This is a genomic window from Planococcus salinus, from assembly GCF_003719725.1.
GTDB lineage: Bacteria > Bacillota > Bacilli > Bacillales_A > Planococcaceae > Planococcus > Planococcus salinus.
Genome location: NZ_RIAX01000003.1, coordinates 1 through 57,671 on the forward strand (window position 1 = coordinate 1; position 57,671 = coordinate 57,671).

Below are 57,671 nucleotides of genomic sequence, written 5' to 3' on the forward strand. Positions count from 1 at the left end.
TTCAGCTTCTCCCGCAAGAATTGCTGCAAGTGCTGCTTCAAGAGCTTGTAAATCAGCTAGTTCCATTTCAAGGGTAACTAACACCGTGTCGTCCACTAGTTCTTGCTGAGCATCTGTCAAAGCATCATACGCATCACGTGCCGCTTCAATTTCTGCTGCATCAGCCAAAGTTACAGTACCTGCTTCTGGAAGTTCTGCAATAAGTGTTGCTATAGCTTCTACAGTTTCAGTTAAGACCGCTGTCTCAACTGCATCAATAGTAGCAAAGTCACCCTCAATTGCTAGGATAGCTTCTGCTACATCTAGCTGCTCTCCAGCCGGTAGTGCATCGTATTCTGGAATCTCCAATGCTTCTAATGCTGCATCAACTTCTACAATCTCATCTGCATTATTTACATTAGCAAGCAAAGTTACATATGATGAAGTTTGTTCTTCAATTGCTTCGATAACTTCAGCGAGGGTAGAGAATCCACCTTCAGGAGTTGCATCAATTACTAGTTCAGCAACTTCAGTACGCTGATCTCCTGTCAAGTTTTGATATGTTGTAACGTCGTTATCTATAGCTACTTGAAGCAATACAGAAGAATCTTCAGCGTTTACAGCTACTAATTGATTTACTTCCGTTACGAAACTTTGGATTTCTTGTACTGTAGCAAATTCAAAGTCTTCATCAGCTTCAAGTAACAATTCGTATTGTGCATAGTATGCACCAGTGTTCTCAGAATTTTCACCAGTCAAGTTCAATGCTTCAGCAGCTAAAGCAGTAAAGAAATCGGAAGCTTCTTCCCCTTCATCTGCATCTGCTACAGCTGTATTCACTGCTTCGATGAAAGTAAGGTTTACTTCATTAATAAGTTCCTGAATTTCTGTTACTGATGAAAATACGAAATCTTCATCCGATTCCAAAATATTTTCCAAAGCAGTTTGATAAGCTGTTAAAGCATCAGATGTAGTAATGACACCTTCAAGCCCAAGGTCTGTATTAGTCAATGCAGTTTGCAATCCTGCGAATTCATCTGCTTGAACTGCTGTATTTACAGCTACTAGTTCTTCTAAAGCATCTAACTCTTCAGTAAAGCCAGAAACTACTTCAGCTTCGACTCCTACCTCAAGAAGTGCTGCGATGATTGCACGAGCATCTCCAAGATTTTCAACTGTTGGTACAGCAACTGTTTCAGCTACTGCTGCAGTTACTTCCTCAAGATTGACAGCTTCAACAACCTCTTGAACTTCAGCTATTGTAGAAGGGTTTGCAGATTGGATTGCCAAGAAATACTCAAATGGGAATTCCACTCCGCCTACAGTTCCTTCAATTACATTTTCAATGTTAATTGCTTCAAAAGCATCTAACAAATCATCTTGACCAGTTGCTGCATTTACATCTGTCACAAGACCTTCAAGTGCATCAGCATTTACAGCTAGAACAAACTCAGCAACTTCTTGTGCTGAAGTAAACTCGAAATCTTCATCTTCTTCAACTAGCTCCAAGTATGCTGCTAGGTAAGCATTAGCGTTTCCTGAGATAACTTCGTCAGCATCTAAACCAAATGCGATTCTGTTATCAGTTAATGCAGCCAAGAATTCTGCTGCAGTCAATGCAGTTTCATCCTCAGAAACATCAGCATCATTTAAAGCTTCTAGAGCGTTTTCTACTTCTTCAACATTCGCACGGTCGATAGCTGCTTGAATCAATTCGACTGTATTAGTGAAGCTCTCACCGATTTCTGTCTGATAGAAAGAAACAAACTCAGGGTTTACGTTTTGCAGGTTCAAGACAGGAGCTTGAAGCTCATCAAGAGTTACAGTTCCAGTGTTAATTGCAGTAATTGCCGCTTGAAGTGCTGTTGCAGTGTAGTTAATTGGGAATTCACCAAGATCTGTTTCCCAGAAATCTACATTGATTGTTCCTTGTTCACCCGCAAGGTCAGCGTGAGAGAACGTGTAAACAGTACCTGCTGCGTTTGAAGATACTTCAAAGTCAAGAGCTTCAGATTCTTCATCATCGCCTGAACCTGTAACAAGCGTTACGTCGAAGTCGTCAGCAACCAAGCCTTTGATAGCTGTATTAAGTGTAATTTGGAAAGAAGAAGTTGAAACGTCTGTTACATTAGCAACTGCTACTACTAAATCAGCGTACTCATCTTCAGCATCGTCAAGAACAGTGATTGTTCCGATTTCTGCATCTGCATCAAGTGCGTATACTGCGTCAGCTGCTTCGCGAGCTGCGTCAAGTGCATCGATTGACTCCAAAGTGATGTCTTCTGGAAGGTCAGCGATTGCTGCTAGAGCTGCTTCAAGAGCTGCTTCAAAGTTTGTTTCATATTGCAATGCTGCTAGAGCTTCTTCCAACTCAACAAATGCATCCAATCCTTCGATTTCTGCTTCTTCGTTAAGGTCTAGAGCGATGTCAACAAGTTCGCGTACATTCGCGATTGCTTCTGCATCTTCAAGCGTAAGATCTTCCAATGCTGGAAGTTCAGCGATGAAGTTTTCAGCCACTTCTTCAGCGTATGCTACTTCATCGAAATCTACTGTTACTGTGTATTCATTACCGTCGAATTCGAATGTTACTTCGTTTTCGCCGTCTACAAGATCTTCGTCAAGTTCGATTGTGAATGTTTCACCGTTAGTGAAAGTTACAACCACTGTGTCAGCGTCTGCGTATTCAACTGATTGAATTCCGAATACATCTTCTTCGTTAACAACCACAGTAAAAACTAGATCTTCAGAAACATTTCCTGCTGCGTCAGTTGCAGAGAAAGTGATTGTGTAAGTTCCAGGAACTTCTGTGTCGATTTCATCTACTTCTTCTCCAGCTCCGTTTTCGATAACTGAATCAACTGTAAGATTTTCGTCTACATTGTCTTCAGCAACGATTACAGGGAATACGAAGTCAGAACCAAAAGCAACTTCAATTGTTTTGTCGCCATCGTAAGACAATTTAGGTGCCTCTGTATCTTCCTCAGCTAGACGATAAAGGAAGCGAGCGAAGTCACCGCGTTTGATGTTCTGGTAAGTACCGAACTGAGTAGCGCTGATTCCGTCAGTCACTTCGTTTTCAACCAATGCAGCAACTGCATCGTCGTAACGAGTTCCGATTACGTCAGTGAAAGGAATGTCTGCTGTTTCAGCAGTCAACTCATAAGCTCTTGAAAGCATAAGTGCTGCTTCACCGCGAGTGATCGGGCTGTGGAAATCGAATTCAGTAGCTGATTTACCGTTTACCACGCCAGCTGCTTTCAACGAGTTAACCGCTAATTGGCCACGTTCCGGAACATCTGAGAATCCAGAAACCGGTGCGTCTTCGTTCATCAGACCAGCCGCTTGAGCGATCATGACCGCTGCGTCACCACGTTTGATTTGTGCGTTAACACCAAACTGAGTGTCAGAGAAACCTTTTGCGATGTTGTTACTTACAACGTACTCAACTGCTGTTTCATATTGAGATGCAACGTCCGTGAATGCCGCTGTTGATACTTCGTCAGCTAATGCCGATGGAGCGACTGCAGATGCTACGAGTGTAGCTGTTGCTGCCGTAGCAACAAATTTTTTGTAAGACTTTGGTTGATAAGCCATTAGTGTAATTCCTCCCTGTTTTGGTGTAGATTTGAAGAGTTGTAGAGTCGAGACCCTTTTAATTTAATTATACTGGTAAAACCTTTTCTTTCCTCAATATTCCAATTTTTTATGAGATAAGCCTATAAGATGTATGTAGAAATATTGAGTACTCGGAATCAGTCGACCCGTTAATTAAACTCTATCTTAGTTTATCAAAGAATATCCAGAATTCAACTAAAAAACAGCAAATATGTCCAAAAAATTACACTAATTTGCAAAAATAATCCATTCGTATGACAGTATAATAATTTATCTGAATTTTCTACTTTTATGTAGGCTAATATTATCACAAATATTACAAGATTATTTTATCGAATTTTCATTAATTACCATTATGTCATTTCGTATGACATGCTACAACAAGAAATAATTTCCATATACATCTATCTTGTTTTTCCTTTTTCAGGGAATAGTTATGCAAAGAAGTGAAAGCTGCATCTCCGCTTCTGCAAGTTTGCATTTCCGGCAAAAGATTGCTCATCATACGAGGTATTTTGCTTTATAATAGGAGAGTATATATTTTAGGAGGGCATCATGTTCACGAAACTGAAAAAATTAAATCCCTGGCTGTGGGTTCCACTGGCCATCGGATTGATCATCCGTTTAGCTGTCTTGTTTTTTTATGGTCCCGGCCTGTCGCTGAACAGCGATGATTATTTCTATATCGACAGCGCCAAACATTTGTTGGCGGAAGGCGAACTGGTTTACGTCAATCATGAAGAGCCGACCGTTCACATTATGCCCGGCTTGCCGATGCTTGTGGCCGCTGTCTTTTTCATCTTCGGTACCGGCACGTTTGGTCTTGCTGCCGCGAAAGTTGTTATGATCCTAATCGGCTGTCTGAGCATTGCCGGCATCTACAAAATCGGCGAACGCCTTTTCAGCCCGGTTGCCGGCTCGATTGCGGCATTGATCACCGCTTTGTACTTGCCGATGGTCGTGACCGACAACCTGATCGCGACTGAATCACCGACGACCGCCGCGTTCATCTTTTTCGTTTACTTCTCAATGCGGCTCGCCGATACGCATTCCATGAAGGATTTCTTCTGGGTCATCGGCCTGTATCTGTTCATGCTTTACTTCCGTCCGACGGTGGCACTGTTCCCATTCTTCCTGCTCATTTACCTGATGCTCAAAAAGTATTCATTCAAACTGGGCTTGAAGCAGTTCGGCATCGCGGTGATTCTGCTGCTTGTCGTCATGGGGCCCTGGTGGTTCCGCAACTACGTGGCGTATGACGCGTTCATTCCGCTGTCAGGCGGCGCCGGCAATCCAACACTTCTTGGCACTTACCAGGGGCACGGCTATAAATACGGGCCGCCGATGGCTGAAGTCGTGCTGTCTATTGAAGAAGAATATCCGGATTCCACACGTTACGAGCAAAACCAGTACCAGATGGAAGTGGCGAAAGAGCGCATCCAGACGATGTGGGAGCACAATCCCGACTGGTTTATCCAAACCTATACGACATCGAAACTGCGGATTCAGTGGGAAGATCCGTTCTATTGGATTGAAGTGTTTGGTGTCAGCATCGAGGAAATGAAAATCATTTTCCGTGTGCTGTTCTGGACATCGCTCGTATCGTTTCTGCTGGTGTTCGCTTTCAACAAAGGGACGCGGCGTGAATTTTTCTTCATCAGTTTGTTCATTCTGTATTTCACGGTGATGAACAACCTGTATCTCGCCTATCCGCGCTACAACCAGCCGCTCCTGCCGTTCCTGTTCCTGGGAACCGGCGGCTTTGTGCACATGATTGTCAGACCGTGGTGGACGCGCCGCACGCGACAGCGTTATAAAGAGTCACCGGCTTCCGGCGAATAGAAAGTAGATAAAAAAACGCCCCAGTGGCAGTTCACATTTTTTATGTGACTGTTGCTGGGGTGTTTTTTTGCGTTATAAATTGATCTTTTAATTGAAAGTCACTTTCTTATCCGCTTGGCGCTTTGGGGATGCTTCCCGCGATAAGCCAGTCACGCTGTGCGTGCCAGTCTTATCGCTTCAGCTACCCCGTGAACGCGCCTTCGCTAGGGATAATTCTTTGCAAGTGGGAGGTTACTGTAAGTTACTCTTCAGCAGCAATTCAAGAATTCGTACCACATGGTGTTTTAAATATCGTTGCGCCCTTTAATTTGAGGAGCAATCGAGTCGGTCACTAAGGATGTGTAACTATACCGATATGGCGGTATACTAGCAGTAAAGATGACCGATTGAAAGGTGATGGCAACATGACCAGAAAAAAAGAAAAGCAAGAGTCTATTCGGCAAAGAATGGAACTGCTGCGAAGCTTTGAGAAAGTACGTCACGATTTCCAAATGGGAACGCAAGTCGGATTAACTCAACTGGGGTGTTCAGCAACTTGGCGTGAAAAACTCAAACAAGCGGGAGTTCTCGAAGTGTTGGATCGAAATGATACGGCCGGTGTTCTCATCGAACCAGAAGTCTTTCAAGCCATTCTGGATTATTTGGACTTGATGGATGAAGAACTGGAAGAAGCGCAAATTGATGCTCTGGTTAAGCACCGCAAAGACGCGCGTGATTTTGCTTCCGGAAAAGAGCTGGCAAAAGGAGCTGTCCTTAAATTTAGAGAGAAAAACGAGCATCACCGGAGATTTCTAGATGGTGACCAGTGATAAAGTGCGAACTTTATTGTGTTCCTTCTTTCAAAAAGTATTACCAGCGCCGGCGCGTCTACGTGGTAGCCGAAGCTATGAGACTGGCGGCACCATCGCCTGGCTCATGGCGAGAGGCATCCACAAAGCGTCCGAAGCGGCTTATCTCCTCCTCTTTCATGTCAGAGCTTTTATAAACTTTGATTCTTCGGAATTACTCTTCTTTTTGTGCAATATCGACCTTCGCCCACATACAAAAAAACAATCCGCATCAGCTGTCTGATGCGGATTGTGTGTTGTTTATGGGTATCAGGTTCTCCTTCACTGTCAGCATCGCCAAAATCGCTGCCAGGTAAATGGATACGGCCGGTGCTGTCAATACGTGACCTGCTGTGTAGGCAATGCCGACACCCAACAGGAACGCGACACCGTAGAGAATATAGAAATACGTAAAATGCGTTTTCAGGTTGCGGACGAAGTGGATCAAGTACTTGCCGGCAAACCACACAAACGGCAGCATCAAATACAGGAAACCGATCCAGCCGAATGAGTAGAACCAGTCATGGAAATCCATTTCGATCATCGTCGGTGCTTTGCCCGGCTGCGGTTCTTCGTAATTCCCCGCAAAGCCCATGCCGAACAACTGCTGCACTAGAGGCGAGCTGTTGAAATCGTCCTGCATGTGTTCCGCGTACACTTCACGTGAGCTAAACACCAGGTTCTGCATCTGCTCGTTGGTGATGCCCGTCGGTTCTTCCACGTATCCTTCTTCGCCTTCCTGCGGCACTTCGTCTCCCGGACGTTCTGCCGGTTCTCCGAAATTGATGCCCAGGTTTTCAATATGCGCGAACATATTGCCGAATACCGGCGTAAACGGTGTGACGATAATCAGCAAGGCCGTCAGCGTAAACGACACCAGCAGATTGGCGCGCACGGTCGGTGTGCGTTTTTTCATCATCAGCATGATCAGGCTGCCGATAAATACGGACAGCAGGACGATCAGGATACCGCCGTAGCCCACTTTGGTTCCGAGCGCCAGCATGCCGATCGACAGCAGCAAAAACGGAATCCATGCCCACGGCTTTTTCCATGAGTCGGTCTTTTCCACCCCGTACAGAGCCATGATCGGCAGGATGATTGCCATAATGGCGCCGATTTCATTGCCTGCATAGAACCAGCCGGTAAAGCCGGTTTTATTGTAGGAGTAGTTGGAGAGACTGGTGCCCGTGAGTTGCGCGATGATGAAGATGATCCCGATCACCATACCCGAAATCCAGAAATACTTGGTCGTTTTGGTGGAAATGTCGAAATTGCGTGCTTTCAACTCTTTATACACCACCATCAAGCCCAATAAGACGATATGAAAATAAATGACCTTATTGAAAAACTTCAATTCCTGGAAAAGATAATACGGATCTTTCACTTGGTAGTTGATGACGATATTTATGCCAATCAATACGGCCAGGCCGATTAAATAGACAGTGAAAATACGGCTGATTTTGCTTTTCCTTGCCACCCACAACAAAAACGCCAGCAGCGCCAGCATATAAGCCGCACGGATCAGCACGCCGACGGTCAGGTTCGTATCGACCAAAAAGATGGAAGCCGTCGTCAATATATCAATGATGGGCTGCAACATTAAAAATGCCACCAGCAGCAGTAGAATTTTTTTATAATTCATAGTTGAAAATCCTCTTTCATTTTGTTAACCGAAGTTCATGAAAAATCGATGACAGCTTCGATTGAATCTTTTTTTGGTCGTATTGTTGCGCGGTTTGATAAGCGGCTTGTCCCACTTGTTGTTTCTGCTGATCCGACAGCGCCGTGTACTCGGCCATTCCACGGGCCAAATCTTCGGGGTTGCCGGGTTCTGTCAACCAGCCATTTTCGTTTTCTTCCACGTAATCGAGAATCCCGCCGATGCGGCTGGCCAGGATCGGCGTTCCGCAAGCCATCGCTTCAAGACCCACCAAACCGAGGCTCTCGCCTTTTCGGGTGGTCGGGAAGATGAACAACTCAACCAGGTTATAGATGGCGGCCAGGTCTTTGTGTTTCATGAGCGGAAAATGGATGACGGAATCATCCAGGCCGAGCTGTGACTTCATCGCAAAAAATGCGTCATCGTCTTTGCCCGACCCCACCATGATCAGCCGTGTCCGGTCTTTTTCCTCGGGATGGGCTGCTAAAAAAAGTGCAAACGCCTGTAATAAATGGTCCCATCCTTTGCCGACGTCCATCCGGCCGACATAGCCGAAATAACGGTAGGCCGGGTCTAGCTGGTAATGCTTCATGTACTGCGGATTTTGTTCTCTATTCGGGTAAAATACTTCTGAATTGACTCCTCCCGAAGGAAAAATGCGGATGGGTGTTGCCGCCTGGTATTTTTCCTGGACGAGCCGTTCGTAATAATGTGAAGGTGTAATGATCAATGTGGATTTTTTCAGCAGCCGTTTAACGTAGGGCTGGAATTTTTCCTGCGAAGCCACTTCCGGAACGACGTCACTGCCATGGACATTGGTGACGATGCGGACCGAAGGCTTGAGTTTTTTCAGCAGCAGCAGCGGAAATGCATTATGTGCCGCGTAATGGACATAAATGGCATCGTGCTTGCCGGACAGGCCTTTGCGGACAATATTGGCATAATGCCCAGCATAGCCCAGCGCTTTTTTCAGCTTGCCGGTCTTTTTCCTGAGCACCGCCTTGTCCACGGTGAATCCTTCGTCTTTCAAAATGGCTTCCGTGTTCTGGACAAAAACGCCGTAGCTTGGAAATGCCTGAGAAGGATACATATTCGATACGAGCAGAATGTTCAACTATATCCTTCCTTTCCCCTGATCAACTGTATTGTTCGAGCTTTTTCTTCATGAATTTGATCAAATCGTCGTGAAGATCCGGACGCTGCAACGCGAATTCCAGCGTCGTTTCCACAAAGCCGAGCTTTTCCCCGACATCGTAGCGGTCACCATTGAATTCATAACCGTAAACATTCTGGACGGCATTCAATTGTTCGATGGCATCCGTCAGCTGAATTTCGCCGCCCGCTCCGATTTTCATCTGATCGAGAAAACCAAAGATTTCCGGGTTGAAAATATAGCGGCCGATGATCGCCAAATTGGACGGTGCTGTGCCGGCTCTCGGCTTCTCGACGAATCTGTTGGCTTTGTATAATTTTCCGTTCTGTTCCGACGGATCGATGATGCCGTACCGGTACGTTTCCGCTTCCGGCACTTCCATGACACCGATGATCGATGACTGCGTGGCTTCGTATTGTTCCATCAATTGCTTGAGGCCCGGCTTTTCGGATTGGATGATGTCATCCCCGAGCAGCACGGCAAACGGTTCGTCGCCGATGAATTTGCGCGCAGTCCATACCGCGTGACCAAGGCCGAGCGGTGATTTTTGACGGATGTAATGAATATCCACCTTGCTCGGCAGCTGTACCGCGTTCAGCAATTCGAATTTCTCGGATTCCAGCAGGCGGGATTCCAGCAGATGTGCCGAGTCGAAGTGATCTTCGATTGCCCGTTTGTCTTTGCCGGTGACGATGATGATGTCTTCGATGCCGGATTCGACCGCTTCTTCGACGATGTACTGAATCGTCGGCTTGTCGACGATCGGCAGCATCTCCTTCGGCATCGCTTTGGTGGCCGGCAAGAAACGTGTCCCAAGCCCCGCTGCCGGGATGATCGCTTTTCTCACTTTTTTCATCAGTACCGCCTCCTGTGTCAGTTGCATTTACAGTAAAATATTTCTCTTCCAAACAAGAAATCGCTCCAGGCGGACGCTTTCCGCGGGCACGGCTTCAGCCTCCTCGTCGCTGCGCTCCTGCGGGGTCTTCAGCTCATGTCGCTCCCGCAGGAGTCGCCGCCTTTCGCTCTTTCTTTTGGTATCAATTGGAAATTCACAAGTGGGAATTTAGTAGAAGTAAACGAAAGAGCAGACCTCTTTCTCACTACTTTTATAAAAGATATGGAGCAAAACAGCGGAGACTCCAGCGGGATAGCGAAGTGCCGAAATCCACTCGGGCGCCCAGCCCGAGTTAGTTCGGCGCAAGCCCGCAGGAAAGCGGAGCTGTTTTGCGGAATATCTACTTTTTAGTTCTTCGAATCTCCGAGTACGTAGACATCAAAGCCTGCTTGCTCCCACTTGGCGCGGTCGATGCTGTTTTTGGCATCGATGACGATTTTATTGGCCAGGTTGGTCAAGGTCGTTGGATCGATTTCTTTGAACGCCTTGTGCTCGGTCAGGATGACGAGCGCCGAGGCTTCGTTTGTGGCCTGCTCGAAGTTTTGCGTCTGTTCCGGCAGGTTGTTTTCTTTGATATGCGGATCGTACGCTGTGATGTTCATGTTGCGCACGCGGAACTGGTTGACGACTTCGACGGACGGGCTTTCGCGCATGTCGTCGATGTTGCCTTTGAATGCCAGGCCGAGTACAGCGATTTTCGGTTCTTTGATGCCTTTGGCAGCGAGGATGTCCGCTGTCAATTGGGCTGTATAGGATGGCATGCCGTCGTTTGTGCGGCGTGCCAGATGAATCATTTTTGCTTTCTCCGGGTCGAGTTCGACGAGGAACCAGGGATCGACTGCGATGCAGTGGCCGCCGACGCCCGGTCCCGGCGTGTGAATGTTGACGCGCGGGTGATAGTTGGCCAGTTTGATGGCTTCCCAGATGTTGACACCGATGTTCTGTGCAATCATCGCCAGTTCGTTGGCGAACGCGATGTTGACGTCGCGGTATGTATTTTCCATCACTTTGACGAGCTCTGCAGTTGTGGCATCGGTTTCGTGCATGGTGCCTTCGACGAAGGATTGGTACAGTTCGGTTGTCATGCGGGAAGATTCTTCGTTGATGCCGCCGATGATACGGTCGTTCGACACCAGCTCACGGAATACTTTGCCGGGAATGACGCGTTCCGGTGAGTGGGACACGAATAATTCCGTACCGATTTCAAGGCCGGATTTAACGAGTTCCGGAATCATGACGTTTTCCACCGTTTTCGGCGGAACGGTCGATTCCAGAATGACCAGGTTGCCTTTTTTCAAATACGGCACGACGTTGGCTGTTGCCTGGCGCACATACTCGAGTTCCGCGGTTTTGTCTTCTTTGATCGGTGACGGCACAGCGATGATGAAGACGTCCGCTTCCACCGGTTCCGTATCCGCCGTCAACGATCCGGCATCCACTGCCAGCTGAAGCCGCTCTTCCAAACCGTGTTCTTCAATGTGCAATTCTTTGTTGCGAATCATTTTGACCGCTTTTTCATTGATATCGACACCGTGTACTTTGTGTCCGTGGTTGGCAAACATGACGGCTGTCGGCAAGCCGATATAGCCGAGGCCGACAACACAGATGGATTTCTTCATTTTAGACTTATCTCCTTTAGCGTGATCGCATTACTTTCATCAAAAAGATCGGCAAGTTCAATTGCCGCTTGAAACGGGATGGGCTGGACAACAGACGGTACAGCCATTCGATGCCATATTTGCGGAACAGTTCCGGCGCACGTTTGACGGTGCCGGAGAATACATCAAAACTGCCGCCCACTCCCTGGAATACAAGGACGTTCGGCAGCTTGGACATGTTCCGTTGAATCCACAGTTCCTGTTTCGGACTGCCGAGTGCCACAAAAATGATTCGCGCACCGCTGTCACGGATTTTCCGGACGAGTGCGTCTTCGTCTTTGTGATAGCCGTTCGTATAGCCGGCAATCGGGATGGCGGGATGCGTCGCGCGGATATTGGAAATCGCTTTGGTGACGACTTCTTCCTTGGCACCGTAGAAATAAACCGGATGGCCCTGTTCTTCCGCAAATTTCAGCAGGTTCGCCATCATATCGACACCGGTGACGCGTGAATTGATGTTGCCGCCTTTCAGACGGGCCGCCAGCAGAATGCCGATGCCGTCTGCAATTTGGTAAGTGGACGAGTTGATCAGCTTTTTGACTTGTTCGTCACGCTGAGCCGCCATCACTTTTTCAGGATTGACCGCAATGATCGTCGACTGTCTGCCGTGCGCCATGCGTCCCTCTAAATCTTCTATTATACCTTCATATGACAGGGGTGAAACATGGACCCCCAAATATTTTTCTTTCATGTTATAAACCCTCGATTCACTGGCTTTCAATTTTAATAGTATAGCAGATTTTTTATGGAGTTGCACAGCTCGATTGACAAGTGATAGAATTTAGCAAGGACAAGGCTTTGACGCCTTAGTTTGAGGAGGAAAAAGAGTGAAAATTGTACTATCCGGCTTCTATGGATTGGGCAACACGGGTGACGAAGCCATCCTGAAAGCCATTGTTGATAATTTGCGTGCGGAATTGAACAATCCCGACCTCACCGTCTTTTCGCTTTCACCGGAACAGACGGCGAAAGAATACAATGTCAAATCGATCTACCGCGCCTGGCGCCGTGAAAATAAAGAAAAAGTCAAAGCATTGCGCAGCGCTGACCTGCTGATTTCCGGAGGCGGCGGTTTGCTGCAGGATACATATCCGACGAAATTCCTGTTTGGTCCGTTGCCTTATTACTTGCTGATCGTGCTGCTGGCGAAACTGTGCGGAACAAAAGTCATGTTCTTTTCACAGGGAATCGGCCCGGTCACATCCAAATGGGGCAAGTTCCTGATGAAAGTGCTCGCCAATCGAGCTGATTTTATCACAGTGCGTGACCAGTATTCAAAAGATTACTTACAGAAATTAGGCGTTACACGGCCGGAGTCGGTCGTTACGGCCGACATCGTCTTCGCGTTCAAAGCGGACGAAGAAGACCGTGCCTATAACTCGCTGCCGCTGACCGGTGATGAAAAGATCGTCGCCGTCACGGTGCGTCCGTGGTTCGACAATCCTGACTATATCGAAAAAACCGCACGCCTGCTCGATGACTTGATCGAACAGCGCGGCGTGACGCCGGTGTTTGTGCCGATGGAAGGCAAATACGACGTGCCCGCTTCACAGGATGTCATGTCGAAAATGAAGCATGCGGACAAAACGCATCTGCTCGGTTCGGACTTCACGCCGAATGAATTTTTGAATTTCATTCGCCATGCGGAGTTGACCGTCGGGCTGCGCCTGCATGCGCTGATTTTCTCGGCATTGTCGAATGTCCCCCACCTCGGGTTCAGCTACGACAAAAAAGTCGAAAGCTTCCTGAAACGCTCCGGCATGTGGGAGTACTCGTTCCGCCTCGGCGAAATCGATGAAACCCGCCTGCTAGAAAATGCGTTATATCTATTGGACAACAAACAACAGGCACAAGCCATCATCGAGCCGAACGTCGCGAAACTGCACGCAGAGGCGATGCGGAATATTGAGTTGCTGGAAGAGAAGTTTGTGAAACGGTAAAGTTGAATTAAATATCTTTGCGTATCGATATTCCGCAAAACAGCTGCGCTTTCGGGCCCACAGGATGTGGGTCATGGAGCTGGCGCGACAGGACGTCGCGTTGCCAGCTGCCGCGGGCTTGCGCCGAACTAACTCGTGCTGTCGCCCGAGTGGATTTCGGCACTTCGCTATCCCGCTGGAGTCTCCGCTGTTTTGCTCCACATCTTTAAATGAGCTAGACGTTTCTTACAAAGTTTGGTGAAAATCTGAAGTTCTATGTAATAGCTAGTGCTTTCATTTGTAAGCATCGATGTGAAACCAAAAGAAAAAGCGTAAGGCGGCGACTCCAGCCGGAGCAGTGACGGAGCAAAGCGACGGAGCGACGCGAGCTGAAGACCCCGCAGGAAGCGAGTTGGGCAAAAGCAATTTGCCCAACTCGTTTGCGACGAAGCTAGCGCAGCGATGCAGGAGCACCGTTCTTTTCAGTGACGAGGAGGCTGAAGCCGTGCCCGCGGAAAGCGTCCGCCTGAAGCGATTTCTTCAATAGATAAGGAAGGAACTGAATGATGAAAATTTTATTGGCTACGACTTATGATTATCCGCATTTGGGCGGCTTGTCGACGCATATGACGACGCTGAAGACGGGTCTTGAAAAACTGGGGCACACGGTCGAGACGTTGTCATTTACTGATGTCGCTAAATGGCGTCGTGACTGGATTGCGCGTGCTCCGTCGTTTTTATTGAACAAAGCCTCTTTGGGTGCCGGTTATGTCTGGACGTTGAACCGCCGCCAGGGATTTTTGGAAGATATGCTGAAAGATGAGAAGTACCAGTCGTTCGACCTCGTCAACGGACAGGATGTTTTTGCGACGCGCGCTTCGATCAATGTCGGCTTGCCGACGGTTACGACGACGCACGGTTATTTGACGTACGAAGGCATTTCGAAAGGATCTGTCGGCGAAGACAGCAAACACAAACAAAGATTGCTGGACGTCGAGTTCAGCATGTACAAGAAAACGCGTGCCGTCATCACGGTGGATACGCGCATCAAAGAATACATCAAGCGTGAAACAGGCGTCGAAGCGACGATGATCAAAAACTTCATCAACGTCGAAGACTTTAAGCCGGAAGTGGAGCGCCGCGCGGAATTCCGCGACAAATACAAGTTCTCGCAGGATGAATTGATTTTCTTCATTCCCCGCAGGTTGACGAAGAAAAACGGTGTGATTTATCCGATTTTGTCGTTTCCTCCTGTGCTGGAGAAATACCCGAATGCCCGGTTGGTGTTCGCGGGTACCGGTGAAATGATGGATACGATGAAAGCGAAAGCGAAAGAATTGGGCATCGCGGATCGTGTGACGATGCTCGGCGCTGTTGATCACAAAGACATGATTCAATATTACGCGCTGAGTGATGTGGCGCTCGTCCCTTCCATTTACTCGTCGGGTGTCGAAGAAGCGACGTCGATTTCCGCGCTGGAAGCGATGGGCTCGGGTATTCCGTTGATTGCCTGCGCTGTTGGCGGCCTGAAGGAAATCGTCGATCATGAAAAAGACGGCTTGCTCGTCGAAGAACAGAATGTCGAAGATTTGACGAATGCGATGATCCACTTGCTGGATGAACCGGAATTCGGCCAAAGACTGGCAAAGGCCGCCCGCGAGAAAATCGTCGCGGAGTACTCGCATTTTGCGGCAGCCGAGAAATACGAAGCCATTTACAAACAAGCATTGAAAAAATGAGTTTCGGGCGAGAGGAGACCGTTCCTTTCGCCTATTTGAATTGTGTGCGTGCCAGGCACCCGGAAAGAAGGGAAATTGATGTCGAGTCTTAAAAAAGCGGCGATCTGGACGACAGGGCTTGCGCTGCTGTTGAAATTGTCCGGCTTTCTGCGCGAATCGATCGTGGCGAGGGAGTTCGGAGCGTCTGATGCGACAGATGGCTACTTTCTGGCGTTTTCGTTCATCACGCTGGTCGTGGCGATGATTGCGACCGGATTCAATAATGTTTTCCTGCCGATGTATATTAAACGAAGGCAGGACGGTACAGGCGCAACCGAAAATAACGCCAATGCCTTGCTGAACTGGACGATGATCATTTTCATCGGCGTGTCGGTCGCCGGCTGGTTTTCCGCCGAATGGCTCGTGCCGTTCGTTTACCGCAGCATGACGCCTGGAGCGGAAGCCATAGCGGTGGAAATGACTGAAGTGTTTTTCATCTTTATGGTGTTCATCGCGCTCGCCGGCCTGCTGGAATCGTATTTACAGTCACGCCGTATTTTCGTTCCGACATTGGTGTCGAAACTGCTGGCTACCTTGATGGCCGCTGTTTTCGCCCTGCTGTTCAGTGATGTATGGGGCATCTATTCCGTTGCGTATGGCTTTGTGTTCGGAACCATCGTCGGTGCGGCCATCCAGGTGTTTTACTTGATCAAATCGGATTATTCGTGGAAGCCGACACTGCAGATGGAATCGGATTTCCGCAAAGCGTTTTTGGTTTTGATCGTCCCTTCCCTGCTGAATTCTGTGGTGGGGCAAGTGAATTTATTCGTCAATAAAGCCTTTGCTTCCGGTACGGGATTTGAAGGCGCGGTCACGTATTTGAACTACTCGCAGCTGATCGTCAGTATCCCGAACGCCATTTATGCGGCGACGTTGGCGGCCATCATCTTCACATTGATGAGCGAACAGACGAATGATTTCGCGAAGTTCAAAGATACGGTGTTCCGTGGCATGGAGATTTCGTTTGTGACGCTCGTGCCGATTGCGGTCGGCTTGCTCGTCGTCGGTGACGCGGCTATTGCGTTCATCTATGAGCGCGGGGCGTTTACGGAAGCTGACACGGCCAACACACACATTGCATTATTGTTTTACTTGCCGATCATCATTTTCCAGGGCATGCAACTGATTTTGTCGAAGTCGATGTACGCACGCGGCAAAACGGCCGTCGTGTTCAAGATTTCGGTGACGACGATTCTGGTCAACCTGGTGTTGAACTGGCTGCTCGTCGACCGTTTCGGCTACGTCGCCTTGGCGTTCGCCGCGTCGGTCGTGTCGATTTACTATTTCACGATTTCGATGATCGTCGTCTACAGTGACCTGGGCATGGATCAATTCAAGCGCTTCGCGTCGATGGCCATTCGCGTCATCCTGCCGGCTGCCGTCATGGGGCTGGTCGTGGCGCTCGCAAAAATTGGTTTGGGTGCGAATGAATGGTATTCACTTGTGCAGCTGGCTGTGCTCGTGCCAATCGGTGTCTTTGTTTATGCGGTGATGCTGCGCTTTGTGCATCCGGAAGGTTTCAAGCGTTTCCTCGGATTGTTGAAGCGCGGGAAGAAATGATTTGTTGCTGAAGAAAGCCAGCCGCTTTTGCGGTTGGCTTTTTTGTATGTCTGCTTGCTGTATTTGCGCTCGACGTCGGAACTCGCGTGTGATTCGTCGGAACTCAACGGCGATCGGTCGGAACTCGCTTGTGATTCGTCGGAACTCAACGGCGATCGGTCGGAACTCAACACGGATTCGTCGGAATTCACCCTTCCCCCGTAAACCTGAAGAGGCCAGCCATTCGCCAAGGCGAATGGCGACAAAAGACGAAGATCAAGTACATCAAAGCGGCTGCGTCGGAATTCGTGTATGATTCGTCGGAACTCAACGGCGATCGGTCGGAACTCAACACGGATTCGTCGGAATTTATGCGCCACTGGTCGGAATTCACTTCCCCTGTCCAAACCACATCTTCCACGAAAAAAGCGTTCCGCCACGGCGGAACGCTTCTTCTATTCTCTTAATTGATCCGGTCGACCAAATCGGAATGGATCCAGCCGAAGCCGTTGTTTTTGTCATCCTGCGGGTTCAAGTCGGTCAGGACTTTGTACCAGACGGCACCATCAGAAGATTTCTGCTCTCCGACGATGACGACGGGGTAACCGAATGCGCTGCTGACACCAAGGTTATCGCGTTTGAATGTGTAGAGCAAATCTCCCTGGGGCGCATTGCGGACATTGGTGTTCGCTGTGTTCGTGATGCCCAGCTTGTATTTTCCGATGTCTTTCTGGCCCAGTGCCAGGTCGGCGCGGAACATATGGCCGCCCACTTTCGAGCCCCACGTTGGATCGGATGCGTAACTGACGTTGAAGCCTGTGGTTTTATTGCCCGGCGCTGCGCCGTTCGCATAAGCACCTGTCGGGTTGGCGTAATTACGGTTCATGTATTCGCGCGCAAACGCGTCGATGCTGTTTTCGGGTTTTGTGTAAACTGTGCCTTCATGCGGCGAACCGTCGAAAACGCGGATGCCGAACAAATTGTTTTTGTTTTGTGCATTGGCACTCATGCCATAGGCACTTTCGTGCATGGCGGCTGCCAGCATGAATAAGGCGTTGACATTGTATTTTTCCTGCATTTCGATAAAGTATTTCCCTTTTCCGATCAGCTTGGAACGGTTGACCGCATCCCGGTAAGTCCCGGAAGAACTGTTGAGCGACTTCAGGCGGTCCATCACAAAGCGGTCCAGTTCAGCTGCCGTGTAACTGGTTTTTGTGCGGACGGATTGATATTGGAAATACGGATAATGCACCACTTGCAAATGGCCTGCCGCATTGTTGAAATGGGCGCCGTCGTGGCTGTAATACTTTTCGTTTGGCGTCATTTCCGCTGGAGCCGGCCCTATGGAATGGCTGGCCAATGTTTTATTGACGTAATTATATTGGTAATGGTACAGCGTGCCCCATTGGTTGACCATGTAATAATCACGGTTATTAATCAGTTCATACGGAACGAAATCCACTTCGCTTTGTTTGACGTAGCCAATCGTGCCGCCCGCCTGCACTTTGACGAAACGGTCATTGGCATCGATATAGCGAAGTTCACGGCCGTGTTCCACATACGTCGCCTGCTTCTTGAATTCTGTATCGTAATAGATGGTCGTCACTTGCTTGACGCCGTTCAATACGCGGTCGCCATAGGCCAGACCGCTCTTGATGCGGATAACCTCATCACCTTTGTAAATGGCTTGTGCAGAAGGCGTGCTTTTAAATGATTCAGCGGCCGACAGGTATTCGTCATGGCCGTACTGCTGTCTGACCAATCTGCCATTTTCCACGTAGCCGAGGTAGTATTTGGAACTATTGGCTACTGGATCCGGTTTCGGAGTCGGCTTTTGCGGCTCTTCCGGTTCTTCCGGTGTTTCCGGCGCTGGAGCAGTTGTGCCTTCCTTCGCCATCAGGAAACGGTAGATAAATGCAGCAGCCTGCTCGCGCGTGGCATTCGCTTTCGGTTTGAATGAATTGTCGGGATAGCCATTGACGATCTGGTAATTGGCAATGTTGTAGAGAGCACTCAAAACAATCGATGACATGTCATCGGCATCCGTAAAATTCATTTCTTTCTTTTGGAGGTCCATTCTGCTGTACTCCAGCATATTTTCTATGGTCATCGCCACTTGTTCGCGTGTGATCAAGGCATTTGGAGCGAAACGGTCACGTGACAAACCGTCCATGATTCCTGCCGCATAGACTTTCCCCACTTCTCTGCCAAGTTTCGTGTTGGGATTAACATCCTTGAAGGCGTGACTTCCTGCCGGCAAATTGAGCGCACGGCTGATGAACGCCGCAAACTGTTCACGGGTCACATTTTCCTGCGGGCGGTATGTACCGTCTGTATAACCTGTCAAAATTCCGCGGTCGATCATTTCCTTCATTTCTTTTTCCAGTGCACTCCCGGGCGCGATATCATTGGCATGACTCGCCGAAGCAAAACCAAAAATGCTTGTTACCAGTAATAAAGAAGCGAGTAGCTTAGCGAATAATTGCATTTTGTCCTCCTAAGTTGTATTTTTATAAAAATAAATCCATCTTTTGTTAGTTTATAACATTTATCTGTCAAAAAGAAGGAGTTTTAAATGAAATTTTCAGAAAGAGACCATATGGCTGATAAAAATACAGGATTTTTATAAAATAACACTTACAGCAGTACGATATACCTCCTTTTTACCGCAAGTTATTGCCTGCCTCCGTGCTTTCGCCCACACAAAAAGGCCGGCATTTGCCGGCCTTTAAATTGTGCATGTGCCTGGCACGCGCTCAACTTTGCCTGATGAAATGTTGTCTGCAAAGTATATAGCAAATGCCTGGCGTCAAATGAACTGTTTAGTTCAACTCTTCTTCAGCAGCTTCGATGTCTGCTTCGATCGTCTCGAGAATTTCCTGTGCCCCTTCGCCGCCACTTTCAACATAGGCGTCACGGACAGGAGCAGAAAGTTCCTTGAAAGCGTCCCGTTGTTCCGTTGTCAGTTCGATGATTTCAATATCGGATTTCTCAATTTCTGCCATAGCTTTTTCCTGTTCTTCCTGCTGCATTGTAAACGACCAGTCATTCACTTCCTGGATCGTATCTTCGATGAGCGTTTGGTCTTCTTCAGCTAATGTGGAGAACCAGTCGGAATTGGCCACAGTGACCGTTGTGTAAATATGGTGTTTCGAATCCATCAAGTAATCCTGCACTTCATAGAAATTACTGCTGTAAATATAGAACAATGGGTTTTCCTGGCCATCGATCCCGCCGGTCTGAAGCATGGTATAAATTTCACCCGAGTCGGTCCCTTGTGGATCCGCACCCATTTGGCGGTAAGATTCCATGATCAAGTCGGTCGGCATTCCGCGCATTTTCATGCCTTTCATGTCTTCCGGTTCAGTAATCGGCTTATTGGCCGTCCAGTACATGAATCCTTCCAGCCAGAATTTGAACGGCTTCAAACCTTTTTCCTCATATTTTTCAGCCAGCGTGCCGTACAGCGCTTCACTTTCATCCAATACTTTCTTGTTCACTTCCATGTTATCGGAAAAAAGGAATGGAACTGCCATAATCTGTGTTTGTGGAATGATCGTCCCTGTGAACCCTGGAGACGAAATAGCGAAGTCGATGGCACCTGTCTGCAGCTGCGTGAACATATCGCTGTTTCCACCAAGCGTTCCTGCCGTATACACATCCACTGTGATCCGGCCATCCGTCTGTTCTTCTACACGGTTCTTGAATTCATTGACATACAGATCCTGCACGTCGCCTTGCCCTTCTTCATGTGCAAAGCGGATATTAATATTTTCGTCTCCTGAAGAAGCGCTCTCTCCGCCGTCTCCACTGCCTTCCTCAGACCCTCCGCCGCAAGCCATTAAAACCATGGACGCTAGAAATAAAACCAGAAAAAGACTCATCTTTTTTTTCGTAAACATAAAATTCCCCCTTATTGTATTGGTGTTAACTGAATTCGTTTGGTGCGAAGTCAATTAATGGATAAGACCACTCCTCCCTGTTTGCCATTTCCGGACAGCGCTTCAGCCGCTAAAAAATATAACGGTAAGCGATAATGATGTCCGGGTACAGAATCAAAATGACATTGACGATCATAAAGATGATGATGTACGGGAAAACCCCTTTGACCACTTCCATGTAGGGTTTGTTGAATACCGCACAAGCCGTGAAAATATTAACGCCAAAAGGCGGTGTAACCGTTCCGAGTGTCGCTTGCATCGTGACCAGGATACCGATGACGACCGGGTCGATGCCCATCTGGGAAGCCAGCGGGAAAAAGATCGGCGTCAATACCGCAATTGCCACGAGTGAGTCGACAAACATACAGGAAACCAGGAAAAACAAAGACATGATAATCAATACTTGAAGCTGTGTCGGATCATTTCCAAGAACGGTTTCGGTCAATGCCTGCGGAATCCGCAGATACGAAATAATCCATGAAAATGCCCCGCCTGCAGCCAATAAGATAAAAACAATACTGGTGACAACGCCTGTGGAAGCGGCGATCGGGAAAAGATCCCTCACTTTCACTTCCCGGAAAACGATCACTTCCAAAATGAACGCGTAAAGAACCGAGAATGCGGCTGCTTCCGTCGGACTGAACACGCCCGAGTAGATGCCGCCCAAGATGATGATTGGAAAACCGAATGTCAGAATCGCTCCACGGAGTGATTTGAACCGCTGGGACCAAGTTGTTTTTGGCTCGACCGGAATTTTCCGGCGTATGGCAATGATGTATTCATAGAGCGCAAAACCAAGAAAGATGAATATCCCCGGAATTACCCCTGCGATAAACAAATCGCCTACTGATGTGCCCGTCAGCATCCCGTAATAGATCATCACAATACTCGGCGGAATCAAAATGGCGATGCCTGCTGAGTTTACGATCAGTCCCATGATATGGGAATCTTTGTAGCCATATTGCAGTGCGCGGTTGCGCATCGGCGGTCCGATTGCCGCAATGGTCGCCTGGGACGAGCCCGAAACCGACCCGAACAATGTACTGGTGGCAGCCGTCACAATTCCCGTACCGCCCCGAATATGGCCGATGATGTCTCTGACAAAATCCAGCAGCCGGTTGGCTGTCTGGCCACGGACAATAATGTCGGCGGCAAAGATGAACATCGGAATCGCGAGCAGGACATATGCTTCGACGCTGCTGATCATCTGCTGCACAAAAACGATATAATCAAGATGGGGTGCCATTGTCATCATCATGATAAGTCCCGTCGCAATCAACACAATCATAATCGGGAAATTCAGGAACAACATAATGAATAATATGGCCATTATCGCCCATAACGTCATGTTTTTTCCCCCTCTCTATTTCTGGTCGGTCAACTCTCTGTTTTTCCTCTGAAACCGGTGATGTTGACGATAAAGTCAGTCAAATACCGGAGGAAAGCGATAAAAAATCCGAGCGGCACAACGGCCATGACCAAATAAACCGGCATTCGGAGAATTGTCGTCACCTGTCCGATTTCCTGTAAATGGGCCACATACTGGAACGCAAGATAGGAAACGAAAATCATCACGGCCGCTGACACGATGTCGATAAACAGCCGAAGGATCCGCTGGAACTTTTTAGGCAATAAATCAAAAAATCCGGACATCTCGATGTGCATCCCTTTCCGCGCGGCATAGCCGATTCCCATAAAAGTGAGAACCACAATCGCCAATTGCCCGATTTCTTCCGAAAATCCCCAGCTCCTGCTGAAGAAATAGCGGCTGACTGCATTCCCCACCAGCATGAGACTCATTAAAATCGTTGTTACGCTTAAGACAGTCATTTCAATTTTGGACCAGACTCTGTCAATTCGATCGAATACATTCATACTTTCCTCACCACCTGGTTTGTTTAGAAACAGTTTCTTACTCATCGCTCCTGTCTTTCCTTCATCCTTTTATGAAAGCTTTACAGTTGAAACAAACTTCCGAATCCCCGGATATCCGCTTTGATCCCAGCCAACTGCAGGCTGTGCCAAAACGTTGCCTGGTTGGCCGATATGACCGGTTTTCCCAGATCCGCTTCCAATACCTCGAGCACGCGCACCGTCGTCAATCCTGTACAGGCGATAAACACCGCTTCCGCGTCTTTTGTGTCCGCTTGTTTCGCCAATCGGTAGACGGTTTCGATGCTTTGATGGGAAATATCGTAATCATTGGCCATTCCAAGCCCCAACATGTTTTCAACCGAAAAGCCGCTGTCTTCGAAAAAATTGACGGCACGATTGTTGATGGCCTCTTCATACGGAGTGGCGATGGCGATTTTCCGCATATTGAATGCCTGGAGCGCCTTTAAAACTGCCGTAATCGTCGTTGTACACGGAATGCCGTTTGCCAATGCTTCCATTTGGCGGATCAGCTGCTGGTCATAGCCGACGCCATTGGTAAAACTGCCGCTCGTACAGCCAAATGCAATAGCATCCAATGGAGCCTGCGCCAGCAATTTTGCTGCTTTGACCGCATCTTCTCCGACCGTACAGACATCGTTCAAAGAAAAATTCGTGGGATCGTCCGATAAAGCGACGCGTGTGGTATGAGTGGTAACACCAGGAGGCGCCATATCTGCATATTCGGCTTCCATCGACCAGGCGGAAGCGATATAAATCAACCCTAACTGGCCTCTCCATCCATAAGGTAACTGGTTCATAGCCATCGCCTTCCATTCCTTGTATTTGCTAGCGGCCATTGAATGAAATAAGTTATTATGTAAGTCAAAGTAAAAAATGGAAATCCCACCAGAGAGAATTCGATAAAGAAAAGATATGAACGGAATTTTAACGGCGGCTTTAAGGCCGAAGAGAAGAAAATCTGTGGATGGCTTAAGACATTTTTGCATGTCTGCGATTAAAAATTCTTCGTTTCTTTTGACCCAGTTACCGTGACTTTGGTACAAGGAAACTTTATAACCACTCTAAACATACTTCTAACATATGTCAATATTGTCTGAATTGTGTTCGAATTTTTCATGACTCCCTTTGTGCTCGCTTTCCGCTTAAGACTCTGCTCTCACCAGCCTTTTCGTCTTCTCTAAAAAAATTTTTGAATTGGGAATGAAAAGCAAAAAAAAGACCGGCAGATGCCGATCTTTTTTTCCAACCCGTTACTTATGCCTTACTTGATTTTGTTGATTTTGTCGATCAAATTGGCTTGAATCCAGCCGATGCCATTGTAGTCATCGTCTTCCGCTTTCAGATCGGAAATCACCTGATACCACAATTCGCCGTTTGAGCCGATTTGTTCGTCCAATATGACGACTGGATAACCGAATGCATTGTCGATGCCTACTTCTGTACGACCGAATTCATACAGAAGAATTTGATCAGTTCCCGCCATAGCACGTACATTGGTGCTCGGCGTGTTGCTGAGGCCCAGCTGGTGCTCGTTGATGTCTTTTTGTCCGAGCGCTTTATCGGCCCGGTACATATGCCCGGCCACTTTGGAGCCCCACGCCGGGTCGGACGCATACATGACATTGATGCCCGTTGTTTTATTGCCGGGAGCGGCTCCTTTATAGAACCCGATGGAATGCGTATCGGCATAGCTGCGGTTCATGTAAGTGTCCGCAAAGTCTTCGATGCTTTCCTGCGGCGTCGCATAAACTTTGCCTTTTTCTGTTTGGTTGTCATAAACTTCGATGCCATACAGATTATTGAGTTTTTGCGCTTTCGAACTTGTGCCGTACGAACTTTCGTGCATCGCTGCCGCCAGCAGGAACAAGGCATTAATATTGTGCTTGTCCTGCATCTCAATGAAGAATTCACCCATACCGACCAATTTGGATTGTGCCAGAGCTTGTTCCGCATTGTTCAGTTCGTTTAAACGTTCTACGATATAACGGTCCAGCTCGTCCCCCGTGTAATTTGTTGTTGTGCGCACCGACTGATACTGGAAATACGGATAATGCGTGATTTTACTGCTGCCATCCTGCGCTTCAAAATGTACGCCGTCCAAGCTGTCGTATTTGACACCTGTTTTCATGTCAGCAGGAGCCGGCCCGATGGGATAAGCGGTTTCCGGCTTGTTGCTGGCGTGATTGTATTGGCGATGAAACAGCTCACCTGAAACGCTTTTCACGTAATAATCGTCGCCTGTCACCAACGACTCCGGAACCAGTTCCACTTCGTTTTGCTTCACGTAACCGATTGTTCCGCCGACCTGCACTTTGACATAGTCTTCGGTTGCATCAAGATACAGCATTTCCCGTCCAGGCTCGATATACGTCATCTGCTGTGACCTTGCAAACTCCGTCCCGGAATAAACCGTCGTCACTTCGGAAACGGTTTTTCCGTTGACGACCGTCGTGTGCGTTGCATCTCCATAGACGATTCCGTTTTTGATGCGGAAAATTTCGCCGCCTTTTACCAGTGCTTCAGCAGAAGCATCGCTCTCAAAAACGGCAGCAGCCGCTGCGTAAGTCTCATACCTCTCACGCTGTACCGTCAGTTTGTCATTTTCAACAGAAGCTACTGCATAACGATCGTCCGCCGCTTCTTTCGCTTCCAGGAAACGCGCGATAAATGTCGCTGCATGGCCGCGCGTGGCATTCAATTTAGGCTGAAAACTGCCGTCTGGAAAGCCAGCGACAATTTCGTACTGAGCGATGTTAAAAATCGCCTTCAATACATGGGACGTCATTTGGTCCTGATCGGTGAATTCCATGCGTTCGGCTTCAATCTCCATCCCGCTGTATTCCACCACTTTTTCAAGCGTCATGACCACTTGCTCACGGGTGATTTGTGCATCAGGTGCAAATCGCTGTTCCGATAAACCCTGCATGATTCCCGCTGCATACACTTTCCCCACTTCTTCTCCAAGCGCACTGTTCGTGCTGACATCGGTGAAAGGAAAATCGCCTTCCGGCAAATCCAGCGCCCGGCTGATGAACGCCGCGAACTGCTGCCGCGTGACCGGATCGCCCGCTCCGTAGGTCCCATCTGCGTAACCATTGATAATTCCCCGGTCGGCCATTTCTTTCATGGCGTCATTGGCGTGACTCTGTGGAGCAAACGCGAACAAGCTGCCGGTTGCTGCAATCAAAACGATGAGTAATTTGGTTAATTTATTCATTTTTTTCCTCCTTAAATGTAATTTATTTTATTTATTACATTAATTATCATTTTAACGTAAAAAAAGGTTTAATGACAGGAAACAAGGGGAATGGAACTTTAACAACAGCTTAATCGTTCTATTACTTAACAAGAGCAGGATAAAGAAAAAAGCACCCGCCGTTTCGGCGGATGCTTATCGAGTTCCTACTATATATTATATCGAATGATAAAATCGGCAATTTGCATTCTTCTTATTTTGCTTCCATAGCACTGTAAAGTGCTGCAGCGAATTGGTCACGGTATGTGTCATGCTCGCCGTAGAATTTAGAAGCCTGGAACAGAGAAGTTTGGTCAATCGCTTTTAATGAAACGATTGCATCGTGTGCCCAGTAAGACGATGGCACATCCAAATATCTGGTAGAAGCCGTTTGAGCTTGAATTTGTTTTGACTCAGAAAGTTTGAATGCTCTTTCCAGAATCACTGCTAATTGTGTTCTTGAAAGTGTTTCATACATTCCGAACGATCCGTTTGTGAAACCTTGCAGGATTCCTGCTTCATTCATAGCTGCGATATCTTTTGCGAAAGAATGGCCGGAAGCCACATCGCTGAATTGTACTGGTGCGCTTGCTGACAATCCAAGTACGCGGTTGATCATGGCTGCTGCCTGTCCGCGCGTCACTTTTTCAGTCGGACGGAAATCCTGTCTTTCAAATCCGTTGATGACACCTGCCACGTTCAAGTTCTTGATCGCTTCATGAGCAGGATGCGAAGACGGTACATCAACAAAGTTGCCATCCGTCACAGCCGGAAGAGAAACCGGTTTTGGAGCGGCTGCCGGTGTTGCTCCTTGAACACTGCTCAAGCGTTTGGCGCCTGCGTATTTAGGTCCCCAGTAAGGGTTTGTGTTGATGTTGGAAATTCCAACTCCGCCGCTTTCTGCAGAGATAACATTTCCGTTTCCAAGATAAATTCCTGTATGTGAAATTCCTTTTTTATATGTGTTTGCGAAAAAGACCAAGTCGCCTTTTTGAAGGTTGTTTTTTGAAACAGAAGTTCCAACATTAAATTGTTCTGCAGACGTTCTTGGAAGTGAAATTCCAAAATGGTTGAATACATATCGGATGTAACCTGAGCAATCGAATCCTGAAGGGGTTGTCCCTCCAAATTTATATGGTACTCCTTTGAATTTCATAGCGTAATCAGCAATTGCATCTGGAGTTGCTGCGGCACTGGCATCGGCTTCAGTTGTCATTAGTGGACTAGCTGTAAACATCAGTACAGCGATCATCATTAGCATTATACGTTTTTTCAATTCGTCACCTCTATAAGTTGTTGGATCCTGATGTTGATCAGACACCGAATCATAAATTTATGTTGCAGTCCAGCTCGTCCGCTTTTTTGGCGTGCGTGCTTTCTTTTGTTAACCTGATTTAGATTCTATCAGATGAAATAGCAATATAACGTTACGGTTGTATTACATTTGTGTAACATTGTATTTTTTTAGGTTTAAAACAGGCCTAAATAGGTAAGTTAATAAAGTTGGACTGAATAATCAGTCATGTTTTTTTACGAAAAACTGCTAAAAAACATCAAAAAACCCTCGATTAGTTGTAATAATCGAGGGTTTTTATTAATTATTTTGCTTATTTTTCTGGTTCAATGTTTTATTGAAATAGGTTTTGGTTTTCCGCTCTTGCCATAAAAACACTGAATGAAAAGCGGTTCATGTAGCTGACGGGATCAAAATAGGCGGAACTGACACCGCGTGCAATGTCTTGCTGCGTCAATGCTTGGATGGCTTCGTAGCTGGCCATTCTGGAATGGACATCTTTGAAAGCCATTTGTTTTGTGTCATCGTAATCGAATCGATACGTATTCTGTATCAAAATCGCCATTTCCGCTCTTGTGACGGATTGATATGGTTTAAATGAACCATCCGGGAAACCATCAATAATCCCGGCTTCATAGGCTGACTGGATATAACCGGATGCTGAGTTATTGAAACTGACATCGGTAAAACGGGTATTGCGTTGTTTGCTGCTCAGGCCTTGTGCGCGGCCGATCAATGTCAGCGCTTCGGCACGTGTGATTTCTTTGCGTGGCTTAAAGGTGCCGTCAGTGTAGCCTTTCATCATATCGTGGCTGTAGAGATAACTGATATGAGGGGCGTACCAGGCGTTCATCGTGACATCCGGAAACGCCGGTTGTTTAACATCAAGCTTCAGTACTTCTGTCACTTTTTTGCCCTGCTGATCGGTATAGGCAAATTTGAATGAATACGTGCCAGCTGTTTTATAAAGTTCCCATTCTCCTGGTGCCGTTTCAGGGATCAGCGTATCCCCTTCTGACAAAGACCAGTTGGAAGCCAGTTGCTGGTTTTTCACCTGCAGCTGAATGCCCCCTTGGTTGATGGCCGCTTGAACATACGGCATGGTGGTTATTTGTTTCTGGTATTGCAGCAGGCCGTAACCGAATTGTTCGTCACGCCCGGGCAGTCCGAGGTCTTTTGCCGTATTTTGAATATAGGTTCTCAGCTTTTTATTGGACAACCCCGGGTATTGCTCCTGATAAAGTGCCAGCACACCTGTCACATGGGGAGCAGCCATCGAAGTACCGGTCATTTTCCGGTAGCCATCCTGGCGGTCATCCCATTCGTCCAGTTCTTTTGGATAAGTGCTGTAAATCTGCGTGCCGGGTGCCACCATTTCCAGTTCGGCTCCAATGGACGAATTCTGCTCTTTTGTCAAATTCGCATTCACTGCCCCAACCGCTATAACAGAAGAAAATTTTCCGGGATAGGTGATGCTGTTCCCTTCGACCAGCGACCCTTCGTTGCCGGCCGCGGACACTATCAGCATTCCTTGCTCATAAGCTTTTTGCAGCATCAACTCAAGCGGCCGGTCATTGACCGAAATGGAAATGCTCAAATTCAAAATGTCGATGTCATTCTGAATGGCCCACTCCACGCCTTTGGTGATTTGAGCAGTCGAACCCGCCCCTTTTTCGTTCATTGCCTTAATGGCGAATAAATCGACGCCCGGGGCGACGCCCATGATGCCGCTGTTGTTCTTCTGTGCAGCCAGAATGCCTGCCACATGCGTCCCGTGACCGAAATTATCGTCGTAGGAAACTCCCTGCGAACAAACTGCCGCCGTGCAGACGCCCCCTTTGATTTTCAGGTCCGGATGATCCGTATCAATTCCGGTGTCAAGCACCGCCACACGGACGCCTTTCCCTGTATAAGGACTGGTTTCTTTCGGCGTGCTTTTAATGATTCCAAATGACGGGGAAACCACGTCAGCCGCAGTTTCGTATTGCCGGTTTGGATAAACTTCCGCCGAAGAAAATTGCTGCTGCAACGCTTGCTTTTCGGAGTCGTTCAATTCCACTTCCACCAACGGCAGTTCTTCAAAGTGGGTGGCCACGTCCTGGAATTGCTTTTTGATTTCTTCCAGCTGCTCTTCGGATGCATACACTAAATATGTATGGGTTTCTTCCGCGTATATTTGCGAAGGCCCCACTAGTAAAGCGAATAAAAACAGTATCATTGCATAGCGTTTCATGAATCCCCCTCTTTTCTATGTATATACTTCATGATACCCCATGGAAATAAGTTTTGAACCTGAAAATAGATACAAAATTAGCAAATTTTATCTTTCATTCCTGTTGCTTTCGATAGATAAAAAAGTCTCTGCCTGATTTCAGGCAGAGACTTTAGTTTTAATGAAGTTTTCTGCTCGGAGATGCATTGACGTCGTTATAGTACGGCAACACATCGGAGCGGCCTTCGTAATGATAGAAATAATCGAGCGTTGCAAGGAAAAGTGCTTTCCCCATGCGTTCGCGTTGAGATTCCAATTTGATGTATTGGATGTCAGTGGCGCTGTCGATAAAGCCCATTTCGATAAGAGCTGCCGGTACTGTATTATTACGCAATACCGCAAAGTTTCCGTAACCGAATGGGTTGACGCCACGGTTTCTCAAATTCCATGTTTCCTGCATGCGTGCCTGCAAATAGATTGCCAAGGCCCGCGATTGTTTCACGTTCGGATTGGTAGCTGCCGTTTTGGCATAGTAGAATGTTTCCTGTCCGTTAGCTGAACCGTTCAAGGCATTGGTGTGAAGGCTGACAAAGATGTCGCCGCCATTTCTGGAAGCAAATTTTGCGCGATCGCCCAATGTCACAAAGACATCGCTGTTGCGTGTCATTTTCGCTGTAATCGGTGTTTTATCAAAATATGATTTCATATGGCGTCCGACGTTCAATACGACGTTCTTTTCCTGGAAGCCGTTGCCGACACCGCCTGGGTCATGGGCGCCGTGACCCGGATCGATAATCACCGTTAAATCGCTCGCCCCTTTCGGAGGAGTGCTCGGTGCAACCGACCCGGGTTTGGATACGGAAAGGTAGGCCGTGCTCACATAGCCGATGACGCCGTTGACTTTAATATGCGACCAGCCGCCTGATGTTGAAGCGACTCCTACTGCTGTTCCATTTTTCAAACTGCTGATGGACGCGTGTGTTGTGCCGGGTCCTTTCCGCAGGTTCAATGTATCGGATCCTGTATTGACGTACATGGTGGTGCTGAAGGAAATCCCGTCTGTTTTGACGCGGAAATCAGGGTTGATGCTTCGTGCCATGAATACGGAAAAGTCCGCTCGGATAATTTTGGCATCTGCGCCAAAACTGCCATCCGGATAACCTTGGGCAATTCCTCTGTCCATCAGATTTCTGGCGGCTGAAGAAACCGAAGTTCCGCCGAAATTGAATGCTCTATTGATCAAGATGGCCATTTCGCCACGGTTCAATACTTTATTGGGACCAAACGTGCCATCCGGATAACCGGATATGATTCCTTTCTTGACCAGCTCTTCGATATAACCGGAAGCCATGTTGCCGCCTCCTACATCGGAAAAGCGTGTAGCTTTTCTGTCACCATTCACTCCCAGTGCTCTGCCCAGCATGGCGGCTGCTTCTGCGCGCGTCACTTGCTTTGATGGGACGAAATGGGTGCGGGAAACTCCGTTGGCAATGCCGCGGTCCACTAAATATGTAATTTCTGCGTTCGCCCGGTGTGTATCGCCTACATCTTTGAAATTTGAACTTGCATTCGCGTGGCTTAAAGGGACAAGTACTGATGCAATCAGCATCAGACACAGCATCAACATCCATTTTTTCACAATTCATTTCCTCCTAATATTTGTTTCTCTTTTCATACTTTAAACCAAATATTGTCGGAATTCTATGTACAATTTGCCCTAAATCACTTTATTTTCCATTTAACTTAGCCTCCTTGTCTAGGCAAAAAGAAACAGGAACTGCAATTCTAATTGAATCACAGTTCCTGTTTCTGTTAATTATTTTACGGCGGTTTGAAGTTTATTCGCCTTCAACCACGGTTTCTTCGTTGATATTTACAATGCGGCCTTCTGTTTCTGGGGTAATTTCACCCAAGCGCACCAATTCTTCCTGGAAGTTTTCCCAATCAGACAGACCCAGGTCTGTCACGCGGCCTTCCGCATAAGCATCCGCGAATACGTCATATCCGTCGCCGCCTTTTGCAGTGAAGGCATTCGTTGCGATGGTATACGTTTCAGCGTCTTCCAACTCAGTGAAAGTGCCGTCTTCCTCTTCATATGAAACCGATACTACGCGTTCTCCTGCCGGCTGAGAAGAATCAAAACGGACCTGCCCTCCGGATACATGAAGGAAACCGCCGTTTTCGTTCGGATAGTTGCCGACACTGATCTCAAATGCTTCTTTGATTTCTGCGCCTGTCAACTCCATTGTGGCGAGGGTATTGCCGAACGGCAAGACCGAGATGACTTCTCCGACTGTGATCGGGCCTTCGTCAATCGCTTCACGGATTCCACCGCCGTTTTGGAAAGCCATGATGGCATCCGGGCTGTATTCTCTTGCTTTGTTGAGCATGCCGTCCGTGATGATGTTGCCCAGAGGCGTTTCGTTTTTACGGACACTTGGTGCTGTCAAATCATCACCGGCACGGGGATTTTCAAGTGGTGCCAATGCCACCGCTCCTGTTTCGGCTTGTTGAACCGCTTCGACCTGTTCTTTATAAGGCGCTAAAATTTCCACAGCTTCCGGGTCTTCTGCCTGTTCACCGATTTCAATCAATCCGCCGTCGTAGCTGACGACCACACCGTTTTCGTCAAACCCTACATCCAATGTTCCCAGGCTGTTGCCGTATTCGCCAGCCTGAACAATCACTGTCGGCGCACTGTTGTCACCTGCTAAGTATGGTTCTTCCAAAGAAGTATGTGTATGGCCCCCGACAATAACATCGATGCCTTCAACTCCGGCTGCCAGTTCCAAGTCATTGTCAACGGCCGGATTGTCATTGTATCCGATATGCGTCAATGCCACTACTTTATCGACGCCCATGGCCGCAAACTCATCAACCATCCGCTGTGCTTCAGCGATGTAGTTATCCGAGAATGTGATCAAGCCCGGGCTCGAAATATCTTCTGTGTCTTTTGTCGTCAAACCAAAAATACCGACTTGCTCGCCGTTCACTTCTTTGACGATGCCTGTATAAATATTGCCGCCTTCCGGTTCTGAAGAAATCTGAGTCTGGAACAACCCTTCAAACAAGTCATCTGCCGAGAAATCCACATTTGACGAAACAAACGGGAAATTGGCAGCTGTTACGAAATCCCGTAACGCCTGATGCCCTTCCGGGGAAGAACCAAGGTCAAATTCATGGTTGCCGAAAGTCATCGCATCGAAATTCATCAGATTCATGAGTTTGATGTCCGCTTCTCCTTCGAATTCGTTGAAGTACAGTGTCCCAGAGAACACATCTCCGGCATGCAGCAGCAGCGAATCAGGGTTTTCAGTGCGGAAATCATTAATTGCCGTCACTTGTTTCGGCAGATTCTCTACACGCGCATGGGTATCGTTGGCATGCATGATGGACATTTCAAAAGACACTTCCGCAAAGAAATAATCTTTCGCGCGTTCGATGAACAAAGCCATTTCCCCGCGGGTTGTATTTTGGTATGCTCCAAAAGAAGTCTCTGTTTTGCCCTGCGTGATTCCGCTGTCGATCAAAGCATCCACATACGGTGCAAAGGCGGCGTTGACGTCTGAATATTTCGTGGTGGTGACAGTTTCATCGACCACCAGTCCTGCAGCATTGGCCAGGACTTTCGCGGTTTGGTTACGTGTCAAATAGCTGTTTGAGTCGAATTGTGTAGCAGACACTCCGTCGATGACCCCGGATTCCTTCAATGCGTCAACTGCCCACTTCGCATGTGACGGAACATCCGTAAAGCCGGAATCCTCGTATTCGCCATCCGGATCAAAACCCAATGTACGGGCAATCATAATCGCCGCGTCCTGGCGTTTGATGCTTTGGTGGGTGCCGTATTGCGTGTCTGACACACCATTGGTAATGCCGTTTTCAAGCAGGAATTGGACGGCTTCCTCGTATTTCTCGGTTACATCCGTAAAGACGAAATCGGCTGAGGCCGGTGAAACTGCTGCAGCAATGGCCGTAGCCGTGACTGCAGAGGCGATGAATTTTTTGTTCTTCAAGGGATTTGTCATAGTTCTTTCCTCCTCCAGAATAGTTACACGCTTGCCTCTTTACTTTACCAAAATCCTCCCTTGCCATCTATAGAATATACAAAATCTTTACACTAGGAGGAATATTTTCAGTGAATTTTATTATTGTAAAAAACATCCAAACTCAGGTGAGATCGGCTTTTTTCTATAAAAAGAAGCGTCTTTTTGGAGACCAATTCAGAATCTTTATCGGCTGACACCGAAAAAATTTTTTGCGGGCTGAAAATCGATTTTCATGAAACAAAAGTCCTGTGTTCTTCTTTTACAGAAGATGCTGGAAAATAAAAAACCCTTTTGCGCTTCGGCAAAAGGGTTTGGCTGTCAATCGTTTTTGTTGTCGTCCCAGCATTCGGTGTTTTTTAAGCCAGGAATGTCTTTTGCGAAGAATTCAGGATTCTTGCCTGCTTTTCGCTGCCTGATGTAATCGTCCAGCACTTTGAATGCGGTCTTGCCGAGTATTGCAATGACCACAAGGTTAATGACGGCCATGAGTCCCATGAACAAGTCGGCCATATTCCAAACCAGGCTGACCTGCGCCAAAGCGCCGAACATCACCATGATGAGAACTCCGATGCGGTATGCTGTGAGCCAGCCACTGTGGGCATTGATGAACTCGATATTCGTTTCACCGTAATAATAATTTCCGATGATGGAACTGAATGCGAAAAACAAAATGGCTGCTGCCAGGAAATACGGTGCCCAGTCGCCAAGATGGATGTTGAGTGAAGCCTGTGTCAGTAAAATGCCTTCTTGTTCAGATGTATCGTAGATGCCTGCGAGAATGATGACGAATGCTGTCGCAGAACAAATGATGATCGTATCAAAAAATACGCCCAGGCTCTGGACAAGCCCCTGCTTCGCAGGATGCGAAACGTTGGCTGACGCTGCGGCGTTCGGAACAGATCCCATACCGGCTTCGTTCGAGAACAAACCGCGGCGTACACCCTGCATAATCGCTGCCCCGATGGCACCTCCCGCCGCTTCTTCCAAACCGAAAGCACTCTGGATGATCAGTGAGAACACGGCTGGGATTTCCGTAACGTTCATAATGACGATAAAAATCGCTATAATGATGTAAATCGTCGCCATCACCGGCACCAGCACTTGTGTAACGCTGGCAATCCGTTTGACTCCACCGAAGATGACCAGCGCCGCCAATACCACGAGACCCAAACCGATGGACCAGTCGGGAATATTGAAGACGTCTTCAAACGATTGAGCAATCGTATTCGATTGAACCGAGTTGAAGATAAAACCGAAAGCCAGTGTCAGCAGGATGGCAAAAACGATGCCGAGCTTGCGTTGGCCAAGCGCTTTTTCCATATAATAAGCAGGCCCTCCGCGAAATTGTTCTCCGTCTCTCACTTTATACACTTGCGCCAGCGTACTTTCGATGAACGCGGTCGCCATTCCGATGAGCGCCACGATCCACATCCAAAATACAGCGCCGGGTCCACCAATGGCAATGGCCAATGCCACCCCCGTGATATTTCCTGTCCCGACACGGGAAGCGGTTGAAATAGTGAACGCCTGGAAGGCAGAGACTCCCCGCTCTCCATCTTTTTTCTCTGAAATCACACGGAACATTTCACCAAATAAACGAACCTGTACAAATTTCGTGCGTATGGTGAAGTAAACACCAAGACCGAGCAGCAAAGCGATTAGTATGTATGTCCATAATAAGTTGTTTCCTTCATCGACGATCCACGTCAATCCATCCAGAATTGTATCCATAATCTTGCCCCTTCCCCCATTATTTAACGATAACTCGTAAATTATACCCTCTTTCCGTTTGCAGAAACGTCATTGATGAAAATTCTATTTTTTCCAAAAAGAAGAAAGCTGTGTGCCAAAGCACCACCAGCTTTCTTTCGGGTTACTCACCTGATGGAAAACATATGCACCCAGTATGGAAAACCGTCCTGGTCTTCTGCGTATCCTACTCCAATATGAGTGTAGGAAGCCCGAAGAATATTTTCCCGATGTCCCTGTGAATCCATCCAGGCGGCGACCGTTTCTCCCGGGCTTTTGTAGCCGCCGGCAATGTTTTCACCGACCTGATTGGTCGGATACCCCAATGCGACAGCCATTTCCCAAGGCTCCCCATAGGTAGGGGATGTATGCTCAAAATAATCATTTTCCGCCATGTCCTCTGCTTTGAGCTGAGCGATTCTTGTCAGCTCCGGATCTTCTTCCAATGCGGTCAGATTGGCGTTTGCCCGTTCCTGGTTGACAAGCGGAATGGTTTCGTGAGCAACTGAGCCGGTTGAATTGACCCCTTGGTAGAGCTGCTGTGTTGCGTCGTAGCTGATGGTCCCTTCTTCGACTGCACGCTCGAATTGCAGCGCCCGGTCAATGAAAGCAGCGAGCTGGCCACGTGTCACATTGACGCCGTATCTGAAAGTGGTGGGCGTATAGCCTTCTGAAATGCCGACTTCCGCCAAAGTGATGATGTAATCGTGTGCCCAGAGCGTTGACGGCACATCTCTGAAAGCCAATTGATGATTCGAGTCGACGACAATATCAAATCCTTCGACAATAATCTTTGCCATTTGGGAGCGTGGCAGCGGCTGTCCGGGATTGAACTTCCCTGTGTTTGAAAAGACCCCCTGCTCCGTCAAAGCTGCAACGGCCGGATAGGCGTAGTAATCGGGGTCTATATCCTGAAAATCCGGCTGGAAAGTGGTGGCTGTATCCACTTCCAGTGCCCGCGCCAAAATGACGGCGGCCTGTGCTCTTGTAACTTCCCGGTCCGGTCTGAAAAAGCCGGTCGAGTAGCCATTTACGATTTCGGCTGCGGACAACGAATGGATGGATTCATAAGCCCAATGCTTGCTGGATACATCGGGGAAATGATCGGCGTATGCAGTGGCAGGAACAGCAAGCAGCAATGCGGCAAGAGCTGCAACGAAGGTTTTTTTCATATTGACAAGGCTCCTTTCGGATTCTATTCCATTTTCATGATTAAGGGAGACGAAAAAATTGGTGGCATTTTATTTCCCGGGAAATAACTTCCTTCCCTGTATTTATACTATATACCCAAACTCCCAGAGAATTATCAGACTTACTGAAAAAGTAGGGGTTTTATTCGTTTAACAGACTGTGCTTTCCTGGATTGTCAGTTTTCGCAGCAGCGTTTCGTCCACGTCAATTCCCAGCCCGGCTTTCCCCGACAGTTCCACCACCGGCAACCGGTAATGGAGATTGCCGATTTCCTGTGAAAACAAAAGCGGCCCTGTCAGCTCAGCACTTTGGATATTGCGGCGTGACATGACGGCGTGATAACCGGCTGCTGAACCGACAGATGATTCCACCATCGAACCGATCTGCGCAATAATTCCAGCGCTTTCGGCAGTTTTGGCCATATGGACCGCCGGAAAAATACCACCGCTTTTCATCAGTTTAATGTTTACGTAATCAGCAGCTTCCAGACGGATGATCTCCAGCAGGTCTTCCATGGTCTGGATGCTTTCATCAGCCATGATGGGTGTGGCAACTTTTTTGCGGATTTCTGCAAGTCCCCGGATGTTTCCCATGGCAATCGGCTGCTCGACCCACGTCAGGCGGGTATCGGCCAATTGATTGATGACCTGGACTGCATGGCCGGCTGTTTTCCATCCCTGGTTGACGTCGACACGGATTGGCACGGCGTTCCCCACTGCTTTTCGAACGGTGTAAATGCGTTCGATATCAAGACTGGAATCATCGAGCCCCACTTTCAGCTTCAAACTCTCAAACCCTTTCGCGACAGCATCCTTTGCTTTTTCCGCCATGGTCTCCGGCTCTTCGATACTCAGCACTTTCGGGTAGTGAAGCGTTTGATGTGCCTGCCCGCCCAGCAGGTTGTATACCGGCTGTCCTGCCGCTTTGCCCATTAAATCGTAACAGGCGATATCGACAGCGGCTTTTGCAGCGGGATTATTCGCGAGAGCTTCGTTCATCAAATAATGGATGTGTTCAATATTAAAAGGGTTTTGGCCGATAACAGTCGGAATCAGCACCGTTTTCAGTAGTTCAAATGTGCCGTTCACCTGCTCCCCTGTTACATGTTCATCAGGCACCGCTTCCCCGTAGCCGATCAATCCGGTATCGGTTTCAAGCTTCAAAATGATGGCGGGCATCGACGGGTACGTCGCGTAAGAGATGATGAACGGTTCTTTTAGCGGAAACTCCACTGCGTAAATCGTTGCTTTTGTAATTTTCATAGTACATAACCCCTTTCAATCGCGCGAGTGCCTGGCACGCACACAATTTATTTCGCAAAATCTTCGTTGAAATCGTATGCTTTCCGTCCGATCAACAAGCTGCCCACTACAAAAGCCAGAAGCGACAGCAGAACAGGGAAAGTCACGGTGTGGACACCAAACAGTTCCCCATTGGCCAGATTGTAAAAATGCAGCGCGATATAACTGACAATCCCGGTCACCATCGATGCAATGGCTCCGAATTTATTGCCCCACTTCCAGTAAAGACCGAGGACGACCGGCCAGATAAAGGCCGCTTCCAGTCCACCAAAAGCGAATAAATTCAGGAAAATCAGCAGATCCGGCGGGTTCAGGGCCATGAGAAACACAATGACACCGAGTGTTCCGGTGACACCGACCGACATCCGTTTGATGGTTTTCAAAGATGCGTCGGGTTTGATGTAACTGGAATAGACGTCACGGACAATTGATGAACTGACAATCAACAGCAGCGAATCGACCGTCGACATGATGGCCGCCATCGGAGCCGCCAACACAATTCCCGCCACCCATGGAGGCAGCACTTCAAGTGCGATGAGCGGAATGACTGTGTCACCGACTGTAATATCCGGCAATATTGGACGGGCGAACACACCGATCAAGTGCATGTTCAGCATGATGACACCGGTGACCAGCGTACCGATGATCAAGGCTCTGTGCATTGACTGTGAATTTTTATAAGACATGGCACGGACGGCAATCTGTGGCAGGCCGACAACACCGACGCCGACCAGAATCCAGAAAGATGAGACGTAGGCTGCACTCAAGTTGCCTTCCGCCCCGTAAGGCGTGACCAGATTCGGGTTTTCATTGATCAAATCCGAGACGATATTCGGAATGCCGCCTCCTGTAATCACGACAGCAATGAGCAGGACCAGCGTACCGACGAGCATCACCGCTCCCTGCACGGCATCTGTCAACGCAACCGCACGGAAACCGCCGATGGTGACATAAACCAATACACTGACCGCAAACAAAAACAATGCCGAATTATACGACAGGCCGGTCAGTGATTCAATCAGGCGCGCGCCGCCGATCCATTGGGCAGCCATCGCTGAAAACAAAAAAATGATGATACTGAGCGCCGACAAGATGGCCACTGCCGAACTTCTGTAGCGCACTTTCAGAAAATCGATCATCGTTACTGCGTTGTAGCGACGCGCCATGATGGCAAACTTTTTCCCCAGGATCATCAGCACAAAATACCCTGTGACCACTTGCGTCATCGCCAACAGCACCCAGCCAAAGCCCATGGTATACGCCGTTCCCGGTCCCCCCAGGAAACTGGAGGCACTGCCATAGGTGGCGACCATCGTCATGGCCAGCACAAAGCCGCCGAGCTCGCGGCCGCCAAGGAAATAATCGTTGATGAAGTTGGAAGATGACGAGAGCTTGCGGCTCGACCAATAACCGATTCCAAAAATGATCAATAAGAACAAAATCATCGGAATCAAAACAGAATAATTCATTTCCGGTCTTCCTCCTCTTCAAACGGCACTTCCACAAAGAAAATTTTCACCGTGACGATGACCAATGCCGCAATCAGCACAAAGCCCACGACGCAGCTGTAAAAAAACCAATCCGGCAAACCAAAGATGTAACTGTAGTCCTCTACAGGGCGAGAGCCCATTCCATAGGCAAAACCAAACCACCAGATAAAGTTGAAAACGGCCAGCCCTACGCCGATCCATGCTTCCCGATGTGCAACTTTAAATCGCCAATCCGTCTCATTCATCTTTTCCACTCCTTTGCATAGCCCTTTGTTGATACCTTGTTTTTCTATCTACTTAACATATCATTTATTGTCCCTGGTTTTTAGCGGGAACGCATTTTTTCTGTACTTTTTCTGCGAAAAGATAATTATTATTTTTTATGTAAATATATTACTTCAACAAGAATCTTTCTCCTTAATATATTTTTATCAAATTAAACCCTTAGTCCTAAATTTATATTGACTGAAAATTCTTTATACTATATATTTATTGTATCTTGAATACGGAGGTCGAAGAATGAAACGAATTTTGCTGGCAGGTGCCATGGGATTGTTTTTATTTTCCACAGCGGCAGACGTCTCTGCAGCGTCGTCTACGCATACAGTACAGAAAGGGGATACGTTGTATCGCATTGCCCAAACTTACAAAGTCAGTATCAGTGAACTGAAACAATGGAATTCGTTGAAAAGCGATTCCATCTACATCAACCAAAGTTTAAAGACATCTGCAGGCAGTAAAACAACTGGTAAGCCGACTCCCCCTGCAGCCGCGAAAGCTTCCAAGACTGTTTTACCTGCCCAGACCGTAACTTCGAATTCCACCATTTACCGTGTCCAAAAAGGAGACTCTCTTTACGGTATTTCAAAAAAATTCAATGTTACGGTTCCTGAATTGACAGCCTGGAACCAGTTAAAGACAACCACGATCTACGTCAATCAATCATTAAAAATTAACAAAGTTTCGTCAGAAGCGGCGACTATTCCGGTACAGGCTGCGGCAACAGTCAAGCAGCCGGTTCCTGCCGCTGCCCCCCTTGCGAATAATGCAGCACCGGTTTCAAAAGCAGCTGCCTCGCGTTATGACAGCGTCATCGACAGCGCACATGCTGTAGTCGGCACACCTTATTTATTTGGCGGTGTCTCTTCTGCCGGTTTTGATTGCAGTGGATTTATTTATTACGCCTATTCACAGGCAGGCATTTCGATTTACCGCAACAGCAGCGCCGGCTACTACAGCCAGTCATCCAGTGTCACAAACCCCGTTGCCGGCGACTTGGTCTTCTTTAAAGATACATACAAACCGGGCATTTCCCATATGGGCATTGTTGTCGGCAATAATTCTTTTATCCATGCCGGCAGTAAAGGCGTGGAAATTACACGGCTGGATTCCCCTTACTGGCAGCAGCGATTTGCCGGTTTCAGACGATTGAACACCGTCAGCATCGAAAATTAGAATTTCTTTCAAAACGCCATCCCGTATGGCGTTTTTTTACGTCTTATGCACACGCTCAAGCGACAGCAAAATAATTTTCCATGAAAAAACCCGAAAGCTGCTGCTTCCGGGAAATATATCAATCTGGTCCGTGTTATCTGGCTAACAGGTACTCGACGTAATGGCGCCAATTGGTGCTTTTCGCGAGGATGAAATCAGGCTGGTCATCCGGGAACGGCATGAAGACAGCCGGCAATGAATTGAAGTCGCGCAAGTTCTCTTCTTTCAATACAATGGTTCCAGGCTCTACACCATCTGCCAGAATCGCTTTGCCGCCTGCATTGAACTCGACGGAAACCGGCATGTCTGTTGCATATCCTTCCATTGACAAAATATGGACCACTCCGTTGTCTTCGTCATTGTCATAGATCCACGGCTGCGGCAAAGCCACAGCGTCCTCTACTTCATTGGTGACGATATTGGCATTGGCGGTTCCGCCATACGGCAGCTGATCCAGCAGTGGTTCATCTGTCGCAAATTGCACTTCATAAAACGCTATCGGATTTTTTTGATTGTGCGGTTCAAGTTCCTGGTACGCCGTCAGCCACTTCGACTGCTCGGCAGGCACCTGATCCACTTTCATGACCGTTGCCGGCAATGCCTGTTCAAGACCAGGAGCATGTGCCAGGACACGGTCCCCAATTTCAATGTCGGGCCACTCGTTCTCTGACAAATAGCTTGTAAACACTTTTTCATGCGAATAAATTTCCACATTCATCGGTTCGGAGTCGCCGTTGACTTTTGCGACTACCCCTGCAACCGGACTGATCAAGGCGGGATTGGATGTGGTTTGTGCAAGCTGCGCTTCCACTACTGCCAATTTCGACTCGACTGCGGCCAACTGCTGTTCCGCCTGTGCAATCCCGGCAGCAAACGAACCGTCCTGCGGCACTTCGACACCCAGCGTTACATTGACATCCAGTTCGACTGTATCCCCGTCCTCATTGGTTGTTGTGGAACGGTCTGAAGCTCTTTCGGTTGTCGATGACCGTTGGGAACGGCGCGCAGATTTCAAATCACTCAATACGCTGCGGATTTCTGCCAGTTCATCTTCCAGCGCGTCCCGCTCGGATTCCCAGACGGCCCGCTGTTCTTCTGATTCCGCTTCGTTCAGTAAAGCCAATTCGGCTCCAGCTTCAACAATATCACCTTCTGAAACCAGCCATTGTTCAATGGCATCTGATTGCTGCACATAAATCTGCGTCGAACCCAGCGGCGTCGTAATCGCTTCTTTTTGCAACTCTTCGGTATAAGTGGAGGCAAAAGCCTGCTCGTATTCACTGACGTACACCGTTTTGGTCAACACGCTTTTTTCCCCGTACATCAAGATGGCATTGGCTGCCAAAAACGAAGTGATGGCAATGGACAAGCCAATAAAAAAGAATTTATTCAACCCCAGCGCCTCCTCTCGTAAAGTCATTCAGCATGTCGTCCAGCGGCACAAAATCGAGTGAGGCCACTAGCAGAGCTGCTGCAATATGGAGGAGAATCAGCACGAACAAAATCACTTTCGGTGAAATCTTGGTAAAACTGCGGACATAGCGATATTGTATGGCGATGATCAACGCAGTAAAAATTGTCAATTGGTTAAAGAAATAAGTTAAAAACGGCATATCCAAAAACGTCGCGGCAAGTGGTCCGAACGAAAAGATCGATACAGAAAGTGTTACACCCGGTACAGCGAACAGCAAAAAGATCAACGCTTTTTCAATGACCAGCAAGCTGAGCACATAGGTCTGCATTACAAGCGCAGCACGCCACGGCATCTTGGCGATTTTATGGAATAAAAAAGCCACGGCGTATGAGTGGAAGGCCAGATAAACCCCTGCCCACAGCAGCGTTCCAGCGAGTGAAGTCCAGCGGGCCAATGTATAAACGTCCGTCATTCCACTGGAAAGATACGGAGTCAACGAAGCCGTGTTCATCCCCCAGATTTCGCGCAGCGCGAAAACCAGCAAGCCCAGTACCAGAATCCATACGAGCCGTCGATTAAAGTTTCTCATTTCAGAGTTGTGCAAGTTATGTATTAGTTCTCCCTGATTGGCAAAATAACGCCAAAATTTAAAATCAAATATCATGCGGCTTGTTCCTTTCACTGCAATTGGTGGTTCTGCATACTTTACTTTAACAAAAACAAAAGAAATTGGGAACGCATTCGCTGCCACATTTTTCAATATTTCCTTCTTTGAGTCTAAAGGTATAGAAAATATTCACATGTCCATCGTTGCATCTATACAAAGGTGCCGGGAAAGCAAGGCAGTTCTGAAAACCTTCAGCAGCCGGCTAGGATCGTTGCTCTTTTCGGCAGTAAAAAAGCCCCCGCCTGCGCGGGAGCGTTTCTTAGTTAACAACTTTGTATTTCTTATGTGAGACGACGGTCATGTTTGATGCCGCACCAATTTCTTTCGCGTCTTCCGGTGAAATTTCAACAATCACCGAATTGTCCATGATTTTGAAGATTGTTCCGTGGACTTCCACGTCGTTACGAGTGAAAGAAATCCATTCACCAATTCTCCGTGCTGCAACAAATTCCGATACTTCTTTTTCATGCGGTTGAAATGCCATAGTTATCCACGCCTCTCTTTTTACCCCGCTCCGCTGATTGCGCGGGAGTTCCACTGTCTGTAAAAATACGAACGGTAAACTCAATAACAAGGGAAAGCCCCTCGTTCTTTGCTTTCCTAACGAAAGCTATCACTCATTATAGCACAAATTGGATGACATTTCATTATTCTGCTCCGAATAAAACCGTATTTCTGTTAACATTCCGCTTGTGTCATTCTACCCCCGGCAAAACGGTTAATGTTTTGTCGCCTGCATCAAGCCGTGCTTTGACACCGAGTGGCAGGGAGAAATGCGGCTCGCAATGCCCAATTTTAAAGCCTTTCACTACCGGAATCGGCAGCTGGCCGAAATAATGATCGAAAACTTGCGCCAGGCTTAAGGATTCATCCGGGTCCTTGGGCTCCGCCCCTTTGAAATCACCAATGATGATGCCTGCAGCTTCTTCGAATTTACGGGCCATCCTTAACTGATTGAGGGTACGGTCCACATCCGCCGGTTCTTTTCCGATATCTTCAATCAGCAGCAATTTTCCTTTGACGTCCAAATCAAATTTTGTCCCGAGCCCATTTTGAATGATTGTCAGGTTGCCACCGACCAGATCCCCTTCTGCTGTACCGGGACGGATAGCGGTCAAAGGCGAGACTTCCTCGGAATAATGCAATTCAAAGGGACTGAACAATTGGCCGAACATCCGCGCGCTTCTTTCATGAAATTCCTCTTTGCCGATGTCAGATGCCAGCATAGGACCATGGAAAGTCACCAGGTTGGCATATTCCCCTATGGTATTATGCAAAAACGTGATGTCTGAGTATCCCCAAAACACTTTCGGATTTTCCTGGATCATGGCGTAATCGATGCGGTCCGCATACCGGGCGGCCCCCACTCCGCCTCCCGCACAGAAAACGCCCGAAATTTCCGGGTCTTCGAACATCGCATGAAGATCTGCCAGCCGCTCGTCGTCCTCTCCTGCAAGGTAACCATACTTTGCATGGACGGACTTCCCCATCCTCACTTGTAAACCCAGCTCTTCAAAAAACGGCAGCGCTTTTTTCAGGTTTTCCTGATCCGGTGGGCTGGAAGGAGCGATGACTCCAATCACATCCCCTTTTTTCAATCGTTTCGGTCTGATTCGCAAAATAGTCATCTCCTTTGTTTGGTGTGTAGATGGATACCCCACTTGGTTTGTATTCTCCGGAATCACCGGTCAGTTTTTTCCCAAATGGAATTGTTCCTCTAATGTATCAATATGGAAGTGTTTATACAATACAACCAACCTTTCCCTTCGCCTTTATACCAGAGAATTTGACTCTACGGATTAATTGATAAAATAATTCGAATTTTTAGTCTTATTTATTCATGCTTCTTTTTCAATCGTCCAGTAAACTGAAACAACGTACTGGCATTTTCTTTTACTCTCAACAGCCAGGAACAACTTCTCGGTCACAGCACACAGAAAAGGAGCGGATGGCGATGAATTTCGAAAAACTATTGGAGTACGGATGGGAAGATTTTGCACTAGGGGTAGGTGGAGCAGCTTTTTTACTGATGTTCCTTCATTCCATCATCTCACTGTAAAGCAAACGTTCAGTAATATAAAATTGGTTCCCACTGGCCCTTGTTCCTCTCTTTGAGGAAAGGGCTTTTTTCTGCAAGCCGTTTTTTGGGCATACAAAAACGCCTGCTCTTTGATCTTTTTCAAGCAGGCGTTTATCCATAGGATCCAGTCACGTCAGAAACCTCCAGTTTGTTGTTGTTCTAGTAAATGCTGTTGTTCCAATAACTCATGGAACATCGCTTCGTTTCTTTCCGACAAAGCATAGTCAATCATCCGGTCAATGTTTTCTTTTTCCAGAAATTGAATGGCATCAATGGCATCCGCTCTCGATTGTTCGTGCACTTCCAGCAATTCCGTTTTTTCTTCCTGCAGGATAGCCTGCAAATGCATGTGAATATCGGAAACCAGCAAGAGCTGATAAAGCGGCAGTCGAATAAAACGGTTGCCTTTTTGGAATACAAACACTTCCGACAGGTTCTCCACCTGGAATGTGTTGGTATTGATTACAATTTCTTTGCCTTCGACTGGGATGAAGTGAAACAGTTCATTGTCTTTCAGAATCGAGAAGTATTGATAGGCGAAAACAAATTTAATCAGATGGCCTTCCCTTTTCGTATAAAAAGGCTTCAACAGCTTAACCTGTAGCATGTCACTCCCCCCTCTATAATAATTTGACTATTCTGATTACATTAATCATATCATATTTCCCTCATTTCGGGTACAAAAAAGCACAAGGTTATTTCCTTGTGCTTTTGCGCTGTGAATATTTTGGTGAAACGAGAAAATGCATTTGGTTCGGATTGATGCGTATAAACATTTTGGACAAGACAAGATCCAGAAATTCTTTAAATCCGTCTGCATCACTTTCTCCTTTATAGAAGGTCACCCGGTTATCTGTGAAATCGATTTCCACTGACTTTATCCGCTTATCCAACAGAAAGCTATTGTGAAACATAAAGCTGTTGTCTGCAGAAGAAACGGACCAGTTCACTTTGTGATGCTCTTTTTCATCCGTTGTTAAAAAAATCTTCCACCTTGCCACATCTTCCTGACTTAGAACCTCGTGTAAATCAGGAATTTCCAAAACGTATGAACCTGTCAAATTCGCTCCCCTATTCATTTGTATTTTTTACGCAGATTAAACCAAGAAGTTACCATTTATATTACATAACTTTGGCGTCCAATCTCTTAAAATGCCAAATTGGCATTTTTAACCGACTCTCTTTCTTTTTTTCGTACAGTGAAAAGAAGGGACGGTGATTCAAATGAAATTCCATGAACGATTGAAAAGTTATCGTTCAAATATGAATGTACGGCAAAAAGAAGTAGCGAAACGGTTAAACGTCGACCCTTCTCTCATTTCCCGCTACGAAAATGGAGTGCGTGCCATCGAGGTTGACCGGCTCCCGGAGATTCAACTGGCTTACAGCATCCCCGATAAGATTTTTTACGAAATGCTGACGCAGGCTGATCCGAAAAAAACCCGCCTGCAGCCTGAACAGACAAAAGAGCTGCAGTCCCTTTACAATGATGCCCTCTATTCTTCAAACAAAGAACTTCTCGACTCCGAACACTTCCGTTACTTTTTTGTCACCCTCTCCAGCTTGCCGGAACAGGAACGCAACAAGTTTATCAAGAAAATGACAAGAGAACTCGAACAGCTCAAAACCGAATATCCAGTGGAAGACCACCATTAACTTTCCTTCAACGTTTACGGACCTGCTTGAAACCCGTATAATAGAAGGAAAGTTTTATTTTGGGGCGATGCATATGGCTACGGTTCAATCCCTGGCAGAACGGTTCAATGATACCATCTACAATTATATGGCTGCTATCGACAAATCCCTTCATCCTTCACGTGAGATGGACGAAGAAATGGTTCGAAAAGCAGTCTTTTTAGTGCGCCATGACGGTGTCCAGGTATTGTCTTTCAATGAAGAAAGATTGTTGCTGGAAGCCATCGTCAAAGACGCACATACAGTGAAAGTCATACTCAATTTTGACCAAACCACCGGCATTTGTGCCTGCCCGCAGGAAACGATGTGCCGCCATCGGTTAGCCGTCATTTTTGCGCTTTATCAAAAAATCGGCTCGTTGTCCGAATGGGTCGCCGAGTGGCGTGCCCAAACCAACGACCAATCGGCCCTGCTTTCCAAAAAGCGGTCTCCCGAACAGTGGACCCGGCTGATTCAAGGTGTATGGAAAGATCCGATTCCGGAATACACGACACGGAACTATTTTTATTTTGAGCAAATGTATGAGGGACGGTTAAAAAACGCATTGTCCTATGTACCGCTTGAAAGAGAGTGGAAAGTGATTTATCGCACATATGCCCACTTTATTTCGCTCATGGAAGTGTGGGATACATTTATAAACGGGACGAAAGAAGTTCATCATTCCTTTTTCAAAACCTGGTTCGAAGAGGAGCTGCACGACATCCGCGACTTGCTCGACCAGCTGCGCGTCCAGCACCGGACATTCGAGTCGGACGCTTTTTTCGATCATCTGAAAACGTTGGTCCATTCCTTTATGACAGTGAAAGATGATTCTTTTTCACAGCGGTTCTCTCTGTACCGCCTTTTCTGGCTGCAACTGTTTACATCGGATAAATTGCGCATGGAAGAAGCGAAGCTGTTTTCGAAATCAGAACTTCGACTGGAAGCTTTTTTCGGCATCTTATTGAAAAAGCAACTGCAGATTCGGAAGATTTCACCGCATGAGACACCGGATTGGGTGGAGCTCGCTGTTCTTGCAGAAAGTGAACAGCACGACCAGGCATTGACGGCTATCCTGAGGGCAATCAAGCCGTACATCAGGTCGTTTTTGTTTGAAGGCCTTTATACACAATACCGCCATCAATACGTTCATGTGCTGAGCCGGCTGTTTTCACAAATCCAATTGAGCGAAGAAGATTGGGAAGACCTTTTTAAACAGTTTGGCCACTATGGATTGCCTGCCTATTCCACTTACCTGATTGAAAAAGGATTATATAAACAATGGGCGGAACTCCATCATCTCCATAATTCGCCACTGTATTTCGCAGAGGAATGCGGCTTGAAAGAAGTGCAGACGGCTGCACCCGACTATGTCTTGCCTTTGTACCATCGCTATGCGATCGGCCATCTCGAAGAACGCAACCGGTCGAACTATAAACAGGCTGTCCGCGTATGGAAAAAGATGAAAGCCGCCTGTAAAAAAAGCGGCCAGATGGAGTTCTGGAAATCCTATATGAACGAAATCCAAACACAAAACAAGCGCCTTCGCGCACTCCAAGAAGAGATCGAGAAAGGAAGCCTTGTATGAATCAGTTCCAAACAGAAGGAAGCCGCATCTATTACTTGAAAATTCAACGAAGCGAAGGATTCCGTATCCAGGCAACCAACGAAGCAGGCAACCGCATCCCTCCTGATGTATGGAAACCTTATCTCTTTTTCCTTGATAAAGAGAGTTTTTTCGGTCTGACTTCAAAAACGGATGGATTGGACCTGGTGCTGACACCGGCCGATTTTGTCCGTTTGTTTCAACGTGAACCTCACCATTACGTGACATTCAAAGGGCACCGCTCTGAAGATGAGCGCTGGCTGAACCTCGCCGGCAAAATAGCAAATTCTTTGGGAGATCCCGCTCTATGGGACCATGTGAAGGTTGAGGGCGAACAGATTTCCATTGACAGCGGATACGGAGAGGAAGAAATCCGCGAGTTCCTGAGCGACACCATCCAGCATCAATTGCGTCAAAAAGGCTTAACGGCCGCCCAGTTGCCGTTTATCCAGCATTTTGTGCAGACCACCGGTTGGAATCCCTTCCCGTCATCGGAAGAATTCGTGATGGCCGTGCAATTAAGTGAACCCGATTCCGATTCTTTCTGGACATTCAAAGTGGTGCTTCGTTCCAAACGCGGAACCGTTTACTGGTCTCCGTCAAAACGGCGCAGCGATGAACCCTTCGATAAAGTGCTGCCTGAAAAATGGCGCAGCCATCATAAAGAAATCAAAGAAAAACAAGCGCTCTTGCTCAGTCTCTGCCCTTCTGTCGATTTCTATCCCGAAGACCGGTTGTATTATGCCGAATGGACCGATGCACAAGTGCTGGGGTTTTTGCGCAATGACGCTGAAATTCTTCAGGCCTTCGGTGTGGAAGTTTCGATTCCATCCTGGCTGAAAGCGGTCCAGGAATCGAAAGTACGCGTCAAAGCCAACATCCATTCACCGGTCAAGAAAGCCTCCGTTGTCGGACTGGATCAGATTGTCCGGTTTGATTGGCAGTTTTCATTGAATGGCCATGAACTGACGATGCAGGATTTCCAGCAGCTGGTCGACAACAACAAGGAATTTATCCGCATCGGCAATGAATGGGTCCGTGTCGATTCCAATCTGCTGATGCAATTACGGAAGATGATTGAAGAAGCTGATGACGCTGACTGGACCATCAAAGACATGCTGTTCCAAAACGTCCCTGAAATCATGCAGGAAGAAATAGCTGATGATGAAGACCCGCTTATTGAATTCCATTTGAACAAGTCTTTGAAAAATTTGCTGGATAAGCTTCTGGATAAACGAGACCTTCCCGAAACGCCGATTCCCGCAAACTTGCATACTGAACTCCGCCCGTATCAAAAAACAGGCTTCGATTATCTGGTATTCATGCGGGAGGAAGGCTTTGGACTGTGCCTGGCGGATGATATGGGCCTCGGCAAGACGGTGCAGCTGATCGCGTATCTCCTGCATGTCCATGGGCAGCAGTCCGGACAGCCGTCGCTGATCGTCTGCCCGACATCCGTGCTGGGGAATTGGCAAAAAGAGCTTGAACGCTTTGCGCCGGATCTGAAAGTGGTCACTCATTATGGACCGGCCCGGCCAAAGGGAGACAGGTTTACTGCTTACCTGGAGGAACAGCGGCCAGATGTGGTTCTTACCACTTACGGCATTGCTTCGTCGGACGCTGCAGAGGTTCAGCAGCTCCACTGGACCAGCATCACGCTTGATGAAGCGCAGAATATCAAGAACATGTACACGAAACAATCACGCACCATCCGAAAATTCAAAGGAGATCACCATATTGCATTAACCGGGACACCGATCGAAAACCGGCTTTCTGAATTATGGTCGATTTTTGATTTTATCAATAAAGGTTATTTATACCGGATCAAAAAGTTCCAGGAAACATTCATGATCCCAATCGAACGCGATGATTCGGAGGAACAAAAGGAAAAATTGCGCCAGCGCATTCAGCCTTTCCTGCTCCGCCGGACGAAAAAGGATCCTGAACTGCGGCTGAACTTACCGGAAAAACAAGAGCAATTGGAATATTGCCCGCTGACTCCTGAACAGGCAGCGCTGTACGAAGGCCTTGTCCAGGACACGGTGGAGAAAATGGAGACGCTCACAGGATTCGAGAAAAAAGGCCTCGTCTTGAAGATGTTAAGCAAGCTGAAGCAACTATGTAATCATCCGGCACTGTATTTGAAAGAGCCTTATACATCTGCTGAAGAAATACTGCCGAGATCTCAAAAACTGGAACGCATCGTGACTCTGGCAGGGGAAATTGCCGAGCGCGGGGAGCAATGCCTGATTTTCACACAATATATTGGGATGGGTCATCTCCTGCAGCAGGCACTCAACGAACTGTACGGACACGAAGTCCCTTTCCTGACAGGCAACATGCCGAAGCAGCAACGCGACTCACTGGTCGCTTCTTTCCAATCAGGGAAGTTCCCGATTTTCATTTTGTCGCTGAAGGCAGGAGGAACCGGGCTTAACTTAACAGCGGCCACTCATGTACTTCATGCCGATCGCTGGTGGAACCCGGCAGTCGAGAACCAGGCAACGGACCGTGCATACCGGATCGGCCAGACCCAGTTTGTGCATGTGCATAAATTCGTGACCATTGGCACGATTGAGGAAAAAATTGACTCGCTGCTGACGCAAAAACAATCGATGTCCGATCAGTTTATCCAATCCAGCCAGTGGATGACCGAACTGTCCGACACCGAATTAAAGGAATTATTCACGTATTCGACTTAAAATATCCGGTCAGGCCCCCACCTGACCGGATCCCCTTTTAGACGAAAGCTGTTACTGTTTTTCGGCGGAACGGAAAATCTCTTTTAATTCACTTAGCTCCCGCTCCGCCTCTGTCAATCGCCTATGCAGCAATGCGGTTAGTTTGATCAATTGCTCCATATGGACTTCCAATTGCAGTTGCACGTCTTTGGACATGGCTAAGTGCCTCCCTATCATTTGTTACGTAGTTACTTTTTCCGTCTCCGGCGGCTGGAAGTCAAAGTCTTCTTCAGACTGTGGCGCCTGCTGCTGAGAGGCGGTTTCTTCTTTTTGCTTCCGATTGTCGAGAAAACGGACCTGGTCTCCTACCACTTCCGTAACATAGACACGCGTACCATCTTCTTTGTCGTAATGTCTTGTTTGCAGCCTGCCGGTGACAGCCACCAATGAGCCTTTGACACAGTATTTTGATATGTTGAGCGCAGACCTGCCCCAGGTTGAACAAAGAACAAAATCGCTCTCCACTACTCCTTTCTGGTTTTTGTAGTTGCGGGAGACTGCCACAATGAATGAAGTATGTACTCTTCCTTCACTCAGCATTCGACTTGTCGGATCTTTCGTCAAGCGGCCCACTATTCCGACTTGGTTCATCTTTTCACCTCCTCCTGAATATCTACAGCATACTAAAAGGGGAGAATGGCTGGCAAAACCCGAAATATTGGTTTTGCCGGTGATTCAGCTCCTGATAAATGATTTTTGGGAGTGAGGAAAAATAATTTCAAGGACGGAGAATCAGTCCGGACCTGAACATCCGTTTTTTTCAGGCTCATAGAAAAATCAGATTTCGCATCTTCCCAATAAATTTTCAGCTTTATGCCAGTCGTGAGAAAAATTGAACATATGCTATACTAGAAACAAAATCTTCGCTTGGAGGGATTGGTTATGAAGACCTTTAAAATGATTTCCCTCGGTATCGTCGACGGGGAAAATCTGATCGATTACCCGATGGTTGATGGCATCATCATCAATCAGGAAAACAGTCGGCGCTCCTGGGTGCTCGAGATGCTGATTGACTTAGAATACAAGGAAATATTCGATAAAATGAAAGAGTCGGGAGAAATTTACGATGTCAAAGTGGTTATTTCTTATCCAGGCAACGAACCGGCAACCTTCCAAGTCGTCATTTATGGAGTAAAAATCATCGGTGACCACATTTCTGTCCTGATGAAAGGTACTTTGAAACGCGCGCGCCGAAAATACGCCGAAACCTTGTTATCCGAACTGCTGGAGGATGGTCTGGAAGGTGATGAACTTTTGGAGCGTTTTGAAACAGACATGAGGAAACGGCCTGTTTTGAGAAAAGACGAAGCGGAATAACGGAAAGACGGGACTTTTCCCTTGTTAATCGTCTGAGAAAAAGCAGTTGCTTTTGCGCAACTGCTTTTTTTCGACGTTTTTTTGGTTTATTAGCGATGATGGTAAATTATTTGCGTTCAGCATAGCTGGACAAAAAACAGCCCCGTCGACAAAGTCGACGGGGCTGTTTTCCGTTTCTTATTTCAATTCGTGCAACTTATTTTCGATATAAGCGGCTTCCGCTTTACAGGAATAATCAAAATGAGTATTCAAGCGTTCCTGCATGATTTCGATACGGGCAATCTGATCTTCTGATGGTGGCTCTGACAAGATTTTTTCAATCGTCTGGTTCATCTTATTCGCCACTTCTTCATGAAAGGCCGGATCTTTCTTCACTTCTTCCGGAACTTTCTCATACCAGGAAGCACCTGTTTCGATGTATTGTTTCCATTTCCCTATAAAATCTTCCAGCCTGAAGCGGTTTTCATTCCATTCGATATCCGCCATATACGTTTCGAACATTTTCGATATGGATCGTGTAATGCTGCTTTTAACGCCTGTCGGCAAAGTTTTGTACATAATGGCCTCCTGTTTATCCGTAAGGATAGAATGCCTTACTCTTACTATCCCTCTTCTATGTAGTGCACAGTAAATTTTACAGCAACCTGATTCCCTGAGGCAATGAGCCTTTTAACCGTTTGTCACCGGTCCCAAAGCAAACAATATGTCACATTCACACGCCAATTCTCCATCCACAGTGGCAATCGCGTGACCTTTCCCCATAGAACCGCGCAGTCTTGTCAGTTCCACTTCCAACTTCAATTGATCTCCTGGCACCACCTGCCGTTTAAACCGGCAATTGTCGATGCCCGTGAAAAATGCGAGACGGCCCTTATTGGCATCCATCTGCAGCACAGCCGCTGCTCCCACTTGAGCCAATGCTTCGACAATCAACACTCCCGGCATAACTGGATAGCCCGGAAAATGGCCGTTGAAAAAATCTTCGTTCGCTGTGACATTTTTAATCCCGACCGCTTTTTTCCCGGCTTCAATTTCCACAATCCGGTCCACCATCAGAAATGGATAGCGATGAGGCAAAATTGCTTGGATTTGTTCTATTGTTAACATACTCTTCAGCTCCTTTATCGCAGTAAGTAAATGAAATATGAGCGGGACATCACTTATTCCCGCTCATAATATCTATAATATGCTGCCAGGTTTCCCATTTAAGCGCATCAGCCGGGCTGCCATCTCCGATTACACCATACCCGATCATAACGCCCAGGATGATGGCTAACACAAGCAAAGCGGCCACAATAAGGATCCGAAGCCAAATCGGGAACAACCGAATTTGCACCCACCATGTCTCTTTTGACTCTTTTTTTGCAGAAGGTTCTTGTTTTGCCCCTTTTTGAAAAGGTGCTCTCTTTTTCAAATCAGCCATTCTTTTGTCAACCTTTCCATTGATGCATGCCACTGGGAGAGCCTGAGAACTTTATCTCAAGACCCGGCATCAAAATCAATTGAACTTGTCTTTTCACTCTTATCATTATACTAAAAAAAGACATAAAGAGTATACGTCATTCATCAAATTCTTATCTTTTTCGCGAGGTTTTGCTCATATTTTCCAATAGGATGCCAGTTCCTTTGACTACACAGTTCAATGGATCTTCAGACACGAAGACAGGAACTTTCAATTCTTCGGCCAACAGATGATCAAGACCGTGAAGCAAAGCTCCTCCGCCCGTCAGGACAATTCCCCTATCAATGATATCCGCCGCCAATTCAGGAGGCGTTTTTTCCAGGACATTCTTGGCAGAAGACACGATCAACGCAATGGACTCTTTTAACGCAGCTTCAATTTCAACGGAATCAATGCTGAGGGTTTTCGGAAATCCTGTTACCATATCGCGGCCGCGAACCTCCATCTTCCCTTTCCTGCCGTCCGCAAAGGCTGTGCCAATTTCTAATTTGATATTCTCAGCGGTTCTTTCACCGATCAGTACTTTGTACTGCTTTTTTATGTATTGAAGAATATCCTGATCAAATACATCACCGGCTACTTTGAGAGTTTCACTCGCCACAATATCTCCCATCGATAAAACCGCCACGTCAGTGGTTCCACCGCCAATGTCGATAATCATATTGCCATTCGGCTGATAAATATCCATGCCGGACCCAATTGCCGCCACTTTCGGTTCCACCTCCACATAGACGTTTCTGCCGCCGGATTTTTCTGCCACTTCCCTAATTGCTTTCTGTTCGATACTCGTTACATTCGTCGGACAACAAATCAGGATCTGAGGTTTCGTCATAAACCCTCTTACCTTCAATGTATCAATGAAATATGTAAGCATTGCTTCTGTGGTGTCAAAATCCGCAATTACGCCTTCCTTCAACGGACGAACAGCTACAATGTGCTGAGGAGTCCTGCCAATCATTTTTCTTGCTTCTTTTCCAACAGCCAGGATTTTATTGGTTTTCCGATCCATTGCCACTACTGACGGTTCATTCAGCACAATTCCTTTTCCTTTTACATGAATCAGCACATTTGCTGTCCCTAGGTCAATGCCAATATCTTTTGAAAAAATCATGGTGTTTCTCCTTCCGCCTGCGTACCGCAAGCAAAATACTAAAAAGATTATCTTAACTGCATAGTTTAACACAGCATTCCAAAAATGCACAAAATTTTATTAAATCTACCATTCAACAGGATGAAAACGCCTCTCTCCTGTAAAAAATCAATGGAATATAAAAAGCCGGCAGACAATTGTCTGCAAGCTTTTAGTAGGATAATAGAAATATTAGACCGTTTGTTCTTCTTTCACTTCGGATTCTTCATTGATCACTCGTTCAATGTCTGCTCCTAATGATGCCAGTTTCAAGTGGAAATCCACATATCCGCGGTCAAGATGATAGAGTTCGTTGACTCTTGTCACGCCTTCAGCAGCGAGTCCTGCCAAAATCAGTGCAGCAGCTGCGCGTAAGTCAGTGGCTGCAACTTCTGCTCCCTGCAGATTCGATGACCCTTCCATGATGACCGATCGGCCTTCAATTTTAACTGATGCATTCATGCGGCGGAATTCTTCAACATGCATGAAACGATTCTCGAAAACCGTTTCGGTTAAAATGCCGTTTCCTTTCGCTGTGAGCATCAACGACATCATCTGAGATTGCATGTCTGTTGGAAATCCTGGATGAGGCATGGTTTTGATATCAATGGAACGAAGCGGACGGGAAGCACGGACACGGACACCTTCGTCCAATTCCTGAATATCGACACCCATTTCTCCTAATTTGGAAATCAATGCGGTCATATGCTCCGGTACGGCATTTTCGATAATGACATCACCTTCTGTAATGGCTGCGGCTACCATAAAGGTTCCTGCCTCCACTCGGTCGGGTATGATGACATGCTCTGCGCCATGCAGTTCTTTGACGCCTTCGATGCGGATGGTATCCGTACCTGCTCCGATGACACGACCTCCCATTTCGTTTACGTAATTCGCCAAATCAACGATTTCAGGTTCTTTTGCAGCGTTTTCAATGGTTGTAACACCATCTGCCAATGCAGCAGCTGAAAGGATGTTCTCCGTCGCACCGACACTCGGAAAGTCGAGGTAGATTTTAGCCCCGCGAAGCCGGCCATTGGATGTGGCTTCTACAAAGCCGTTACCAAATGTAATTTTTGCGCCCATCGCTTCAAACCCTTTTAAATGCTGATCAATGGGGCGGGAACCGATTGCACAGCCACCCGGCAACGATACACGGGCAAAGCCGTTACGCGCCAGCAGCGGGCCCATTACCAGAATGGATGCACGCATTTTCCGCACATATTCGAATTGCGCTTCACTGGATAACTCAGCTGTAGAGTCAATGATCATTTGGTTATTGTCGGGGGAATACTGAACTGCAGCGTTCAAACTTTTGAGAACTTCCTGAATGGTGTAGACATCTGCGAGATTGGGTACCTCTTTGATGATGCTGTGGCCTTTCGAAGCAAGCAATGCACCGGCAAGAACGGGCAAGACCGCGTTTTTAGCCCCTTCCACTCGTACTTTCCCTTTTAGTTTTTGTCCGCCTTTTACGATAATTTGTTCCACTGAAACGCCCTCCATGTAGTTAATAGTCATCTATATGTACGTTTAAAGTCCAATGTCATTATTTAGAAATAAAATCTTTTTAATAATACCCGTTTTTTGTTGATTTCACAAGCATCCCGGTACCTATTTTTCAGGAGTTTTACTGGAAAAAGGAGAAAATATGTCAAGAAACCGGGAAGAAGGATTGGTTTAACAAAAACTATATATTACATTTAGATTACAATAAATAGTTTCCCCTAATCTGCGCCAATAAACATGAAATCCGGGATTTATTTCCCGGGAAATAGGAGAGTTTGCCATTTTGCCATGACAGCGAGGTTCGCTGTCACGGCAAAGCAGCAAACTAAAACAAGTAAGGGAGCTGCCTGGACCACAGGGAAATATTCAGGAAAAACGTTGAAACCGCTGTGCCGATGGCAATGCTGATGAAAATATATAATATTTGTGCCTGCAGAACATGATCTTTCCGAATCCATTTTTCAAACATCACTGCACGCATGGCATAAAAGGCGACGCCTGTGAAAAAAATGTGGCTGAAGATTGAAATTAACGCTTCCTGACCAATCACAAATTCCATTTGATCACGCTCCTTTCGAATAAAAAAGCGGGCAAAAGTCAGTTGCCCTTTTGCCCGCTCGCCTTATTTAACTGTTACCCTCATAAACGTTGATACGATTCATCGCGCGCTTTAAAGCCAATTCAGCGCGTTTGAAGTCGGTGTCAGCATTCTTTGCCTGAAGCAATGCTTCTGCGCGTTTAGCAGCTTCTTGAGCACGAGCCAGATCGATGTCGGTTGCACGTTCTGCCGACTGCGCCAAAATCGTTGCTTTCTCAGGACGGATTTCAAGAAATCCTCCATTGACCGCAATGATTTCCGTCGAGTTGTCTTTCTTCAACCGGACTGCTCCGATTCCAAGAGGTGCTACTGTCGGAACGTGGCCGGGCATAACACCCATTTCTCCTGTTGCTGTGACTGCGATGAGCATTGAAACTTCTGAATCGTATACCGGGCCGTCGGGAGTGACAATATTGACTGTAATGGTCTTCATTTTTTTCCCTCCTGGTCCCTTATTTTAGACTTCTACGCCCATGCCTTTGGCTTTTTCGATTACATCTTCAATGCGGCCGACCAAACGGAAAGCATCTTCCGGCAAGTGGTCGTATTTGCCATCAAGAAGTTCACGGAAGCCTTTGATCGTTTCCTGAACCGGCACGTAAGAACCTTTTTGGCCTGTAAATTGTTCCGCAACGTGGAAGTTTTGAGAAAGGAAGTTTTGGATGCGGCGTGCACGGTTAACCGTCAGCTTATCCTCATCACTTAACTCATCCATCCCCAGGATGGCAATGATATCCTGAAGTTCACGGTAACG

47 protein-coding genes (1 of these 47 running past the window's edge) are annotated in these 57,671 nt (G+C 47.2%); 10 read left to right on the plus strand and 37 right to left on the minus strand.

Going from position 1 to position 57,671, the window contains the following annotated elements; all coding sequences use genetic code 11:
• Positions 1-3,576 (minus strand): S-layer homology domain-containing protein (locus EEX84_RS04820; protein ID WP_192892920.1); only part of this gene is annotated, 3,576 nt, incomplete at its 3' end.
• Between the two features lie 576 nt (positions 3,577-4,152).
• Between EEX84_RS04820 and EEX84_RS04825 the strand changes: the two genes are divergently transcribed.
• A complete protein-coding gene (locus EEX84_RS04825; RefSeq protein WP_123164478.1) occupies positions 4,153-5,439 on the plus strand; it encodes an ArnT family glycosyltransferase in 1,287 nt (428 codons plus the stop codon).
• A gap of 404 nt (positions 5,440-5,843) precedes the next feature.
• Positions 5,844-6,248, plus strand: coding sequence for a hypothetical protein (locus EEX84_RS04830; RefSeq protein WP_123164479.1), 405 nt, complete (start codon positions 5,844-5,846; stop codon positions 6,246-6,248).
• A gap of 250 nt (positions 6,249-6,498) precedes the next feature.
• Here the strand turns inward: EEX84_RS04830 and EEX84_RS04840 are convergent, their stop codons facing one another.
• The 5 genes from EEX84_RS04840 to EEX84_RS04865 form a co-directional block, all read right to left on the minus strand.
• A complete protein-coding gene (locus EEX84_RS04840; RefSeq protein ID WP_123164481.1) occupies positions 6,499-7,908 on the minus strand; it encodes an O-antigen ligase family protein in 1,410 nt (469 codons plus the stop codon).
• A gap of 16 nt (positions 7,909-7,924) precedes the next feature.
• Entirely contained in the window at positions 7,925-9,040 is a 1,116-nt protein-coding gene (locus tag EEX84_RS04845) for a glycosyltransferase (RefSeq protein ID WP_123164482.1), read from the minus strand.
• 22 nt (positions 9,041-9,062) lie between these two features.
• Positions 9,063-9,935: a UTP--glucose-1-phosphate uridylyltransferase GalU gene (gene galU / locus EEX84_RS04850; RefSeq protein ID WP_123164483.1), complete on the minus strand. Its 873-nt coding sequence runs from the start codon at positions 9,933-9,935 to the stop codon at positions 9,063-9,065.
• A 386-nt stretch (positions 9,936-10,321) separates the two neighbouring features.
• The gene (locus tag EEX84_RS04860) at positions 10,322-11,593 is read right to left on the minus strand and encodes a nucleotide sugar dehydrogenase (protein WP_123164485.1); all 1,272 of its coding nucleotides are present in this window, start codon (positions 11,591-11,593) and stop codon (positions 10,322-10,324) included.
• A gap of 16 nt (positions 11,594-11,609) precedes the next feature.
• Entirely contained in the window at positions 11,610-12,323 is a 714-nt protein-coding gene (locus EEX84_RS04865; protein WP_123164486.1) for a WecB/TagA/CpsF family glycosyltransferase, read from the minus strand.
• Between the two features lie 136 nt (positions 12,324-12,459).
• On the opposite strand from EEX84_RS04865, the gene csaB reads away from it, so the two are divergent.
• From csaB to murJ, 3 genes are all read left to right on the plus strand, one after another.
• Complete coding sequence (csaB, locus tag EEX84_RS04870) at positions 12,460-13,572, plus strand: polysaccharide pyruvyl transferase CsaB (protein WP_123164487.1); 1,113 nt, start codon at positions 12,460-12,462, stop codon at positions 13,570-13,572.
• 542 nt (positions 13,573-14,114) lie between these two features.
• The gene (locus EEX84_RS04875; protein ID WP_338048367.1) at positions 14,115-15,290 is read left to right on the plus strand and encodes a glycosyltransferase family 4 protein; all 1,176 of its coding nucleotides are present in this window, start codon (positions 14,115-14,117) and stop codon (positions 15,288-15,290) included.
• A 78-nt stretch (positions 15,291-15,368) separates the two neighbouring features.
• A complete protein-coding gene (murJ, locus tag EEX84_RS04880; protein ID WP_123164488.1) occupies positions 15,369-16,889 on the plus strand; it encodes a murein biosynthesis integral membrane protein MurJ in 1,521 nt (506 codons plus the stop codon).
• Between the two features lie 442 nt (positions 16,890-17,331).
• Here the strand turns inward: murJ and EEX84_RS04890 are convergent, their stop codons facing one another.
• From EEX84_RS04890 to EEX84_RS04960, 15 genes are all read right to left on the minus strand, one after another.
• Positions 17,332-19,356 (minus strand): S-layer homology domain-containing protein, encoded by a 2,025-nt coding sequence (locus EEX84_RS04890; protein WP_123164490.1) that lies wholly within the window; start codon positions 19,354-19,356, stop codon positions 17,332-17,334.
• Between the two features lie 334 nt (positions 19,357-19,690).
• On the minus strand, positions 19,691-20,770 hold the full coding sequence (locus tag EEX84_RS04895) for a TRAP transporter substrate-binding protein (protein WP_123164491.1): 1,080 nt from the start codon (positions 20,768-20,770) through the stop codon (positions 19,691-19,693).
• Between the two features lie 109 nt (positions 20,771-20,879).
• Positions 20,880-22,157, minus strand: a complete 1,278-nt coding sequence (locus EEX84_RS04900; RefSeq protein ID WP_123164492.1) for a TRAP transporter large permease — start codon at positions 22,155-22,157, stop codon at positions 20,880-20,882.
• Between the two features lie 29 nt (positions 22,158-22,186).
• Positions 22,187-22,684: a TRAP transporter small permease gene (locus EEX84_RS04905; protein WP_158599068.1), complete on the minus strand. Its 498-nt coding sequence runs from the start codon at positions 22,682-22,684 to the stop codon at positions 22,187-22,189.
• Positions 22,685-22,764: 80 nt separating this feature from the next.
• Positions 22,765-23,502, minus strand: a complete 738-nt coding sequence (locus EEX84_RS04910) for a maleate cis-trans isomerase family protein (RefSeq protein ID WP_123164826.1) — start codon at positions 23,500-23,502, stop codon at positions 22,765-22,767.
• A gap of 464 nt (positions 23,503-23,966) precedes the next feature.
• Positions 23,967-25,922, minus strand: coding sequence for an S-layer homology domain-containing protein (locus tag EEX84_RS04915; RefSeq protein WP_123164494.1), 1,956 nt, complete (start codon positions 25,920-25,922; stop codon positions 23,967-23,969).
• Positions 25,923-26,154: 232 nt separating this feature from the next.
• Positions 26,155-27,216, minus strand: a complete 1,062-nt coding sequence (locus EEX84_RS04920; RefSeq protein ID WP_240033917.1) for a C40 family peptidase — start codon at positions 27,214-27,216, stop codon at positions 26,155-26,157.
• A 352-nt stretch (positions 27,217-27,568) separates the two neighbouring features.
• Entirely contained in the window at positions 27,569-29,467 is a 1,899-nt protein-coding gene (locus EEX84_RS04925; protein WP_123164495.1) for a S8 family peptidase, read from the minus strand.
• A gap of 157 nt (positions 29,468-29,624) precedes the next feature.
• Entirely contained in the window at positions 29,625-31,085 is a 1,461-nt protein-coding gene (locus tag EEX84_RS04930; protein ID WP_240033918.1) for an N-acetylmuramoyl-L-alanine amidase, read from the minus strand.
• Positions 31,086-31,284: 199 nt separating this feature from the next.
• Positions 31,285-33,474: a 5'-nucleotidase C-terminal domain-containing protein gene (locus EEX84_RS04935; protein ID WP_192892921.1), complete on the minus strand. Its 2,190-nt coding sequence runs from the start codon at positions 33,472-33,474 to the stop codon at positions 31,285-31,287.
• 339 nt (positions 33,475-33,813) lie between these two features.
• Entirely contained in the window at positions 33,814-35,226 is a 1,413-nt protein-coding gene (locus EEX84_RS04940) for an alanine/glycine:cation symporter family protein (RefSeq protein WP_192892922.1), read from the minus strand.
• Positions 35,227-35,372: 146 nt separating this feature from the next.
• On the minus strand, positions 35,373-36,416 hold the full coding sequence (locus EEX84_RS04945) for a CAP and S-layer homology domain-containing protein (protein ID WP_123164496.1): 1,044 nt from the start codon (positions 36,414-36,416) through the stop codon (positions 35,373-35,375).
• A 168-nt stretch (positions 36,417-36,584) separates the two neighbouring features.
• Complete coding sequence (locus EEX84_RS04950) at positions 36,585-37,697, minus strand: mandelate racemase/muconate lactonizing enzyme family protein (RefSeq protein ID WP_123164497.1); 1,113 nt, start codon at positions 37,695-37,697, stop codon at positions 36,585-36,587.
• 47 nt (positions 37,698-37,744) lie between these two features.
• Complete coding sequence (panF, locus tag EEX84_RS04955) at positions 37,745-39,205, minus strand: sodium/pantothenate symporter (protein WP_123164498.1); 1,461 nt, start codon at positions 39,203-39,205, stop codon at positions 37,745-37,747.
• The gene (locus EEX84_RS04960) at positions 39,202-39,471 is read right to left on the minus strand and encodes a YhdT family protein (RefSeq protein ID WP_123164499.1); all 270 of its coding nucleotides are present in this window, start codon (positions 39,469-39,471) and stop codon (positions 39,202-39,204) included. The genes panF and EEX84_RS04960 overlap by 4 nt, the downstream gene beginning before the upstream one ends.
• A gap of 274 nt (positions 39,472-39,745) precedes the next feature.
• Between EEX84_RS04960 and EEX84_RS04965 the strand changes: the two genes are divergently transcribed.
• Positions 39,746-40,681 carry a C40 family peptidase gene (locus EEX84_RS04965; RefSeq protein WP_123164500.1) on the plus strand — a complete coding sequence of 312 codons (936 nt, stop codon included), beginning with the start codon at positions 39,746-39,748 and terminating at the stop codon, positions 40,679-40,681.
• Between the two features lie 133 nt (positions 40,682-40,814).
• On the opposite strand, the gene EEX84_RS04970 is transcribed toward EEX84_RS04965, so the two are convergent.
• The 6 genes from EEX84_RS04970 to EEX84_RS04995 form a co-directional block, all read right to left on the minus strand.
• Positions 40,815-42,113, minus strand: a complete 1,299-nt coding sequence (locus EEX84_RS04970) for an efflux RND transporter periplasmic adaptor subunit (protein WP_123164501.1) — start codon at positions 42,111-42,113, stop codon at positions 40,815-40,817.
• On the minus strand, positions 42,106-42,885 hold the full coding sequence (locus EEX84_RS04975) for a hypothetical protein (RefSeq protein WP_240033929.1): 780 nt from the start codon (positions 42,883-42,885) through the stop codon (positions 42,106-42,108). Before EEX84_RS04975 ends, EEX84_RS04970 begins: the two co-directional genes overlap by 8 nt.
• A gap of 175 nt (positions 42,886-43,060) precedes the next feature.
• Complete coding sequence (locus EEX84_RS04980) at positions 43,061-43,285, minus strand: DUF2187 family protein (RefSeq protein WP_123164502.1); 225 nt, start codon at positions 43,283-43,285, stop codon at positions 43,061-43,063.
• Positions 43,286-43,496: 211 nt separating this feature from the next.
• On the minus strand, positions 43,497-44,420 hold the full coding sequence (locus EEX84_RS04985; RefSeq protein WP_123164503.1) for a S66 peptidase family protein: 924 nt from the start codon (positions 44,418-44,420) through the stop codon (positions 43,497-43,499).
• Positions 44,421-45,014: 594 nt separating this feature from the next.
• Positions 45,015-45,488 (minus strand): transcriptional regulator, encoded by a 474-nt coding sequence (locus tag EEX84_RS04990; protein ID WP_123164504.1) that lies wholly within the window; start codon positions 45,486-45,488, stop codon positions 45,015-45,017.
• 88 nt (positions 45,489-45,576) lie between these two features.
• Positions 45,577-45,942 carry a hypothetical protein gene (locus EEX84_RS04995; RefSeq protein ID WP_123164505.1) on the minus strand — a complete coding sequence of 122 codons (366 nt, stop codon included), beginning with the start codon at positions 45,940-45,942 and terminating at the stop codon, positions 45,577-45,579.
• A 163-nt stretch (positions 45,943-46,105) separates the two neighbouring features.
• Here EEX84_RS04995 and EEX84_RS05000 point away from each other — a divergent pair, with 163 nt between their 5' ends.
• The 3 genes from EEX84_RS05000 (at position 46,106) to EEX84_RS05010 (ending at position 50,863) form a co-directional block, all read left to right on the plus strand.
• Positions 46,106-46,537: a helix-turn-helix domain-containing protein gene (locus tag EEX84_RS05000; protein ID WP_123164506.1), complete on the plus strand. Its 432-nt coding sequence runs from the start codon at positions 46,106-46,108 to the stop codon at positions 46,535-46,537.
• A gap of 73 nt (positions 46,538-46,610) precedes the next feature.
• A complete protein-coding gene (locus EEX84_RS05005; RefSeq protein ID WP_123164507.1) occupies positions 46,611-48,143 on the plus strand; it encodes a hypothetical protein in 1,533 nt (510 codons plus the stop codon).
• Positions 48,140-50,863: a DEAD/DEAH box helicase gene (locus EEX84_RS05010; RefSeq protein WP_123164508.1), complete on the plus strand. Its 2,724-nt coding sequence runs from the start codon at positions 48,140-48,142 to the stop codon at positions 50,861-50,863. The genes EEX84_RS05005 and EEX84_RS05010 overlap by 4 nt, the downstream gene beginning before the upstream one ends.
• Before the next feature lie 51 nt (positions 50,864-50,914).
• Here EEX84_RS05010 and EEX84_RS16575 read toward each other — a convergent pair whose 3' ends face one another.
• Positions 50,915-51,058, minus strand: a complete 144-nt coding sequence (locus EEX84_RS16575) for a hypothetical protein (RefSeq protein ID WP_192892923.1) — start codon at positions 51,056-51,058, stop codon at positions 50,915-50,917.
• A 24-nt stretch (positions 51,059-51,082) separates the two neighbouring features.
• A complete protein-coding gene (locus tag EEX84_RS05015) occupies positions 51,083-51,493 on the minus strand; it encodes a single-stranded DNA-binding protein (protein ID WP_123164509.1) in 411 nt (136 codons plus the stop codon).
• A gap of 291 nt (positions 51,494-51,784) precedes the next feature.
• Between EEX84_RS05015 and EEX84_RS05020 the strand changes: the two genes are divergently transcribed.
• A complete protein-coding gene (locus EEX84_RS05020; RefSeq protein ID WP_123164510.1) occupies positions 51,785-52,219 on the plus strand; it encodes a YwpF family protein in 435 nt (144 codons plus the stop codon).
• Positions 52,220-52,396: 177 nt separating this feature from the next.
• On the opposite strand, the gene EEX84_RS05025 is transcribed toward EEX84_RS05020, so the two are convergent.
• The 8 genes from EEX84_RS05025 to atpD all read right to left on the minus strand — a co-directional run.
• On the minus strand, positions 52,397-52,777 hold the full coding sequence (locus tag EEX84_RS05025) for a hypothetical protein (RefSeq protein ID WP_123164511.1): 381 nt from the start codon (positions 52,775-52,777) through the stop codon (positions 52,397-52,399).
• Positions 52,778-52,888: 111 nt separating this feature from the next.
• A complete protein-coding gene (fabZ, locus tag EEX84_RS05030; protein ID WP_123164512.1) occupies positions 52,889-53,326 on the minus strand; it encodes a 3-hydroxyacyl-ACP dehydratase FabZ in 438 nt (145 codons plus the stop codon).
• Positions 53,327-53,375: 49 nt separating this feature from the next.
• On the minus strand, positions 53,376-53,642 hold the full coding sequence (locus EEX84_RS05035; RefSeq protein ID WP_123164513.1) for a DNA-directed RNA polymerase subunit beta: 267 nt from the start codon (positions 53,640-53,642) through the stop codon (positions 53,376-53,378).
• A gap of 151 nt (positions 53,643-53,793) precedes the next feature.
• A complete protein-coding gene (gene mreB, locus EEX84_RS05040; protein ID WP_123164832.1) occupies positions 53,794-54,789 on the minus strand; it encodes a rod shape-determining protein MreB in 996 nt (331 codons plus the stop codon).
• Between the two features lie 213 nt (positions 54,790-55,002).
• Positions 55,003-56,301 carry a UDP-N-acetylglucosamine 1-carboxyvinyltransferase gene (gene murA, locus EEX84_RS05045; RefSeq protein WP_123164514.1) on the minus strand — a complete coding sequence of 433 codons (1,299 nt, stop codon included), beginning with the start codon at positions 56,299-56,301 and terminating at the stop codon, positions 55,003-55,005.
• Between the two features lie 343 nt (positions 56,302-56,644).
• A complete protein-coding gene (locus EEX84_RS05050; RefSeq protein WP_123164515.1) occupies positions 56,645-56,878 on the minus strand; it encodes a DUF1146 family protein in 234 nt (77 codons plus the stop codon).
• A 67-nt stretch (positions 56,879-56,945) separates the two neighbouring features.
• Entirely contained in the window at positions 56,946-57,350 is a 405-nt protein-coding gene (locus EEX84_RS05055) for a F0F1 ATP synthase subunit epsilon (protein ID WP_123164516.1), read from the minus strand.
• Positions 57,351-57,374: 24 nt separating this feature from the next.
• On the minus strand, positions 57,375-57,671 hold the 3' portion of the coding sequence (gene atpD / locus EEX84_RS05060) for a F0F1 ATP synthase subunit beta (protein WP_123164517.1). The gene runs 1,119 nt beyond the window's last position; the window shows 297 of its 1,416 coding nt (coding positions 1,120-1,416); its start codon lies beyond the right edge, outside the window — the gene reads right to left on this strand; its stop codon occupies positions 57,375-57,377.

Bases quoted from the DNA above. Each gene is read 5' to 3' on its own strand.
- EEX84_RS04825 (WP_123164478.1), top strand. From the start codon at position 4,153: ATGTTCACGAAACTGAAAAAATTAAATCCCTGGCTGTGGGTTCCACTG.
- EEX84_RS04830 (WP_123164479.1), top strand. From the start codon at position 5,844: ATGACCAGAAAAAAAGAAAAGCAAGAGTCTATTCGGCAAAGAATGGAA.
- EEX84_RS04840 (WP_123164481.1), bottom strand. From the start codon at position 7,908: ATGAATTATAAAAAAATTCTACTGCTGCTGGTGGCATTTTTAATGTTG.
- galU (WP_123164483.1), bottom strand. From the start codon at position 9,935: ATGAAAAAAGTGAGAAAAGCGATCATCCCGGCAGCGGGGCTTGGGACA.
- EEX84_RS04860 (WP_123164485.1), bottom strand. From the start codon at position 11,593: ATGAAGAAATCCATCTGTGTTGTCGGCCTCGGCTATATCGGCTTGCCG.
- EEX84_RS04865 (WP_123164486.1), bottom strand. From the start codon at position 12,323: ATGAAAGAAAAATATTTGGGGGTCCATGTTTCACCCCTGTCATATGAA.
- EEX84_RS04875 (WP_338048367.1), top strand. From the start codon at position 14,115: ATGATGAAAATTTTATTGGCTACGACTTATGATTATCCGCATTTGGGC.
- murJ (WP_123164488.1), top strand. From the start codon at position 15,369: ATGTCGAGTCTTAAAAAAGCGGCGATCTGGACGACAGGGCTTGCGCTG.
- EEX84_RS04890 (WP_123164490.1), bottom strand. From the start codon at position 19,356: ATGCAATTATTCGCTAAGCTACTCGCTTCTTTATTACTGGTAACAAGC.
- EEX84_RS04895 (WP_123164491.1), bottom strand. From the start codon at position 20,770: ATGTTTACGAAAAAAAAGATGAGTCTTTTTCTGGTTTTATTTCTAGCG.
- EEX84_RS04900 (WP_123164492.1), bottom strand. From the start codon at position 22,157: ATGACGTTATGGGCGATAATGGCCATATTATTCATTATGTTGTTCCTG.
- EEX84_RS04905 (WP_158599068.1), bottom strand. From the start codon at position 22,684: ATGAATGTATTCGATCGAATTGACAGAGTCTGGTCCAAAATTGAAATG.
- EEX84_RS04910 (WP_123164826.1), bottom strand. From the start codon at position 23,502: ATGAACCAGTTACCTTATGGATGGAGAGGCCAGTTAGGGTTGATTTAT.
- EEX84_RS04915 (WP_123164494.1), bottom strand. From the start codon at position 25,922: ATGAATAAATTAACCAAATTACTCATCGTTTTGATTGCAGCAACCGGC.
- EEX84_RS04925 (WP_123164495.1), bottom strand. From the start codon at position 29,467: ATGAAACGCTATGCAATGATACTGTTTTTATTCGCTTTACTAGTGGGG.
- EEX84_RS04935 (WP_192892921.1), bottom strand. From the start codon at position 33,474: ATGACAAATCCCTTGAAGAACAAAAAATTCATCGCCTCTGCAGTCACG.
- EEX84_RS04940 (WP_192892922.1), bottom strand. From the start codon at position 35,226: ATGGATACAATTCTGGATGGATTGACGTGGATCGTCGATGAAGGAAAC.
- EEX84_RS04945 (WP_123164496.1), bottom strand. From the start codon at position 36,416: ATGAAAAAAACCTTCGTTGCAGCTCTTGCCGCATTGCTGCTTGCTGTT.
- EEX84_RS04950 (WP_123164497.1), bottom strand. From the start codon at position 37,697: ATGAAAATTACAAAAGCAACGATTTACGCAGTGGAGTTTCCGCTAAAA.
- panF (WP_123164498.1), bottom strand. From the start codon at position 39,205: ATGAATTATTCTGTTTTGATTCCGATGATTTTGTTCTTATTGATCATT.
- EEX84_RS04960 (WP_123164499.1), bottom strand. From the start codon at position 39,471: ATGAATGAGACGGATTGGCGATTTAAAGTTGCACATCGGGAAGCATGG.
- EEX84_RS04965 (WP_123164500.1), top strand. From the start codon at position 39,746: ATGAAACGAATTTTGCTGGCAGGTGCCATGGGATTGTTTTTATTTTCC.
- EEX84_RS04980 (WP_123164502.1), bottom strand. From the start codon at position 43,285: ATGGCATTTCAACCGCATGAAAAAGAAGTATCGGAATTTGTTGCAGCA.
- EEX84_RS04990 (WP_123164504.1), bottom strand. From the start codon at position 45,488: ATGCTACAGGTTAAGCTGTTGAAGCCTTTTTATACGAAAAGGGAAGGC.
- EEX84_RS05000 (WP_123164506.1), top strand. From the start codon at position 46,106: ATGAAATTCCATGAACGATTGAAAAGTTATCGTTCAAATATGAATGTA.
- EEX84_RS05005 (WP_123164507.1), top strand. From the start codon at position 46,611: ATGGCTACGGTTCAATCCCTGGCAGAACGGTTCAATGATACCATCTAC.
- EEX84_RS05010 (WP_123164508.1), top strand. From the start codon at position 48,140: ATGAATCAGTTCCAAACAGAAGGAAGCCGCATCTATTACTTGAAAATT.
- EEX84_RS16575 (WP_192892923.1), bottom strand. From the start codon at position 51,058: ATGTCCAAAGACGTGCAACTGCAATTGGAAGTCCATATGGAGCAATTG.
- EEX84_RS05015 (WP_123164509.1), bottom strand. From the start codon at position 51,493: ATGAACCAAGTCGGAATAGTGGGCCGCTTGACGAAAGATCCGACAAGT.
- EEX84_RS05020 (WP_123164510.1), top strand. From the start codon at position 51,785: ATGAAGACCTTTAAAATGATTTCCCTCGGTATCGTCGACGGGGAAAAT.
- EEX84_RS05025 (WP_123164511.1), bottom strand. From the start codon at position 52,777: ATGTACAAAACTTTGCCGACAGGCGTTAAAAGCAGCATTACACGATCC.
- fabZ (WP_123164512.1), bottom strand. From the start codon at position 53,326: ATGTTAACAATAGAACAAATCCAAGCAATTTTGCCTCATCGCTATCCA.
- EEX84_RS05035 (WP_123164513.1), bottom strand. From the start codon at position 53,642: ATGGCTGATTTGAAAAAGAGAGCACCTTTTCAAAAAGGGGCAAAACAA.
- EEX84_RS05050 (WP_123164515.1), bottom strand. From the start codon at position 56,878: ATGGAATTTGTGATTGGTCAGGAAGCGTTAATTTCAATCTTCAGCCAC.
- EEX84_RS05055 (WP_123164516.1), bottom strand. From the start codon at position 57,350: ATGAAGACCATTACAGTCAATATTGTCACTCCCGACGGCCCGGTATAC.